This window comes from Streptomyces sp. NPDC056296, from assembly GCF_042268605.1.
Classification (GTDB): Bacteria; Actinomycetota; Actinomycetes; order Streptomycetales; family Streptomycetaceae; genus Streptomyces.
The window spans coordinates 14,479-69,716 of sequence record NZ_JBHJRX010000032.1; the positions used below are offsets into that span (position 1 = coordinate 14,479).

The 55,238-nt window shown below is 73.5% G+C and carries 51 protein-coding genes and 1 pseudogene (1 of these 52 running past the window's edge); 19 read left to right on the top strand and 33 right to left on the bottom strand.

What is annotated here, in order from left to right; genetic code table 11:
• Positions 1 to 126 precede the first annotated feature (126 nt).
• The 9 genes from ACFCZF_RS23350 to ACFCZF_RS23390 form a co-directional block, all read right to left on the bottom strand.
• Positions 127 to 1,368: a wax ester/triacylglycerol synthase domain-containing protein gene (locus ACFCZF_RS23350; protein ID WP_376673298.1), complete on the bottom strand. Its 1,242-nt coding sequence runs from the start codon at positions 1,366 to 1,368 to the stop codon at positions 127 to 129.
• A 112-nt stretch (positions 1,369 to 1,480) separates the two neighbouring features.
• Positions 1,481 to 2,803: an NAD(P)/FAD-dependent oxidoreductase gene (locus ACFCZF_RS23355; protein WP_376673299.1), complete on the bottom strand. Its 1,323-nt coding sequence runs from the start codon at positions 2,801 to 2,803 to the stop codon at positions 1,481 to 1,483.
• A complete protein-coding gene (locus tag ACFCZF_RS23360; protein WP_376673300.1) occupies positions 2,800 to 3,399 on the bottom strand; it encodes a flavin reductase family protein in 600 nt (199 codons plus the stop codon). Before ACFCZF_RS23360 ends, ACFCZF_RS23355 begins: the two co-directional genes overlap by 4 nt.
• Entirely contained in the window at positions 3,371 to 3,838 is a 468-nt protein-coding gene (locus ACFCZF_RS23365; RefSeq protein WP_376673301.1) for an aromatase/cyclase, read from the bottom strand. Before ACFCZF_RS23365 ends, ACFCZF_RS23360 begins: the two co-directional genes overlap by 29 nt.
• 81 nt (positions 3,839 to 3,919) lie before the next feature.
• Entirely contained in the window at positions 3,920 to 5,098 is a 1,179-nt protein-coding gene (locus tag ACFCZF_RS23370; RefSeq protein WP_376673363.1) for an aspartate aminotransferase family protein, read from the bottom strand.
• 422 nt (positions 5,099 to 5,520) lie between these two features.
• Complete coding sequence (locus ACFCZF_RS23375) at positions 5,521 to 6,642, bottom strand: SDR family oxidoreductase (RefSeq protein ID WP_376673302.1); 1,122 nt, start codon at positions 6,640 to 6,642, stop codon at positions 5,521 to 5,523.
• A 54-nt stretch (positions 6,643 to 6,696) separates the two neighbouring features.
• On the bottom strand, positions 6,697 to 7,830 hold the full coding sequence (locus tag ACFCZF_RS23380) for an acyl-CoA dehydrogenase (RefSeq protein WP_376673303.1): 1,134 nt from the start codon (positions 7,828 to 7,830) through the stop codon (positions 6,697 to 6,699).
• Between the two features lie 72 nt (positions 7,831 to 7,902).
• Positions 7,903 to 8,865, bottom strand: a complete 963-nt coding sequence (locus ACFCZF_RS23385) for a bifunctional lysylphosphatidylglycerol flippase/synthetase MprF (protein ID WP_375905578.1) — start codon at positions 8,863 to 8,865, stop codon at positions 7,903 to 7,905.
• Positions 8,849 to 9,355: a hypothetical protein gene (locus ACFCZF_RS23390; protein ID WP_376673304.1), complete on the bottom strand. Its 507-nt coding sequence runs from the start codon at positions 9,353 to 9,355 to the stop codon at positions 8,849 to 8,851. The genes ACFCZF_RS23385 and ACFCZF_RS23390 overlap by 17 nt, the downstream gene beginning before the upstream one ends.
• A gap of 150 nt (positions 9,356 to 9,505) precedes the next feature.
• On the opposite strand from ACFCZF_RS23390, the gene ACFCZF_RS23395 reads away from it, so the two are divergent.
• From ACFCZF_RS23395 to ACFCZF_RS23415, 5 genes are all read left to right on the top strand, one after another.
• Positions 9,506 to 10,987 carry a PLP-dependent aminotransferase family protein gene (locus tag ACFCZF_RS23395; protein WP_376673305.1) on the top strand — a complete coding sequence of 494 codons (1,482 nt, stop codon included), beginning with the start codon at positions 9,506 to 9,508 and terminating at the stop codon, positions 10,985 to 10,987.
• A gap of 245 nt (positions 10,988 to 11,232) precedes the next feature.
• Positions 11,233 to 12,819, top strand: coding sequence for an alkaline phosphatase D family protein (locus tag ACFCZF_RS23400; protein ID WP_376673306.1), 1,587 nt, complete (start codon positions 11,233 to 11,235; stop codon positions 12,817 to 12,819).
• A 165-nt stretch (positions 12,820 to 12,984) separates the two neighbouring features.
• The gene (locus ACFCZF_RS23405) at positions 12,985 to 14,388 is read left to right on the top strand and encodes an SWIM zinc finger family protein (RefSeq protein WP_376673307.1); all 1,404 of its coding nucleotides are present in this window, start codon (positions 12,985 to 12,987) and stop codon (positions 14,386 to 14,388) included.
• Positions 14,385 to 17,186: a DUF6493 family protein gene (locus ACFCZF_RS23410; RefSeq protein WP_376673308.1), complete on the top strand. Its 2,802-nt coding sequence runs from the start codon at positions 14,385 to 14,387 to the stop codon at positions 17,184 to 17,186. Before ACFCZF_RS23405 ends, ACFCZF_RS23410 begins: the two co-directional genes overlap by 4 nt.
• Positions 17,187 to 17,301: 115 nt before the next feature.
• On the top strand, positions 17,302 to 18,672 hold the full coding sequence (locus ACFCZF_RS23415; protein WP_376673309.1) for a GNAT family N-acetyltransferase: 1,371 nt from the start codon (positions 17,302 to 17,304) through the stop codon (positions 18,670 to 18,672).
• Positions 18,673 to 18,694: 22 nt separating this feature from the next.
• On the opposite strand, the gene ACFCZF_RS23420 is transcribed toward ACFCZF_RS23415, so the two are convergent.
• A complete protein-coding gene (locus ACFCZF_RS23420; protein WP_376673310.1) occupies positions 18,695 to 19,918 on the bottom strand; it encodes a trans-sulfuration enzyme family protein in 1,224 nt (407 codons plus the stop codon).
• A gap of 60 nt (positions 19,919 to 19,978) precedes the next feature.
• Between ACFCZF_RS23420 and ACFCZF_RS23425 the strand changes: the two genes are divergently transcribed.
• Both ACFCZF_RS23425 and ACFCZF_RS23430 read left to right on the top strand, forming a co-directional pair.
• The gene (locus ACFCZF_RS23425; protein ID WP_376673311.1) at positions 19,979 to 20,470 is read left to right on the top strand and encodes an Lrp/AsnC family transcriptional regulator; all 492 of its coding nucleotides are present in this window, start codon (positions 19,979 to 19,981) and stop codon (positions 20,468 to 20,470) included.
• Between the two features lie 78 nt (positions 20,471 to 20,548).
• Positions 20,549 to 22,237, top strand: coding sequence for a DUF885 domain-containing protein (locus tag ACFCZF_RS23430; RefSeq protein WP_376673312.1), 1,689 nt, complete (start codon positions 20,549 to 20,551; stop codon positions 22,235 to 22,237).
• 10 nt (positions 22,238 to 22,247) lie between these two features.
• Here the strand turns inward: ACFCZF_RS23430 and ACFCZF_RS23435 are convergent, their stop codons facing one another.
• The 3 genes from ACFCZF_RS23435 to ACFCZF_RS23445 all read right to left on the bottom strand — a co-directional run bounded on the left by ACFCZF_RS23435 (position 22,248) and on the right by ACFCZF_RS23445 (position 24,499).
• The gene (locus ACFCZF_RS23435; protein ID WP_376673313.1) at positions 22,248 to 23,093 is read right to left on the bottom strand and encodes an SDR family oxidoreductase; all 846 of its coding nucleotides are present in this window, start codon (positions 23,091 to 23,093) and stop codon (positions 22,248 to 22,250) included.
• Positions 23,094 to 23,482: 389 nt separating this feature from the next.
• Positions 23,483 to 24,001 carry an immunity 21 family protein gene (locus ACFCZF_RS23440; RefSeq protein ID WP_376673314.1) on the bottom strand — a complete coding sequence of 173 codons (519 nt, stop codon included), beginning with the start codon at positions 23,999 to 24,001 and terminating at the stop codon, positions 23,483 to 23,485.
• Between the two features lie 21 nt (positions 24,002 to 24,022).
• Entirely contained in the window at positions 24,023 to 24,499 is a 477-nt protein-coding gene (locus tag ACFCZF_RS23445) for a rhodanese-like domain-containing protein (RefSeq protein ID WP_376673315.1), read from the bottom strand.
• A 136-nt stretch (positions 24,500 to 24,635) separates the two neighbouring features.
• Here ACFCZF_RS23445 and ACFCZF_RS23450 point away from each other — a divergent pair, with 136 nt between their 5' ends.
• Positions 24,636 to 25,082 carry an Lrp/AsnC family transcriptional regulator gene (locus ACFCZF_RS23450; RefSeq protein ID WP_375905542.1) on the top strand — a complete coding sequence of 149 codons (447 nt, stop codon included), beginning with the start codon at positions 24,636 to 24,638 and terminating at the stop codon, positions 25,080 to 25,082.
• Between the two features lie 14 nt (positions 25,083 to 25,096).
• Here the strand turns inward: ACFCZF_RS23450 and ACFCZF_RS23455 are convergent, their stop codons facing one another.
• The 5 genes from ACFCZF_RS23455 to ACFCZF_RS23475 form a co-directional block, all read right to left on the bottom strand.
• Positions 25,097 to 28,090, bottom strand: coding sequence for an AAA family ATPase (locus ACFCZF_RS23455; RefSeq protein ID WP_376673316.1), 2,994 nt, complete (start codon positions 28,088 to 28,090; stop codon positions 25,097 to 25,099).
• Positions 28,087 to 29,250, bottom strand: coding sequence for an exonuclease SbcCD subunit D (locus ACFCZF_RS23460; protein ID WP_376673317.1), 1,164 nt, complete (start codon positions 29,248 to 29,250; stop codon positions 28,087 to 28,089). Before ACFCZF_RS23460 ends, ACFCZF_RS23455 begins: the two co-directional genes overlap by 4 nt.
• Before the next feature lie 103 nt (positions 29,251 to 29,353).
• The gene (locus tag ACFCZF_RS23465; RefSeq protein WP_376673318.1) at positions 29,354 to 29,980 is read right to left on the bottom strand and encodes a YigZ family protein; all 627 of its coding nucleotides are present in this window, start codon (positions 29,978 to 29,980) and stop codon (positions 29,354 to 29,356) included.
• A gap of 17 nt (positions 29,981 to 29,997) precedes the next feature.
• Positions 29,998 to 30,540, bottom strand: coding sequence for a histidine phosphatase family protein (locus tag ACFCZF_RS23470; protein ID WP_376673319.1), 543 nt, complete (start codon positions 30,538 to 30,540; stop codon positions 29,998 to 30,000).
• A complete protein-coding gene (locus ACFCZF_RS23475) occupies positions 30,537 to 31,253 on the bottom strand; it encodes a hypothetical protein (RefSeq protein WP_376673320.1) in 717 nt (238 codons plus the stop codon). The genes ACFCZF_RS23470 and ACFCZF_RS23475 overlap by 4 nt, the downstream gene beginning before the upstream one ends.
• Positions 31,254 to 31,404: 151 nt before the next feature.
• Here ACFCZF_RS23475 and ACFCZF_RS23480 point away from each other — a divergent pair, with 151 nt between their 5' ends.
• Positions 31,405 to 31,812 (top strand): CoA-binding protein, encoded by a 408-nt coding sequence (locus ACFCZF_RS23480; RefSeq protein ID WP_376673321.1) that lies wholly within the window; start codon positions 31,405 to 31,407, stop codon positions 31,810 to 31,812.
• 13 nt (positions 31,813 to 31,825) lie between these two features.
• On the opposite strand, the gene ACFCZF_RS23485 is transcribed toward ACFCZF_RS23480, so the two are convergent.
• The 3 genes from ACFCZF_RS23485 to ACFCZF_RS23495 all read right to left on the bottom strand — a co-directional run bounded on the left by ACFCZF_RS23485 (position 31,826) and on the right by ACFCZF_RS23495 (position 36,256).
• Positions 31,826 to 33,085: a VWA-like domain-containing protein gene (locus ACFCZF_RS23485; RefSeq protein WP_376673364.1), complete on the bottom strand. Its 1,260-nt coding sequence runs from the start codon at positions 33,083 to 33,085 to the stop codon at positions 31,826 to 31,828.
• A 335-nt stretch (positions 33,086 to 33,420) separates the two neighbouring features.
• A complete protein-coding gene (locus ACFCZF_RS23490; protein WP_376673322.1) occupies positions 33,421 to 34,710 on the bottom strand; it encodes an AAA family ATPase in 1,290 nt (429 codons plus the stop codon).
• Positions 34,711 to 34,783: 73 nt separating this feature from the next.
• Positions 34,784 to 36,256 carry a hypothetical protein gene (locus tag ACFCZF_RS23495; RefSeq protein WP_376673323.1) on the bottom strand — a complete coding sequence of 491 codons (1,473 nt, stop codon included), beginning with the start codon at positions 36,254 to 36,256 and terminating at the stop codon, positions 34,784 to 34,786.
• Positions 36,257 to 36,417: 161 nt separating this feature from the next.
• Between ACFCZF_RS23495 and ACFCZF_RS23500 the strand changes: the two genes are divergently transcribed.
• Positions 36,418 to 37,641: a 4-hydroxybenzoate 3-monooxygenase gene (locus tag ACFCZF_RS23500; RefSeq protein ID WP_376673324.1), complete on the top strand. Its 1,224-nt coding sequence runs from the start codon at positions 36,418 to 36,420 to the stop codon at positions 37,639 to 37,641.
• Positions 37,642 to 37,652: 11 nt separating this feature from the next.
• On the opposite strand, the pseudogene ACFCZF_RS23505 reads toward ACFCZF_RS23500, so the two are convergent.
• From ACFCZF_RS23505 to ACFCZF_RS23515, 3 genes and pseudogenes are all read right to left on the bottom strand, one after another.
• Positions 37,653 to 37,760, bottom strand: a pseudogene (locus ACFCZF_RS23505) (transcriptional regulator); the annotation flags it as partial.
• Between the two features lie 43 nt (positions 37,761 to 37,803).
• Positions 37,804 to 38,361: a YbaK/EbsC family protein gene (locus tag ACFCZF_RS23510; protein WP_376673325.1), complete on the bottom strand. Its 558-nt coding sequence runs from the start codon at positions 38,359 to 38,361 to the stop codon at positions 37,804 to 37,806.
• Between the two features lie 285 nt (positions 38,362 to 38,646).
• Positions 38,647 to 39,450 carry an acyltransferase gene (locus tag ACFCZF_RS23515; protein WP_375905511.1) on the bottom strand — a complete coding sequence of 268 codons (804 nt, stop codon included), beginning with the start codon at positions 39,448 to 39,450 and terminating at the stop codon, positions 38,647 to 38,649.
• A 107-nt stretch (positions 39,451 to 39,557) separates the two neighbouring features.
• Between ACFCZF_RS23515 and ACFCZF_RS23520 the strand changes: the two genes are divergently transcribed.
• The gene (locus tag ACFCZF_RS23520; RefSeq protein ID WP_376673365.1) at positions 39,558 to 40,094 is read left to right on the top strand and encodes a gamma carbonic anhydrase family protein; all 537 of its coding nucleotides are present in this window, start codon (positions 39,558 to 39,560) and stop codon (positions 40,092 to 40,094) included.
• A gap of 63 nt (positions 40,095 to 40,157) precedes the next feature.
• On the opposite strand, the gene ACFCZF_RS23525 is transcribed toward ACFCZF_RS23520, so the two are convergent.
• Positions 40,158 to 40,781 (bottom strand): DedA family protein, encoded by a 624-nt coding sequence (locus tag ACFCZF_RS23525; RefSeq protein ID WP_375905509.1) that lies wholly within the window; start codon positions 40,779 to 40,781, stop codon positions 40,158 to 40,160.
• A 108-nt stretch (positions 40,782 to 40,889) separates the two neighbouring features.
• Positions 40,890 to 41,327, bottom strand: coding sequence for a DUF4442 domain-containing protein (locus ACFCZF_RS23530; protein ID WP_310875920.1), 438 nt, complete (start codon positions 41,325 to 41,327; stop codon positions 40,890 to 40,892).
• 84 nt (positions 41,328 to 41,411) lie between these two features.
• Here ACFCZF_RS23530 and ACFCZF_RS23535 point away from each other — a divergent pair, with 84 nt between their 5' ends.
• Both ACFCZF_RS23535 and ACFCZF_RS23540 read left to right on the top strand, forming a co-directional pair.
• Entirely contained in the window at positions 41,412 to 42,350 is a 939-nt protein-coding gene (locus tag ACFCZF_RS23535; protein WP_376673366.1) for a hypothetical protein, read from the top strand.
• Between the two features lie 84 nt (positions 42,351 to 42,434).
• Positions 42,435 to 43,436, top strand: coding sequence for a hypothetical protein (locus ACFCZF_RS23540; RefSeq protein ID WP_376673326.1), 1,002 nt, complete (start codon positions 42,435 to 42,437; stop codon positions 43,434 to 43,436).
• Positions 43,437 to 43,469: 33 nt separating this feature from the next.
• Here the strand turns inward: ACFCZF_RS23540 and ACFCZF_RS23545 are convergent, their stop codons facing one another.
• The 3 genes from ACFCZF_RS23545 to ACFCZF_RS23555 all read right to left on the bottom strand — a co-directional run bounded on the left by ACFCZF_RS23545 (position 43,470) and on the right by ACFCZF_RS23555 (position 46,619).
• Complete coding sequence (locus tag ACFCZF_RS23545; RefSeq protein WP_376673327.1) at positions 43,470 to 44,315, bottom strand: spermidine synthase; 846 nt, start codon at positions 44,313 to 44,315, stop codon at positions 43,470 to 43,472.
• Positions 44,316 to 44,435: 120 nt separating this feature from the next.
• Positions 44,436 to 45,614 carry an elongation factor Tu gene (gene tuf, locus ACFCZF_RS23550; protein ID WP_376673328.1) on the bottom strand — a complete coding sequence of 393 codons (1,179 nt, stop codon included), beginning with the start codon at positions 45,612 to 45,614 and terminating at the stop codon, positions 44,436 to 44,438.
• 282 nt (positions 45,615 to 45,896) lie between these two features.
• Entirely contained in the window at positions 45,897 to 46,619 is a 723-nt protein-coding gene (locus ACFCZF_RS23555) for a DNA alkylation repair protein (protein WP_376673329.1), read from the bottom strand.
• A 49-nt stretch (positions 46,620 to 46,668) separates the two neighbouring features.
• On the opposite strand from ACFCZF_RS23555, the gene ACFCZF_RS23560 reads away from it, so the two are divergent.
• Positions 46,669 to 47,457, top strand: coding sequence for a TVP38/TMEM64 family protein (locus ACFCZF_RS23560; RefSeq protein WP_376673330.1), 789 nt, complete (start codon positions 46,669 to 46,671; stop codon positions 47,455 to 47,457).
• A 7-nt stretch (positions 47,458 to 47,464) separates the two neighbouring features.
• On the opposite strand, the gene ACFCZF_RS23565 is transcribed toward ACFCZF_RS23560, so the two are convergent.
• Entirely contained in the window at positions 47,465 to 48,634 is a 1,170-nt protein-coding gene (locus ACFCZF_RS23565) for a thiolase family protein (RefSeq protein WP_376673331.1), read from the bottom strand.
• Positions 48,635 to 48,735: 101 nt separating this feature from the next.
• Here ACFCZF_RS23565 and ACFCZF_RS23570 point away from each other — a divergent pair, with 101 nt between their 5' ends.
• The 3 genes from ACFCZF_RS23570 (at position 48,736) to ACFCZF_RS23580 (ending at position 50,468) form a co-directional block, all read left to right on the top strand.
• A complete protein-coding gene (locus ACFCZF_RS23570) occupies positions 48,736 to 49,212 on the top strand; it encodes a winged helix-turn-helix transcriptional regulator (protein WP_375905487.1) in 477 nt (158 codons plus the stop codon).
• A gap of 137 nt (positions 49,213 to 49,349) precedes the next feature.
• Positions 49,350 to 50,225, top strand: coding sequence for an undecaprenyl-diphosphate phosphatase (locus ACFCZF_RS23575; protein ID WP_375905484.1), 876 nt, complete (start codon positions 49,350 to 49,352; stop codon positions 50,223 to 50,225).
• A 63-nt stretch (positions 50,226 to 50,288) separates the two neighbouring features.
• On the top strand, positions 50,289 to 50,468 hold the full coding sequence (locus tag ACFCZF_RS23580) for a hypothetical protein (protein WP_375905481.1): 180 nt from the start codon (positions 50,289 to 50,291) through the stop codon (positions 50,466 to 50,468).
• Positions 50,469 to 50,481: 13 nt separating this feature from the next.
• Here ACFCZF_RS23580 and ACFCZF_RS23585 read toward each other — a convergent pair whose 3' ends face one another.
• Entirely contained in the window at positions 50,482 to 51,222 is a 741-nt protein-coding gene (locus ACFCZF_RS23585; RefSeq protein WP_376673332.1) for an SDR family oxidoreductase, read from the bottom strand.
• Between the two features lie 179 nt (positions 51,223 to 51,401).
• Here ACFCZF_RS23585 and lnt point away from each other — a divergent pair, with 179 nt between their 5' ends.
• Entirely contained in the window at positions 51,402 to 52,976 is a 1,575-nt protein-coding gene (lnt, locus tag ACFCZF_RS23590) for an apolipoprotein N-acyltransferase (RefSeq protein ID WP_376673333.1), read from the top strand.
• On the opposite strand, the gene ACFCZF_RS23595 is transcribed toward lnt, so the two are convergent.
• The gene (locus tag ACFCZF_RS23595) at positions 52,900 to 53,805 is read right to left on the bottom strand and encodes a Gfo/Idh/MocA family protein (RefSeq protein WP_376673334.1); all 906 of its coding nucleotides are present in this window, start codon (positions 53,803 to 53,805) and stop codon (positions 52,900 to 52,902) included. The two genes, lnt and ACFCZF_RS23595, sit on opposite strands and share 77 nt — an antisense overlap.
• 13 nt (positions 53,806 to 53,818) lie before the next feature.
• Complete coding sequence (locus ACFCZF_RS23600; protein ID WP_376673335.1) at positions 53,819 to 55,000, bottom strand: FAD-dependent monooxygenase; 1,182 nt, start codon at positions 54,998 to 55,000, stop codon at positions 53,819 to 53,821.
• Positions 55,001 to 55,105: 105 nt separating this feature from the next.
• On the opposite strand from ACFCZF_RS23600, the gene ACFCZF_RS23605 reads away from it, so the two are divergent.
• Positions 55,106 to 55,238 carry the 5' portion of a TetR/AcrR family transcriptional regulator gene (locus ACFCZF_RS23605; RefSeq protein ID WP_375905467.1) on the top strand. 479 nt of this gene lie beyond the right edge of the window, so the window shows 133 of its 612 coding nt (coding positions 1-133); it begins with the start codon at positions 55,106 to 55,108; its stop codon lies beyond the right edge, outside the window.

The window sequence follows — 55,238 nt, forward strand, 5'->3', positions numbered from 1 at the left end:
GGGGGGTGGGAAGGGCGGCAAAAAGGGTTTTCTTTGCAATGGGGAAAGGGTGAAGGGACCCCCCTAAACAAGACACAAGCCGCGCGCCCTGGGGTTTGTGTCTGCCCCCCGCGCGTGGTGCCGTGGCTACGGCCGCTCCAGCTCCAGCAGCGCCGCGAGCCACAGGTCGGGGAGTTCGTCCGCGGTCGCCAGGGCCTCGTCGTGAACGACGGTCAGGCACGCGGTGTCGTGCTGGCTCGTCAGCGTCGTCACACACCGGATGCCTGACGCGACGCCGGCGAAGGCGGCCGCGCGACGGGCCGCGACCCCCTGGTGGACCAGGGCCGTGCCGAAGTTCACGCTGCTCACCGGGCCGGCCACGAACGCCCCGCGGACCAGGCGGGTGCCGACGGTGGCGCCGAGCGTCCGCGGGGCGGCGGACAGCAGCAGGCGCATGGCGTCGCGCCGCCGGCTCTCCCGCAGCCGGCCCGTGCGGGCGACGACCCGGTCCAGGGCCCGCTGGGGTGACTCCTCGTCGCAGGGCAGCAGGAGCCGGGCGGTGACCATGCGGTTGCCCGGGGCGTACTCCTCCCCCGGGGCCCGGACCGACATCGGGATCGATACGGGCAGCGGCGGATGGGCCGAGCCGGTGTCCTTCAGGTACCAGGTGCGGACGGCGTGGGACAGGGCCGCGAGATAGACGTCCGTGACCGTACCGCCGTGGGCGCGGGCGACGGCGCGCAGCCGGGCCAGCGGGATGTCGGCGTGGCAGACGTCGACGCGGCCCGTGGATTCTCCGTCGAACGCGGGTTTAGGGGTGGGCGCGCGGAAAGCGGCCACCACTTCGCCCAGGGCGTCCGCGAGGCCGTGTGCGGTGGGCCGGGCGGGATGCTGTGGGGCCGGTCCGCCCTCGGGGTGGTCAGCGAGGAGAGCGCGGGCGGTGTAGGCGGCACCCATGCCGTCCTGGAAGGTGTGGTCGGTTCGGTAGACCAGGGTGTGGCGGTCCGCCGGGCCGTGGACCAGCCACACGTCCCAGGGCGGCCGGTCGTCCGTGCTCATCGGCCGGGACAGCATCAGGCGGCTGGTCGCCGACCCGTCGGTGTCCTCGGGCAGCCACGCCTCGTGCACATGCCGGTCCACCGCGATCCGGTCCACTCGCCGGAATTTCCTGCGGTCCCGGGCGATGCGGTAGCGCAACGTCGGGACGCGGTGGACGCGTTCGGCGACCCGCGCGCGTACGGAGTCCAGGGTGGGGGCCCGGCCATCGAACCCGAACGTGAACGCGAGGGGCACAGGGCTGCCGCCCGTCGCCAGGTGGAAGGCGACATCTACGGTTCCCATGGACAGGGCCGACGGCAGGCGGCCGTTCGTACCGAGGTGGGGTCGCATCGTGGAACCTCCTGGTCGGGTTCTGAGGTCTGTGGGGCCGCGAGGCTGGGGTCTGCGGAGCTGGAGTCCGCGGTCTGCGGAGCTGGAGTACGGATGCGGGCAGCGCCCGCCGTCAGCATGTATGCCGCGCGATTCGCCCCATTGCGTCCACGTACGCCCGCAGCAGGGGCCGCACGGGTCCGCGTGCGGGCAGGCGCGGGGCCCGGGAGCGGTGCCACGGGAGCGGTTCGCCGGGTTCCGGCTCACCCAGCAGGGCCGCGGCCACGTGCGCGCCGTGCGCCACGGACAGGGCGAGTCCGTGCCCGCAGCAGCCGCCGATGTACCAGACGTCGTCGAAGCCCGGCACCGGCCCCACCACCGGCAGGTCGTCGCCCGTCATGCCGATGCGGCCGGACCAGCGGTGGGTGACCCGTACCCGGGCGAGGTCCGGATGCAGGGACCGCAGCCACCTCTCCAGCCGGGCCCAGGCACGCTCCCTGACGGCCTGAAGACGGGGAGCGCCGATACCCGCCGGGACCGTGGCGGTACCGCCACCCGCCACCAGGCCCCGGTCCGGGAGCAGCCGGAAGTACGGCGCCATCGGGACGGCGTCGACGACGGAGTGTCCGGCGCGCCCGCCCAGGGCCTCGTAGGCCGGGGCGCTCAGCGGTTCGGTGGCGACGGCGTACACCTCGAGCGGCAGGACGGTGCCGACCGGCAGGTCCAGTGCCTGCGCGGCGGAGTTGACGGCCAGCACCGCCTGACCTGCGTAGAGCCTGCCGTGCGGGAGGACCAGCTCGGGGCCGACCAGGTCGCCTGGGCGCAGGGCCAGCAGCGGGCTGCGGCCGTAGAACCGCACGCCCTTGTCGGCGCAGGCACGGGCGAGGGCGCAGGTCAGGGCGGCCGGGTCGAGGGTCGCGGCGGAGCGGTGCAGGAGTGCCGCCCGGTAGGGCACGCCGACCCGGTCGCGGATGCCGGCCGGGGTGAGGACGGGGACGTCCAGACCGAGTTCGCGGCAGGCGCGGGCCTGGCGGGCGAGTGCCACCAGGCCCGCGGACGACCGCGTGGCCACCAACTGCTCGCCGAGCCGCAGCCCGCAGGGCACGTCGAGCCGGGCGCACAGGTCGAGGACGTCCCGCACCGCCCGCTCGCTGGCTCGGTGCATCCTGCGCGCCGTCTGCGGGCCGAAGCGGCGCACCGCGCGGTCGACCGCGGGGCCGGCCCGGGGCCCCAGCAGACCGGTGCCCCGGCCGCTGGCGCCGGCGGCCGGGTGCTCGGCGTCCACCACCGCGATGTCGAGCCCGGGGGCGCGTTCCGCCAGGTGGTAGGCGCAGGACAACCCGGCCAGGCCGGCCCCGACGACGGCCACGTCGGCGGTGACCACGCCGTGCAGCTGGGGCTGCGTCGGCAGTTCCGCGGGGTCCCAGTACGGCGTCCCGGCCGATGGCCTGGTCATCCGGCGGCGTCCGGCACCGGCTCGGTCAGCGCACCGAACCGGCGGTCGTGCCACAGCAGCGGGCGTCCGCCGCCCACGTGCACGGCGGCGACCCGGCCGACGACGAGGTGGTGGTCGCCGTAGCGGCGTACGTCCTCGGTCAGGCACACCGACCAGGCGAGCGCGCCGGCCAGCACGGGGACGCCCAGCACCTGCCGGGTGTCCGTCCCGGCGAACCGCTCGGCCGCGGTCGTCGCCGGGGACGCGAACCGGCCCGCCAGGTCCTGCTGTTCCTCGCGCAGCAGGTGCACGGCGAAGGACCGGCGGGCCCGGACGGCGGCGAGGGTGCGGGAGCCGTCGCGCAGACAGGCCACGAGCAGCGGCGGGCGGGCGGAGAGGGAGGTGACGGCGGAGACCGTCATGCCGAGCGGGCCGTCCTCACCGCGGGCGGTCACCACGGCCACCCCGGCGGCCAGCTTGGCGTACAGGCCCAGGCAGCGGGCGGCGCCCGGCCCTGGTTCCTCGTGCAGCGGCTCCTCGTGCGGCGGATCGGCGGCCGGGGGCGGGGCGCCCGTTACGGCCGCCCGGTCAGCCACCAGCCGCAGCCGCGCGCTCATCGATCACCTCCGCGCCCGCAAGGCCCCGCAGCACGCGGGCGATGTTGGTCCGCAGGGTCGACTCGGCCACCGGGTCGAGGATCTCGGCCATGGAAGGGATGCCGAGGTCGAAGGCCGCGGTGAAGACGACGAGCGTGCCGCCGTCCCTCGCTTCGCAGCGCCAGCTCCCCTCGAAGGTCTGGAAGTCGCCGCTGAGCTGTTCGAAGGCGATGGAGTACGTCTCGGGCGAGTAGGTGTCGCGTTCCCGCCACCGCATCAGGCCGCCCCGGAACTCGACGGTCCAGTCCGAGACCGTGGAGCCGTCGGGCAGCGGAGGCTCGACATGCACCTCGCGGAAGGTGTCGCTGTACTCGGGATAGCGGCGGAAGTCGCTGATGCGGGCGTAGACGTCGGCGGGTGCCAGTTCGTCGGCGAGGGCGTGCAGGACCACGTGGCGCATGGGTCGTTCGGTTCCTTTCCGGAGGGTTTCCGGACGCTGGTGTCCGGAGCTGGTGGCTGGCGCCGGCGCCAGGAGCCGGTGTCAGCCGGTCATACGGTCGGCCGTGCTGCGCAGGGCCGCGCCGAGGGTGGTGAGGAACAGGTCGAGCGCGGAGTCCTCGACCACGGCCGGCGGGGTCAGCCGCAGCACACGGGTGGAGTTGAGGGAGTTGTTGACGAGCACACCGCGGGAGATCAGTTCCAGCAGGAGTTCGCCGACCGCCTGTTCTTCGGCGAACTCGATACCGATCAGCAGACCCCGGCCGCGCACTTCGCGGACCAGTCCGCCCTCGTACGGCGCGCACACGTCCCGTACGGCGGTGAGGATGCGCGGGCCGAGCGCGGCGGCCCGGGCCACGGTGTCCTCCTCCTCCATCGCCCGTACGGCGGCGAGGGCGGCGGCGCAGGCGATCGGCGAGGCGCCGAAGGTGGAGGTGTGCAGGTAGGGGTCGCGGCTGAAGGGGGCGTAGGCCTCCGCGGTGGCGACCATCGCGGCGACCGGTACGACACCGCCGCTGAGTCCCTTGCCGACGAGCAGCACGTCCGGACGCACGTCCTCGGCGTCGACGCCCCACCAGGTGCCCAGCCGCCCCATGCCGGTCTGGATCTCGTCGACGACCAGCAGGGCGCCGTACGCCTGGCACAGCGCCCGCACCTGGCTGAGGTAGCCGTGGCGGGGGATGCGTACGCCGCCCTCGCCCTGGACGGGTTCGACGATGACGCAGGCCCGGTCGCGGTGGGCGGCCAGCGCCTGTTCGAGGTCGGCCGGGTCGTCGTAGGCCACCTGGGTGACGTCCGGGAGCAGGGGCTGGAAGGGCGTCTGGTACGTGGCGTTGGCGGTGACGCTCAACGCGCCGAGGGTCTTGCCGTGGAAGCCGCTGCGGGTGGTGATCACCGAGGTGAGTCCGTGGGCGCGGGCCAGTTTCAGGGCCGCTTCGGTGGCCTCGGCGCCGGAGTTGACGAAGTGGACGTAGTCGAGGCCGGGCGGGGTGTGGGCGGCCAGGGCCTGGGCGGCCCGGGCGGCGACGGGTTCGAGGAAGACGCGGCTGGCCAGCGGGTGGGTGTCGATCTGCCGGTGCACCGCTTCGACGACGGCCGGGTGGCGGTGGCCCAGGATGAAGACGCCGTAGCCGCCGAAGTCGAGGAAACGGCGGCCGTCGTCGGCGTGGATCCAAGGGCCCTCGGAGCGGATCTCGGCCATGCCGCCCATGACGCGGCCCATCACGGCGCGGCCGGAGCCGATGTGCTTGAGGTAGAGGTCCACGACGTCGGGCCGGTCGGTCGGCGCGGCGGCCCCGGCGCGCGGGGTGGAGGACTCGGAGGCCGGGACGGAGGACCCGGAGGACGGCGTGGGGGTCTCGGAGCGCGGTCCGGCAGCCCCGGAGGCGGACCCGGCAGCCCCGGAACCGGAGGCCGGGGCGGTGGTCCCGGGGGACGCCGTGGCAGCCCCGGAGGTGGACCCGGCAGCCCCAGAGGTCGGCCCGGCAGCCCCGGAGGACGACGCGGCTGCGGTGGTCCCGGGGGACGCCGTGGCAGCCCCAGAGGCGGACCCGGCAGCCGCAGAGGACGGCCCGGCAGCCCCGGAGGACGACGCGGAGGCCCCGGAGGACGGCCCGGTGGTACCGGTGGACGGGGGCGACACGGTCATGACGCCACCTCCATCGGAACGGCCGCGGCGGTCCGGTTCCGGGTGAGCAGGCCGGCCCTGTCCCCCGCCCAGCTCTCCGCGTTGCGTACGAGCGCGGCCCTGATGTCGGTCCGGGTCAGGCGGGTGCCGCAGTCGGGTTCGCCGAGGGATGTGTCGAACGGCAGCTCCCGCTGGAACACCAGCAGCAGTTCCGCGTAGTACTCCAGCCGCCGCCGGAGGGACGCGGGCAGCGAGGTGCCCTCCAGCATCGGCAGGAGCAGCCGGTGCACGGCCTCGACGGGGATGAGCCGGGGCCGCTGGGGCCGGGGGAGGCCGTGGCGTACGGCGACGTCCGCGCAGACGTCGGCGAACTCCCGCAGGTCGATGGCCTCCTTGCCCGCCGTCAGCCAGTACTCGCCGTCGGCCACGCCGCCCCGGACCAGGTCGCCGATGGCCCGCGAGACGTAGTCCTGGGGCACCATGTCGATCCGGGCCTCGGGGGCTCCGGGCAGCACCGGGGCCTGCCCCAGGACCATCGAGCCGATCGTCTTGGTCAGCCCCTGCTGAACGGCGATCCGCCCGCTGACGGAGTCGCCCATGACGACCGAGGGCCGGACGATGGCGCCGGGCACGCCCGCCTCGCGTGTCATCTGTTCGGCCCTGGCCTTGGAGTCGAGGTAGGCGGCGGCACCCGGGAAGCGCCGGCGGTCCTCCTCGGTGGGCGTGTTGGCCACGAACGCGGTACTCACCAGGTACAGCGGGGCGTCGGCCCGGGCCGCCAGGTCGAGCATGGTGTCGGCACCGCGCAGGTTGGTGCGCGTGATGTCCTGTGGCGCAGTACGCCAGTTGGTCTCGGCGGCGCAGTGCAGCACCACGTCCACCTCAAGGGCCAGTTCGTGCCAGGCCAGTGGGCTCAGGCCGAGCCGGGGAGCGACCAGGTCGCCCTGGAGCTCGCGCACCCGCGGATCGCGCAACGGTGTGTTGCGGCGCAGGCACAGCAGGTCGAAGTCGGGTGACAGCTCGTCGATCAGGGCACGTCCGAGCACTCCGGAACCGCCGGTGAGCAGCAGGGAGGGGCGGTCGCGCCGTCCCGTACGGCCGACGGGCAGGAGGGCGAGACGCTGGTTGTCTGACGGCATGGGGGGTGTGTTCTCCCAACGGGTCTCGGCCCACCGATGGACGGTGGGGCGCGGTCAGGCGATGGCGAGTGGCCGGTCGGCCAGGTACGCGGAGAACGGGCCGGTCATCCGGGAGCGCGACGGCGGGTGCAGGGAGAGTCCGTTGGCGCAGGCGGCCAGGTGGCCCACCTCGTCGGACGTCATGAAGTTGAGGCCGCCGAGGAGTTCGACCGCGCGCGGGACGACCCGGGCGATGGCGTCCTGGACGCCGTAGCGCACGTACAACGCCTGTGCGAGCGCCGACTCGTCGAGGTCACCGGCGTCGATACGCCGGGCGACGCCCTCGGCGGTGGCCATGGCGGCCTCGGTCTCGACGAAGAGGCGTACGCGCTCGTGCTCGGGGATGCGGTCGTTCAGCAGCACCCGCTCCACCAGCGCGCTCGCGGCGCCGAGGTAGCTGCCCGTCATCAGCGTCTGGAACCAGATCAGACCGGCCGTCTGAAGTTCGTCGAGCTGTTCACCGGAGGGCGTCCCGGTGCGCAGCAGGAGTTCCGGCGGTACGAGGACGTCGGTGAGCGTGACCTGTTCGCTCTCGGCCCCGGCGAGGAAGGCGCTGGACCAGAAGCCGCTGACGCTCATCCCCTCGCTCTCCGCGGGCACGAGGGCTACGGCGAGTTCGTCGCCCTGCCCGTCCTCGCGCGGGATCATCACGCTGGCGGTGAGCACGTCCATGGAGTGGGCCAGGCTGCACGGCCGTTTGACGCCGTTGATCCGGACGCCGTCCGCGGTCACCGTGGCGGTCATCGACGGGTCGAGGATGCCTGCGCCGCTGCGGCCCTCGGCGAAGCCGGAGGCGATGACGCGGTTGGACGAGGCCGCCCCCTCGATCAGCATCCACTCCAGGCCATCGCCGAGGCCACCGATCCCGACAAGGGTGGCCATGGAGAAGTGGTGCATGGTGGTGGCCACGGCCAGGGACGGCGAGCGGCTGCCGATGGCCCGCTGCACGCGCAGGGCGTCGAGCGCGGTGGCGCCCCGGCCCTGGTGGGCCTCGGGGACGAGCAGTCCTGGACCGCCGCTGTCCCGGAAGTGCCGGATGCCCGGGCTGCCCGGCCGCTCCAGTTCCATCAGCGGGGCCTCGCGCAGGGCGGGGTCCAGTTCGGGCAGCAGCTTCGCGAGGGTGGCGCGTTCACGCTCTAGGAATCTCATGGGCGTGCGGTCCTCCAGGGTGGGACGAATGCGGAATCGGCGCGGCACTCGCGCGGCCGTGGACGCGGTGGCTCAGAGGGCGTTGGTGGCGCGCAGCAGCTGCCAGACCGCGCCGGGGCGGGGCCTGCCGCGGAAGGCGATGTACTCCGGCAGGACCACGTGCGGGGCCCACTTCTGCTTGTACTCGAGCTGGGAGGCCGCCGGGTAGATCACGTCGCCGCGCTCGGCCAGGAGACGGGCGAACCGGGTGAACATACGGCTGGCACCGGGTAGTTCGTGCTCCGGGTCGAGCGCGGTGAACGGGGTGAACCCGAAGTGCAGCCAGCCCGCCCCCTCGGCGGTCAGCCGTTCCATGACGGTGGCGTTGAGCGCCTCCATCACGCCGGGCGGAGCGTCGGGGCGGCGCCGGCTGAGGTCGTGCAGCCAGCCGGAGCGGCTGCCGTAGACCGGTGAGTAGTTGATGTAGCCGGCCGTCTCGCCGTCGATCCGGCCGACGAACAGACGGCGGTGCCTTTGCAGGCTCCCGTTGCGCTGGCCGATGAGGAAGCGCAGCTCCTTGGCGTGCCGGCCCTTGTCCCGCAGCCAGCACTGGTCGATCCGGTCCAGTTCGGCGCAGTCGTCGCCGGCCATGACCTCGGCGACCTCCAGGCCCGCCCGCCGGGCGCGCGAGATCTTGTTCCGCAGCCGGACGAACCGTGAGCCGCGCAGCGTGAAACGGCTCAGGTCGACCGCGTACGACGCCCCGAGCTGGTTGACCGTGAAGCCGTGCGCCGCGTACAGCTCGGCGTCCGCCCGCTGCAGTTGCACGGCGACCAGACGGCGGCCGGCGTGGGCGGCGAACGCGTCCAGCAGGCGTGCGCGGTGTTCCGGCGCGGTGAACGGGCCGCCGAATTGCAGTACGTAGCGGCCCGAGGTGCGATAGGCGCAGGCGCCGTCGAACCCGCCGTCGTGGAAGTACGCGTTCCCGCTGTTGAGGGCGAGAAAGGAACTGGGGTTGTCGCTGTGCGCGGCAAGTGTGTCAAGCACGGACGGCATCGGTGTCCTCCACGGAAGTCCGCGCGGCGGTACTTTGACCGGTAACCGCCGCCGAGTGGTACCGCTGCTCGAACCTGCGGAACTCCGGGGTGGTTTCCGGCTCGAAGGCGACACCGAAGGGTTTGAGGGAGTTCCCGAAGAGGGCCCGGTCGCCCATGAGGTGGATCGGGAGGGCCAGCAGTGCCCATTCCGGCCGGACGAACAGCGCCCACGCCCCCGCCAGGACACCCGCTGTGACCAGGCTGTGCATCGTGTTGTAGGCCACGTAGCAGCCGCGCGGAACGTGTCCGTCCGGGCTGCGCCGGAAGGCGATCGCGCCGGGCAGGTATCCGATGACGTCGATCACCACGAACAACAGGACGAAGACGGCCCAGCGGATTTCCGTGAGGTGCTGGAACGCGAGCACGACAGATACGGTGAGAAAGCCAAGCCATTCGAGTCGGGAGAGAGCGAAGGTGGTCTTCGTCTCGAAACGGTTCTTGGAGTCCACGGGCGCTCCTGGATTGCGCTTACGATTCCGGGGCGGGACCTCGGTCTGCCCCCTCGCTGTGGTCTGTCACTCCGGTTTACGCACCAACGGGTCCAACCCCTCGTAAAATGCGGGGTGCTTGAAAGACACGATGCTGGGGGGACTTCTTTCATGACGCCGTCGACCGGTCAGGGCGGCCCTCTGGGCTCCGCCGACCGAGACGCCCATCGCAACACCCGTCGCAGCGCCGACAGCAGCGCCGCCTGGGAGTTGCTGCTGCCCGCCGCCTCGGCGCCGGCACGCGCGCGCGGGCGCGCGCTTCAGGCGGCGCTGCGCGACGCGGTCCGCTCGGGCCGGCTCACGCCGGGCACCCGCCTCCCGTCCAGCCGGGACCTGGCGGCCGACCTCGGGGTGTCGCGGGGGCTGGTGACGGAGGCGTACGAGCAGCTGACGGCCGAGGGCTATCTGCGCAGCGGGCAGGGTGCGGGGACCTGGGTGGGGGACGCCGTGCGGGCCGCCCGTCCGCGCGCGCGTGATCTCGCCCCGCGCTCCCCCGCCGACCGTGTCGACTTCGTGCCGGGGACGCCGGATCTCTCGCTCTTCCCGCGCTCGGCGTGGGCCGCCGCTCAGCGGGGCGTGTTGGCGGAGCTGCCGCACGAGAGCCTCGGCTACCCCGACCCTCGCGGGCTGCCCCGGCTGCGGACCGCGCTGGCCGAGCTGCTCGCGCGGCGCCGGGGCGTGGTGGCCGACCCGGAGCGGATCATGGTGGTCTCCGGGGTGGCGCAGGCGACGGCGCTGCTCGCGAGCGTGCTCCACGCGCGCGGGGTGCGCGCCACCGGCGTCGAGGATCCCGGCAGCCCCCAGCACGACGCCCTGTACGCGTCGGCGGGCGTGGACACCGTGCCGCTGCCGCTGGACGACGAGGGACTCGCCGTCGGCCCGCTGCACGCCTCGGGCGTACGGACCGTCGTGACGACTCCGGCCCACCAGTTCCCCACCGGGATCGCCTACTCCGCGCGGCGGCGCGGCAAACTGCTGGACTGGGCACGGACCGTGGACGGCCTCGTCCTGGAGGACGACTACGACGGCGACTTCCGGTACGACCGTGCCCCCGTGGGCGCACTCCAGGGACTCGATCCGGAACGCGTCGCCTACACGGGTTCGGTCAGCAAGTCCCTCGCGCCGGGGCTGCGGCTGGGCTGGCTGCTGGTGCCGGAGTGGCTGGCGGACGACGTCGTCGAGCGCAAACGCACCACGGACCTCGGGCATCCGGCCCTCGACCAGGCACTCTTCGCCCGCTTCGTGGAACGCGGCGACTACGACCGCCAACTGCGCGTCTGTCAGCGCGCCTACCGTGAGCGGCGCGACGCCATGGTCGACGCCCTTGAGGAGCACTTTCCCGGCTCCCAGGTGTCCGGCATCGCCGCCGGACTCCACGCCATCGCCACACTCCCCGGGCGGTACGGCCCCGAGGAGCGTTTCCTCGCGCGCGTGAGGGAGGCCGGGGTCGCCGTGCGTTCGCTGGCGGAGTACGGGCACGGGGTGGGTGGCGACGAGGCGGCGGCGAAGGAGGTGCGGCTGGTGCTGGGCTACGCGCACCTGACACCGGCCCGCATTCGTGCGGGGGTGGAGATGATGGGCGGGGCTGTGTGATGCGGGGCGGGGGTGTGTGATGCGAGGCAGCCTGTGTGATGCGGGGCAGGCTGTGTGATGCGGGGCAGGCTGTGACGGGGGCAGGCTGTGTGACGCGGGGCGGGTGAGGTGCTTGCACGCGCGCGGGCGGCCGGTTGTTCACCCGGAATTTCCGCGGTCGCCGCGCCGCACCAGTAGGTCTGGCTCTGCACACTGGCCGGAACACTGGCCGGATCCCGTCCCTGGACGTCCCTGGAGGCGCATCCATGTCACACCGTCCGTTGCCCGGTCGCCGCAGCGTGCTGCGCGGCTCCCTCGCCGCGTCGGCGGCCCTGACCCTGCCCACCGCCCTCGGTGCGGCGCCTGCGTTCGCCCGTTCCGGGCGACCGGGAGCGGGCTGGGGCGTGCAGACGGGAGACGTGACCTCCCACTCCGGTCTCGTGTGGGTTCGGTCCGACCGGCCGGCCCGGATGATCGTCGAGACATCTGCCACCGAGTCGTTCCGCAATGCCCGCAGATGGCGCGGCCCGCTGCTCGGAGCGGACACGGACTTCACCGGCACGACCAGGCTGCGCGGACTGCCGCCGGGCGAGCAGATCCACTACCGCGTGCTCCTCGCCGACCCGGACGACCCGCGCCGCACCGGTGAGCCGGTCCCCGGCACCTTCCGCACGGCGCCGGTCCGCAGGCGCGAGGGGACGCGCTTCGTGTGGTCCGGCGACCTGGCGGGCCAGGGCTGGGGCATCAACCCCGACCTCGGCGGCTACCGCATCTACGACGCCATGGGCGCCCTGGACCCGGACTTCTTCCTGTGCAGCGGCGACACCATCTACGCCGACGGCCCCATCGCGGAGACGGCCGCCCTCCCCGACGGCGGCACCTGGCGGAACATCACCACCGAGGAGAAGTCCAAGGTCGCCGAGACCCTCGCCGAGTTCCGCGGCAACTTCCGCTACAACCTGCTCGACGAGAACCTGCGGCGCTTCAACGCCCAGGTCCCGTCGGTCGTCCAGTGGGACGACCACGAGGTGCGCAACAACTGGTACCCGGGCCAGGTGATCGCGGACACGGACAGCCGCTACACCGAGAAGAGCGTGGACGTGCTGGCCGCCCGCGCCCGGCGCGCGTTCGGCGAGTACTTCCCGATCTCCACCCTGCGCCCCGGCGCGCGGGAGGGGCGCGTGCACCGGGTACTGCGCCAGGGCCCGCTCCTCGACGTGTTCGTGCTGGACATGCGGACGTACCGCGACGCCAACTCACCCGGTGACCAGACCGTTGACCCGCAGGGCATCCTGGGCCGCGAGCAGTTGGAGTGGCTCAAGCGGGAACTGTCGCGGTCGCGTGCGGTGTGGAAGGTGATCGCGGCCGACATGCCGATCGGCCTGGTCGTGCCCGACGCCACCGAGGGGAAGGCGAACATCGAGGGAGTGGCGCAGGGCGACCCCGGCGCGCCTCTGGGGCGTGAACTGCAGATCGCCGAGCTGCTGCGCCACATCAAGCACCGGCGGATCACCGGCACGGTGTGGCTGACGGCCGACGTGCACCACACCTCGGCACAGCACTATCAGCCCTCGCGTGCCGCGTTCACCGACTTCGAGCCGTTCTGGGAGTTCGTGTCCGGGCCGCTCAACGCGGGCGCGTTCCCGGCCAGCGCCCTCGACGGGACCTTCGGCCCGGAGAGGGTGTTCGTGAAGGCGCCGACCGCTTCGAACGTCTCGCCCGCGGGCGGCTACCAGTTCTTCGGCGAGGTCGACATCGACGGCGACAGCGCCGAGATGACGGTGCGTCTGCGTGAGCAGGACGGCACGGTGCTGCACACGAAGGTGCTCCAGCCAGGCCGGGTCGGCCAGTAGTTCCCGTAGCCTGTCGGGTGTGCCGCGTGCCGGCGTCATCCCCCGGTGCGCGGCTCGCGGCCCCGTCCGCGTTCCCGCGCGTCGCGCATCCGCCAACTCCTCGCTCTGCGACACCGTTTGCGCAGGTCAAGCCGATTGTCAGTGGTCGGCTCTACGGTTTTTCGCATGACGCGATCTTTGCAGGCCGTGGCCTATCGACGACCCTCCGTGCTGGAATCCGTGGCGGGCGGACAGCGCCTGGGGCTGGAGACCTCCGAGGGGTCGACACCTCACGGTGCCGTGGACCATCCACGGTTCTTCGCAGGCTTCCTGACCTCCCCTCAGCAGGCGTCGGTGGGCTTGCTCGCGGTGGCCGACGTGGCCGCCGCCCGGTACTACCAGCCGCAGCTGCGCGCCTCGCTCGACCCGGTGGTGACGGGCAACGGAGACCGGCTGCGTTTCGAGTCCTTCTCCGGCTGCGGAGGGGTGTACGCGCGCCTGGACGTGCTGGAGACGGGACTCGACGGCGGCGAGGTCGGGCACGGCACGACGAACGTCGACGTCAACAACCCGCTGCGCGAGGCCCTGTCCCGGATCGGCGCGGAGGACCCGCTCCATCTGCGGGTCGGCCCCGAGGAACTGGCCGTGACCACGCTGGACGGCCCCGTCGTGGAGAAGAAGGTGCCGCTGCCGGACCGGTGGCTGCGCGGCTTCGCCGAGGCGCAGGTCATAGCGGCCGGCTTCGATCTGCGGGCCGAACTGGACGCCGGTGATGCGGTCCGCTTCCTGCGTTCGCTGCCCCGCGGCGGCAGGAGCGGGGCGGCCGGCCCCCGGTGGGTGGTGCCGTCCGGGCGTACGCTGCGGCCGACGACCCGTGCGGTGCCCGGCGCGGTGTGCCTGCCCGGTCCTGAGCGGCTGGTCGCGCTCCAGCGGGTGCTGCGGCACGCCACTGCGCTGCGCGTCTACGGACCCGCGGTCGCCTCCGGAGCCGCGGCCACGGCGTCCGCCTGGGAGGTGTTGCTGCCGGGCATGCGCCTCACCCTCACCCTCTCCCCCCACGCCGCCCGTGGGTTCTCCGGCGAGGGCGGCGTCCTCGACGCCCTCGCCACCGACGAGGCCGCCGCGGACGCCGAACTCATCTCGGTGCTTCTCGCCTGGGAGCCGCGCATCGACATCGCCGACCTGGCCGCCGACTCGGGGCTGACCGCGGAGCGGGTGCGCTCCGCACTGGTCCGCCTCGGCACCTCGGGGCGCGTCGGGTACGACACGGCGGAGGCGGCGTACTTCCACCGGGAGCTGCCCTACGACGCGGAACGCGTGGAGCGCCACAACCCCCGCCTGAGGTCGGCCCGGTCACTGGTGGCCGCGGGCGCGGTCGCCCTTGACGGTGCGATCGGGACGGTCACGGCCGAGGACGGGCATGTGCACCGGGTGCGCGACGAGGCGGGGGTCCTCACGTGCAGCTGCCTGTGGTGGGCCAAGTACCGGGGCGGACGCGGGCCGTGCAAGCACGCGCTGGCGGTCCGAATGGCACGGCGGGGCGCCGCGGCGACGCAGGTGACGGTTCGGTTCGACGGGGGTGCGCGATGACGGCGACGGCTACGACGGCTACGACGGCTACGACGGCTACGACGGCTACGACGGCTACGACGGCTACGACGGCTACGACGGCTACGACGGCTACGACGAGTGTGCTGGTGGGGGCGGTGCGAGCCGGGCGGACGGCCGACGTCGTGTCGCTGCTCGACGGCATGACCGACGCCGAGCGGCGCTCGTGCTTCCCGGAGCTGAAGGCCCTCCGCAAGGAGCTCAGGACCGCTCGCTGGTCCGCGGAGTCCCGCCGTACCCATCCGGCACTGCACGCGGCCGGGGCTGCGTGCCAGACCGGCGCGGCGGCCGTGGCGAACTGGCTCGCGGCCCTCGACATGCGCTGGTCGCAGGCGTCGCCGGCCGTACTGCTGCACGTCCTGGGCGACCGCGACCCCGGCTGGCTGGCCGACGTGGTCCACCGTCTCGCCCAGCGCCCGACCGGCTCCAACGTGTCGTACGAGCTGATGGCCGGCCTCGTTCGGCTCTCCGGTTGCCCGGTGCCGACGACGGAGGCATACGTCGAGGGCTGGCTGTTCCACATCGGCGGCACCTGGCAGCGCGGCGGCACGGTACGCGACCGCCTGCGACAGGACCCGCATCTGGCCGAGCTGGTCGCCGCCCTCTTCCGCACCGACGGCATCGGCACACAGCTGGGCCGGCTGGCCGGCGACGGACCGGACAGCTGGACCAGGGCGCTGGCACAGCTGACGGCCGAGGGTGCCCTCGACCGGAAGGCGATGATCGACGGGTGCGTGGCGCGGCTGCTGCGCGGCGGCACGCCCGCCGAGATCCGGGTGTTCCTGCGCGTGCTCCAGGATCTCGGGCTCACCCCCGAAGAGGAACGGCACCGGGTGTCCGACTGGACGGCGCTCGCCTCGGACGCGGTGTCCGCGGTGGCCTCCTACGCCCAGTCGGTGCTGGGCGCCCTGGCCCTGGACGGGAAGCTGCCACCTCGTCGGCTGGCGGAGCTGACCGACGCGGTGCTGTTCCGCCCGGAGAAGAAGCTTGTGCGCGCCCAACTCGTGCTGCTGGGCAAGGTGCTCGCGCGGGACGCCTCCGCAGCCGGGGAACTGCTCCCGGCCGTGGCGCAGGCGTTCGGGCACGAGGACTCCGACGTGCAGGAGCGTGCCCTGAAGCTGGTCGAGCGGCACGTCGGCAAGGTCACCGCCACCGACGTAGCGAGCGATCTGGCGTACGCGGCAGAGCAGTTGACACCCGTGTTGCGGAGGCGTGCCGTCCGGACCCTGGGCGCGGCACCGCCGGCGCCGGATCCCGTGGCCTACGAGGAGGCGCTCCCTCCCCCGCCGGAACCGGTGCGCCTGGCCCCCTCCCCCGGGTCGGCGATCGAACTCGCCGAGGAGATCGGCGCGTTGCTGGCCTCCGGCGGTGATGTGTCCACCTTCGAGCGCGCTCTGGACGGACTGGTCAGGCACAACCACCACAACCCGGACGCCCTGCTGCGGGCACTCGAACCGGTGATCGCCCGCCGCTGGTGGGCCGGCCGTGAGCGGCTCTACGGGCGCCGCTCGGACGACTACTTCGACGGCCACCACGAACTGCTGGACAGCGGGAGCGCCTTCGACCTCCTCCTCGCGACACTGCGGGGGGACGTGCGCACCACCACGCTCCGCCGGGCCGTCCGGCACGAGGGCACGGACCACGGCTGTGTGCACAGCTCCCTGGCCCGCCCCTTCGAGGCCCGTCTGTGGGAGGTGGCCCACCGGCTGCGCACCGATCCGCAGCCGTTCCTGCTCGCCACACCCACCTGGGGCACCGGCCTGCTGGAGCCCGACGAACTGGTGGACCGTCTGGAAGCCTACCGGCGCCTGGGTGCCCGGGTCGCGGTGGTCGACTTCGGGCAGGCGCTGCTGCGGGTACGGCGCGGTGACCGTACGGCGGCCCTGGCGGCCGCGAAGCGAGCGTCGGCGCTGGGCACCGAGGAGGGTAAGCGGCTCGCACGGTGGCTGACCGCCGAGGGGACCGGTCTGCCCACCTCTCGGCGGACGGCGGACGCCCGCACCCTGGTCGAGTTCGGTGAGGTGCCGGAACTGCGGGACGACCTCCCGGCCGGGCTCCGGCCGTTGGGGCAGTCGGTGAGTGTGTACCGGGAGCGCTGGTACTGCCGTCACTGGAACGGCGAGATACGGCAGCACTGGCTCGCCCTGCTGCCGGAGCGGCCGGAGCTGGTGGCCGCGCGCCTGCTGCGGGAGGTGTCCGCGGTGGCCGTGGACGACGACCGGGGCGCCGCCGCCGTACTGCCGCGCCTCGCCGAGGCGGATGGCGAGGCGGGAGAGTCAGTGCACCTGTGCGTGGCGTACGGGCTCGGCGCCCGGCACGCGGAGGACCGGCTGGCCGCCGTGGACGCCCTGCTGGTGCTGGCGGCGCGCGACCGGCTCGACACCGACCGGCTGGGCGCGGACCTGGGCCAGTTGGTGCGGCGCGGCGCGGTGAAGCCGGTGCGGCTCGCCGACGCGGTGCGGACCGCGGCGGCGACGGGGGCGAACGCCACTATCTGGGGCGTGCTCCGTCAGGTGTTGCCCGTCCTGCTCGCCGACCTCGCCACCGACTCGACCGGCTCGACCGGCTCGACCGGCCCATCGGCCCGCGGGCTCGGCGAACTGCTCGCCGTGGCCGCCGAGTGCGCTGAGCGGATGGGCGCCCGGGGCGAACTGCCGCATCTGTCGGGGGCGGCGGACCGACGCGGTTCGTCCCGGCTGGTGACGCAGGCCAGGCGGCTGCGCAGCGCGCTGGCGGAGACGATGGCAGGCGAGGTGGCAGGGAAGGTGGCCGCCGCCTGACACGGCACTGGTAAAAAGCGCAACAAATGTCCCAGAAGCCTTCTTTACCCATCGGTCACAGAGCGTTCGTGATCACGCAACACCGTTCCTTCACAGTGGGTGCATGAGTCGAGACATGTCTGACGTGACGGACGCCGTGACGCGCCTCTTCCAGCACGGGCCCGTGGTACCCGCCATGCTGCTGGCCTCGGTGGCCACCCTGATCGCCACGGCGGGCTTCCACACCTGGTGGACACGCCGCCACGGGCACGCCCCGCCGACGGACGATACCGGCGCCCGGCCGCCGTCCACGGGGCGGCAGGCCGGGCCGGGCGACGGGGCAGCGCCGGGGGCGGGAGCAGAGGCCGGCTCTGGATCCGGGTCGGCAGCCGGTTCCGAGGCCGATGCGGGCGACAGCGCGCTGTGGCGGATGCGGACGACCGTGCGGGACGCGCCGGGGTCGCTGGCCGTGCTGTGCTCGGCCCTCGCCGACCGGCGGGTCGACATCGTGAGCCTGCAGACGCACCCGCTGGCCGAGGGCACGGTGGACGAGTTCCTGCTCCGTGCCCCGGGTGAGTTGACGGGCTCCGAGCTGGCCGACGTGGTGTCGGCGGCGGGCGGTGCACACACCTGGACCGAGCGGGCGGACGCCCACGATCTGGTGGACGCCCCGACCCGGGTGCTGGGGCTGGCCGCTCGTACGGCGCTGGACGCGGCGGAACTCCCGCTGGCGCTCAGGCAGTTGCTGGGCCGGTGCACCATCCGGTCGCTGCCCGCGGCTGTCGGCGGGCACGCGGCGGACGACGTGCCGCCGGAAGGCGCGCTGGAGGACACCGTGCTGCGGCTGCGCGCGCCGGAGGGCGGGATGATCAGCGTGGAGCGGCCGTATCTGCCGTTCACCCCGGCGGAGTTCGCCCGGGCCCGGGCGCTGGTCGAGCTGGACGCCCGGCTCGGCCCGCGCATTCCGCGCAGCCGGGACGTGCTGACGCTGCCCGAGGGGCACGACATCACGGTCCGCCGGGCCGACACGCGTGACGTTCCGGCGGCGAAGACGATGCACGAGCGGTGCTCGGCGCGGACGCTCGGGATGCGGTACCACGGCCCGGTCGGCGACGCCGACCGGTATCTCCACCATCTCCTCAGCCCGCGCCACGGCCGCACCCTCGCCGTGCAGACCGCCTCGGGGCGGATCGTCGGGCTGGGACACCTGCTGTGGGACGGGGACGAGACGGAGGTCGCGCTGCTGGTCGAGGACGGGTGGCAGCGCCGTGGCGTCGGCGGCGAACTCCTCGGCCGGCTCGTGGCGATGGCGGCGGAGACGAGCTGCGAGAGCGTGTACGCCGTGACGCAGGCGTCCAACACCGGCATGGTCGCCGCGATGCGCGGCCTGGGCCTCCCCCTCGACTACCAGATCGAGGAGGGGACCCTCGTCATCACGGCCCGCCTGGACCCGGCGGCCCGGGCGGCGGCGCGGCTGCCGCACGGGGAGCGGATCGGCAAGGAGTGAGCCGGCGGGCGGTGCCGCGCGGTCACTCGGCCCGCGACAGCGCCTCCCGCAGCGGGATCGCCTCGGCCGCCCGCTCCCCCAGCGCCTGGTCCAGGTCGGCCCACAGGTCGTCGACGTCCTCCAGGCCGACGGACAGCCGCAGCAGCCGGTCGCTCACCCCGGCCTCCCGGCGGTCGTCGGCGTCGACGATGCGGTGGCTGATGGACGCCGGGTGCTGGATGAGCGTGTCGACGCTGCCGAGGCTCACCGCCGGGGTGATCAGCCGGACGCGGCCGATGACCTCGTGCGGATCGCCGTGGACCTCGAAGGAGACCATCGCGCCGCCGACGCGCGGATAGTGGACGCGGGCCACGCGCGGGTCGGCGGCGAGGCGCTGGACGAGCGCGGCGGCGTTCGCGGAGGCGGCCCGCACCCGCACGGGCAGGGTCGACAGACCGCGCAGCAGGAGGTAGCCGGCCAGCGGGTGCAGTACACCGCCCGTGGCGAAGCGGACCTGCCGCAGCCGTCCCGCGAACTCCTCGTCGCAGGCCACCACACCGGCCAGCACGTCCCCGTGCCCGCCGAGGTACTTGGTGGCGCTGTGCAGCACCAGGCGCGCGCCCCATTCGGCGGGGCGCTGCAGCACGGGCGTGGCGAAGGTGTTGTCCACGAGCAACGGCACCGATCCGCAGGCGTGGGCGACGGCCCGCAGATCCACCTCGGCCAGCGTGGGGTTGGCCGGTGACTCCACGAGCACCAGTCCGGTGTCGGGGCGCAACGCGTCCGCGATGCCCGCCGGGTCGGTCCAGGTGACCTCGGATCCGAGCAGTCCGGCGGTGAGCAGGTGGTCGCTGCAGCCGTACAGGGGCCGTACGGCCACGACGTGCCGCAGCCCCATCGAGCCGCGGACCAGCAGGACGGCGCTCAGCGCGGCCATGCCGCTGGCGAAGGCGACCGCGGCCTCGGTGCCCTCCAGCCGGGCCAGCGCCGTTTCGAAGCGGGCGACGGTGGGGTTGCCGAGACGGCCGTAGACCGGCGGGCCCTCCGGGTCGGCGCCGGTGGTGGCGAACGCGTCGATGCGGGCGGCCTCGCCGCGGCTGTCGTACGACGGGTAGGTCGTGGACAGGTCGATGGGCGGGGCGTGCAGCCCCCGGCCGGCGAGATCGTCGCGGCCGGCGTGCACGGCCTCGGTGGCCAGTGCCCTGCCCGTGGGAGCGGTGGTGCGTACGTCGTCGGATGGTGACGTGTGCATGCGCGCAGAGTCCATGGACCGAAGAGTGAACACCGACCGGGCCACGGGGACCACTGACCGTGCTACGTTCGACAGATGGCCGAATCTGTCGTACTGGATCCGGTGGATCTTCATCTGCTGCGGCTGCTGCAGAACGACGCCCGGACCACCTACCGCGATCTCGCCGCCCAGGTCGGAGTCGCCCCGTCGACCTGTCTGGACCGGGTGACCCGGCTACGGCGTGCCGGGGTGATCCTCGGCCATCGGCTCGAACTGGACCCGGCCAGGCTGGGGCGCGGGCTCCAGGCGCTGCTGTCGGTTCAGGTGCGCCCGCACCGGCGGGAACTGGTCGGCCCGTTCGTGGAGCGGATCCGGGCGCTTCCGGAGTCGCGCACCGTCTTCCACCTCACCGGCCCGGACGACTACCTGGTCCATGTCGCGGTCGCGGACATGACGGATCTGCAGCGGCTGGTGCTGGACGGTTTCACCTCGCGGCCGGAGGTGGCCCGTGTCGAGACGCGGCTGATCTTCCAGCAGTGGGAGTGCGGCCCCCTGCTGCCGCCCGCCGCACCCACGGACACGCCCTGAGCGAAATCCGGCCGCCCGCGGTACCGGGCCGGGCAAAGCGGGCTGACGCGGCACCGGTATCCGTATGAGGATGTCCGCATGTCAGAGACCAAGAGCCCGCTGCCCCGCGAGGTCGCCGACGCCTACGTCGACGAGCTCATCGCCCTCGACCCGGTCACCGGTACGTTCCTCGGCGTGCAGGAGAGTTCCAGCCGCCTGCCCGACTTCTCGCCCGCGGGCCAGGAGGCCCTCGCGGAACTGGCGCGGGCCACGCTCGCCCGGCTGGACGAGGCGGAGCGCCGGCCCGGCGGGGACAGCGACGTGGAGCGGCGCTGCGCCCGGCTGCTGCGCGAGCGCCTCACCGCCGAACTCGCCGTGCACGAGGCCGAGGAGGGCCTGCGCTCGGTCGGCAACATGGGTACCGCCGCGCATTCGGTGCGCGAGGTCTTCACGGTGACGCCGACGCAGACGGACGAGGACTGGGCGCGGATCGCCGAGCGGCTGCGCGCGGTGCCCGTGGCGCTCGGGGGTTACCGCGAGTCCCTGGCCCTCGGTCTGGAGCGCAAGCTGTACGCGTCCCCGCGCCCGACCGCCACCTTCGTCGAACAGCTCGGCGAGTGGGCGGACACGGGTGAGGGACGCGGCTGGTTCGAGGACTTCGCCTCGGCCGGCCCCGACGCGCTGCGCGCCGAGCTGGACGAGGCGGCCCGGGCCGCGACCGCGGCCGTGGTGGAGCTGCGGGACTGGATGCGCGACGTGTACGCGCCGGCGATCGAGGGCGCCCCGGACACGGTCGGCCGCGAGCGCTACGCCCGCTGGTCGCGCTACTACAACGGCACGGACCTGGACCTGGACGAGGCGTACGCGTACGGCTGGGCCGAGTACCACCGCCTGCTCGCCGAGATGAAGCAGGAGGCGGAGAAGATCCTGCCGGGCGCCGGGACGCCGTGGGTGGCGCTGGCGCACCTGGACGAGCACGGCAAGCACATCGAGGGCGTCGACGAGGTCCGCGACTGGTTGCAGGGCCTGATGGACCAGGCGATCGAGACGCTGGACGGCACCCACTTCGAACTCGCCGAGCGGGTGCGGAAGGTGGAGTCGCGGATCGCCCCGCCCGGCAGCGCGGCGGCCCCGTACTACACGCCGCCGTCGGAGGACTTCTCGCGCCCCGGCCGGACCTGGCTGCCGACGATGGGCCTGACCCGGTTCCCGGTCTACGACCTGGTCTCCACCTGGTACCACGAGGGCGTTCCCGGTCACCACCTCCAGCTCGCCCAGTGGGCGCACGTGGCCGAGGACCTCTCCCGCTACCAGGCCTCGGTCGGCATGGTCAGCGCCAACGCCGAGGGCTGGGCCCTGTACGCGGAGCGGCTGATGGACGAGCTGGGCTTCCTCACGGACGCGGAGCAGCGGCTCGGCTACCTGGACGCGCAGATGATGCGGGCCGCCCGGGTCATCGTGGACATCGGCATGCACCTGGAGCTGGAGATCCCGGCCGACTCCCCGTTCCGCCCGGGCGAGCGCTGGACGCCGGAGCTGGCGCAGGAGTTCTTCGGCGCGCACAGCAGCCGTCCGGCTGACTTCGTGGAGAGCGAGCTGACCCGGTACCTGACGATCCCGGGCCAGGCGATCGGCTACAAGCTCGGTGAGCGGGCGTGGCTGCTGGGCCGGGAGAACGCCCGCAAGCGGCACGGTGACGCGTTCGACCCGAAGGCCTGGCACATGGCGGCCCTCTCCCAGGGCTCCCTGGGCCTGGACGACCTGGTGGACGAGCTGTCCCAGCTCTGAGCCGGGCCGCTCACCGCCTGAACCCGCCCTCCGAGTCGACGACCTGACCGGTGACCCACTCCGCCTCGTCCGTGGCGAGCCACGCGACGAGGCGGGCCGGGTCGTCGGGCATGCCCCACCGCCCGGCGGGGAAGAGCGCGGCGATGGCGTCGTAGTCCTCGCCGGTCATGTAGTCGGTGTCCACGGGCCCGGGGTTGACCGCGTTGACGGTGACCGCGTGTTCGGCGAGGGTCGTCGACAGTGAGCGCGTGATGGAGGCGAGCGCGCCCTTCTGCAGGGCGTAGGCGATCTCGCCGGGCATGCCGCCGGCGATGTCCTGGCCGGAAGTCATCATCACGACGCGTCCGCCGGGTGTGCGGGGCGGCAGTGCGGCGCGCAGCCGGGCGTGGGCCTGGACGAGCAGCAGTACGGAGCGGGTGTCGACCTGCCAGTGCGCGTCGAGCATGGCGGCGTCGATCGTATCGAGGGTGCCGTCGGAGCCGCTGAGGGCGTGGTTGGCGACGAGGATGTCCAGTCGCCCGCCCAGCGCTTCGGCGGCGGTGGCGACCAGTTCGCCGGGTGCGGCGGGGTCGGTGAGGTCGCCGGGGCCGGCCGTCACGGTGGCGTCCGGGTCGCCGAGCGCCGCGCGCACGGAGGCGACCACGTCCTCGGGCCGGTCGGCGCCCCAGGGCATGGTGGCGTCGTGCGGGACGTGGTGGTGCAGGTGGACGCTCGCCCCGTACGCGGCGAGCCGCCGGGCCACCGCGTGGCCGATGCCGCCGCGCCGGCTGGCTCCGGTGACGAGCGCGGTCCGGCCGCGCAGGGGCAGGGGGTCACGGCGGAGGTCTTCGGGGGCGGGCTGCGGAAGTCGTGGCATGGGCACCCATCATGGCTGGCCCGCCGCGACGACGCAGCCCGATAAACGCGGTGGCTGACGGTCCACCGACCGCGGTGACTGACGGCACGCCGACCGCGGTGGCTGACTGCCCGATGACCGCGGTGGCTGACGGCCCGCCGACCGGCGGTGGTTAACGCCACGCCGACCCCGTGGCCAACGGCCCGCCCACCGCCGTGGCTGACGGCCCGATAACCGCCGTAGCCAACGGCCCGCCGACCCCGTGCCCAACGGCCCGCTAGCCGCGGTGGCCAACAGCCCGCCGACCGCCGTGGCCGACGGCCCGATAACCGCCGTAGCCGACGGCCCGCCGACCGCGGCGGTTAACAGCACCCTGACCGCGGTGGTCAACGGTCCGCCGACCGCCGTGGTCAACGGTCCGCGAGTCGACGCAGTTGTACGACGTTCAGCCAGGTCTCCGGCCCGGGGCGCACCTCGGCCGCACGCACCGCGTACCGGCCGGGATCCAGGGCGACCCGCACGTGGTCGGCACGGTCGCAGGCGGTGCCGGGCCAGGCCGCGTCGAAGAGGAGCACGGGGCCGGGCACCTGCCAGGACACCTCGGGCTCCCACTCGGCCGCGTCGAGGGCGGCGGGGACGCCGGCCAGCACCTCGTCCTCGGAGTCCGCGGCGCACCAGCGGACGAAGGTGCCGTGGTCGGGCAGATAGGCGGTGGAGGCGGGTTCGTCGCCGAGCACCAGGGCCGCGCAGTCGCCGACCGGGAGGAGTCCGACGTGGCCGTCGACCTCGCAGGCCCGGTCGTAGTCGGAGTCCGTCTCCTCGCCGTCGGCACCGGTCCAGAACGGCAGGACCGTCTCCGGGACCGCGATGAGCGGACCGCCGCCCGACTCCACCCACTCCACCGCGCCCGGCTCCGCGTATCGCACCATGCCGCAGAACCTACACGCCGCTCAGCAGCCGCAGTCGCCCGCGTCCGCCGGGGCGGTCAGGGGGTCGGCGGCGCGGCGCTCGGTGCCCTGCCGGGTCTCGTGCGCGAAGCCCTCGCGCACCCAGTACTCGTAGCCGCCGAGCATCTCCTTGACCCGGTAGCCGAGTTCGGCGAGGGCGAGGGCGGCGCGGGTCGCACCGTTGCAGCCGGGGCCCCAGCAGTACGTCACCACCGGCACCGCCGGGTCGAGGAGTCGGCCGGCCTGCTCGGACATGAGCGCGGTGGGCAGGTGGACGGCGCCGGGGACGTGGCCCTGGTCCCAGGACTCGGTGGAACGGCAGTCCACGAGGACGAACCCCGGGTCGCCGTCGGCGGCGAGCGCGGCGGCTACGTCGGAGACGTCGGCGTGGAAGGCGAGGCTCGCCCGGAAGTACGCGGCGGCCTCGGCGGGCGGCGCGGGGGCGGTGCTCAGGACGGGGTTGACGGCGGCGGTGTTCATGGGCGCGGCCTCTCCTCAATTGGATCTCCTGGTGGATCTCCTGGCCAGCAATCTAAGGTCCGCGAGCACCTCCCCAGAAGGCAGAACTCCTGGCCTGTCCCTTGCTGGGCCGGGGATTCCCTGCTACTCATGCCGGATGACCGAGTATTCCCCGGACGCCACCGACTGGCTCATCCTCGACGCCCTCCAGCGCAACGGGCGGGCCAGTTTCGCCGAGTTGGCCCGTGCGGTCTCGATGTCCGCGAGCGCGGTGACCGAGCGGGTGCGGCGGCTGGAGGAGGCAGGGGTCGTCCAAGGGTACGCGGCGGTCGTCGACCCCGAACGGCTGGGGCTGCCGATCCTGGCCTTCGTGCGGCTGCGCTATCCGGTCGCCAACTACAAGCCGTTCCACGATCTGGTCGCCGTCACTCCCGAGATCCTGGAGGCGCACCACGTCACGGGGGACGACTGCTTCGTCATCAAGGTCGCGGCCCGGTCGATGCGGCACCTGGAGGAGGTGTCGGGCCGGATCAGCGCGCTGGGCTCGGTCACCACGAGCGTCGTCTACTCCTCACCGCTCCCCCGCCGGCCGCTGGGCCGCTGAGGCCCCCCGGCCGCTCAGCCGGTACCCCGCTGCCGCAGCACCGACCCGGACCGCCCCTTCACGACCTCCAGTTGGGCGTGTATCCGCCGCCGCAGGTCGGCGACATGGCTGACGATGCCGACGCTGCGGTCCCGCTCGCGCAGTGAGTCGAGGACGTCCAGGACCTCGTCGAGGGTCTGGTCGTCCAGGCTGCCGAAGCCCTCGTCGATGAAGAGGGTGTCCAGGCGGACGCCGCCTGCCTCGTCCGTGACGACGTCGGCGAGGCCGAGCGCGAGGGCGAGCGAGGCGAAGAACGTCTCACCGCCGGACAGCGTGGCCGTGTCGCGCTCGCGGCCGGTCCAGGCGTCGACCACGTGCAGGCCGAGGCCGCTGCGACCGCGCCCGGTGCGGTCGTCGGAGTGGACGAGGGTGTAGCGGCCGGAGGACATGCGCTGGAGCCGCGCGGTCGCCGCGGCGGCGACCTGTTCGAGGCGGGCCGCCAGCACGTACGACTCCAGGCGCATCCGGCGTTCGTTGTCCGCGGAGGTGCCGGCCGCGAGGGAGGCGAGGCGGGCGACTCGGCCGTGTTCCTCACGCAGCGGCGCGAGCCGGCGCACGGAGGTGGTGGCGTGGGCGGACAGCCGGTCCAGTTCGGCGCAGCGGCGGGCGGCGGCGTCGCGGGCCGAGGAGGCGTCGCGCAGGCGCCGGCCCGCGGCAGCGGCGGTGTGTTCCGCCGCGGCGAGGTCGGCGGGCGGCTGCTGGGCCGCGGCGGCGGTGTCGGCCTCGGTGAGGACCGCGCGGACGGCCGCCTCCTCCAGGTCCCATGCGTCGAGCCGGCGTTGCAGCTCACGGTGGGCGGCGTCGTCGAGCAGCGCGGCGGCCGCGTCCCGGGGGGTGTGGAAGCCGGCGCGGAAGGCGGCGTCGGCGAGGCGGGCGTCGGCGTCCTTGAGCCGCTGGGCCGTGTCCTCGGCGACCCGGGCGGTGTCGGCGGCCTCCGTCAGCCGCGTGGCCCGGCGTTCCAGCTGCGTGGCCCGCGCGGCCACGCTGTCGGCGTTGCCGCGGGCTCGCGTCAACTCCTCTTCCAGTGCGGCCCGTTCGTTCTCCAGCCGTTCCCGGTTGCCGACCCGGGAGGCGGCCCGGACGGCGGCCTGCTGCTGGGCGGCGATCCGCTGCTCCCGCTCGTGCTCCGCCCGGCGCAGCCCCTCCTGCGCGGCGTGCAGTCCGGACGCGCTCGCCCGCGCTCGCGCGTACCGCCGTTCCAGCTCCTCGGCCTCTTCGGCCAGCCGGGCGGTGGGCGCGTCCCCGGCCTCCGCGGTGGCGGCGGCGAGTGCCTCCCGTACGGTGCCCAGGCGCCGTTCGGCGTCGGCGCGCCGCTCGTCGGCGTCCTGGTAGGCGGCGAGGGCGCGCTCCTCCGCCTCGCGGTCGACGTGCCCCGCGATCCTGCGTGCCGGGGCGGGGTGTTCGGTGGCGCCGCACACGGCGCACGGTGCGCCTTCGGTGAGGCCTTCGGCGAGTTCGGCGGCGATGCCGTTCAGCCGCTGTTCCTTGAGGTCGAGCCAGTGGGCGCGGGCCTCGACGGCGTGTTCGGCCGAAGCGAGGGCGTGCCGCTGGGTCTCTTCCGTGTCGGCGGCGTACTGGTCGCGTTGCCGGGCCGCGTTCAGCCGCCGCTGTGCCGGGTCGCGCTGTACGGCGAGCTGTTCGGCGCGGGTCGCCGCTTCCTGCGCGGAGTCGACGCCGGCCTGCAGTCCGGTGCGCGTGGCCTCCCAGTCGGCGAGCCAGGTCTCCGCCTCGTGCAGGACGTCCTCGTCGGCGCGCTCCTGCCGGTCCAGTCGAATCCGCTCTGCGACCAGTTCGGCGAGGCGCTGTTCGGCCCGGCGGGCCGAGTCCAGCCCGCCCAGTTCCTCGGCGGCCCGGCGGGCGGCGGCGGCGAGTCCCGCGGCACCGGCGTCCGCGAGGTCCTGGGGCAGCAGAGCGCGCGCGCTTGCCTCCGAGGCCGCCGCCCGCCGGTGTTCGGCGTCGGCGGCGTCCCGCAACTCCAGTGCGGGGCCCACCGCTTCGGCCTTGCGGGCGCGCTCCATGCGTTCCTGCGCGGCGCGGTGGGCGTCGGCCCGCTCGGCCAGCCGTGCGGACCGCTCCCCCGCCTCGGCGAACCGGCGCTGCAGCCGGTCCAGTTCGCGTGCGTCGGCCAGGTCGCGTTCGGCGGCGGCCTGGGCGGACTCGGTGGCCGTGAGCCGGCAGTCGGCGACGGCCAGCAACTCGCGGGCCGTGCTGCGGGCGACGGCGGCGGCTGTGAGGACGGCGTCGGCGAGGCCCGGCTCGCCCGGCGCCAGCTCCGGCAGTTCCATCGTGTCGCCGGCGGCCTGCTGCATCCGGTGAGCGTCGGCCAGCAGCGTGGCGTCCCCCTCGCGCACCTGCGCCTCGGTGGTACGGCGCCGCTCGGCGAGGCGTTTCTCGACCTCGGCGAAGCGCCGGGTGTCGAAGAGCCGGCCGAGGAGCTTGCCGCGTGCCTCCGCGTCGGCGCGCAGGAAGCGCGCGAAGTCGCCCTGGGGCAACAGCACGACCTGGCAGAACTGCTCGCGGCTCATGCCGAGCAGCTGGGTGATCTCCTCGCCGATCTCCTGGTGGGAGCGGCTCAGGTCCTTCCAGGTCCCGGCGCCCGCGTCGTACTCGCGCAGCCAGGACTGGGCCTTGTCGACGGTGGTGCCCTTGCCGCGCAGCTTCGGGCGCTCCCAGGGCGGCTGCCGGGTGACCTCCAGCCGGCGTCCGGCGACGGTGAGTTCGAGGCGCACTTCCGTGCGTGTACGGACGTCGGCGTGGTCGCTGCGCAGGCTCATGCCCTGGCCGCTCTGACGGGCGCCGGGCACCGAACCGTACAGCGCGTAGCAGACGGCGTCGAGGACGGAGGTCTTGCCGGCGCCGGTGGGTCCGTGCAGCAGGAAGAGGCCGGCCGCCGACAGGTCGTCGAAGTCGACCCCCTGCGATCCGCCGAAGGGCCCGAAGGCGGTGACGTCCAGCCGGTGCAGCCTCACCGGGCCACCTCCCGCAGGGTCTCGTCCGCGCGCACCGCGTCGAAGGCGTCCCGCAGCACGGTCTGCTCGTGGTCGTCGGGTCCGGCGCCGCGCACGTGCGTCACGAAGTCCTCCGCGATCTGCTGGTCGCTGCGGCCGGCGAGGCGCCGGGCGTAGGACACGGCCGGGTCGTCCGGGGCCCGCTCGGGGTCGAAGAGGAGGCTCAGCGTGTGCGGGAAGCGGTCGGTGAGCCGGGCCATGGGGTCGGCCGGACGGACCCGGTCGGTGAGGGTCGCCTCGACCCACGCCTCCTCGTGCGGGGTCAGCCCGGGGTCGGCGAGCAGTTCCTCCAGGGTGCCGCGCAGCCGGGCCAGGTCGCGTGGCACCGGGCAGTCGACCCGCTCGGCGGTGACCGAGCCGTCGGCGTCCAGGTCGACGAGCCACATGCTCTTGCGGTGCCGGTGCTCCGAGAAGGAGTACGGCAGCGGGGAGCCGGAGTAGCGGACGCGCTCGGTGAGGGTCTGGCAGCCGTGCAGGTGCCCGAGCGCCACGTAGTCGACGCCGTCGAAGACACCGGAGGGCACGGCGGCCACGCCACCGACGGTGATGTCCCGTTCGCTGTCGCTCTGCTCGCCGCCGGTGACGAAGGCGTGCGCGAGGACGACGGAACGCGTTCCCCGCGCGCGCGTGGCGAGGTCGGCGCGGACCCGGTCCATGGCGGCGGCGAGCACGGCCTCGTGGCCCGCCTTCTCGACCCCGAACTCGGTCCTCACCAGTGCCGGTTCGAGATACGGCAACCCGTAGAAGGCCACTTCACCGTGCGCGTCCTCCAGCACGACCGGGGTCCCGCATCCCGCCGGGTCGGTGCGCAGGTGGATGCCGGCCCGGTCGATGAGTCCGGCGCCCACACCCAGGCGGCGGGCCGAGTCATGGTTCCCGGAGATCATCACCGTCGGCACACCGAGGTCCGCGAGGCGGTGCAGGGCGTCGTCGAACAGCTCGACGGCGGCGAGCGGCGGCACCGCCCGGTCGTACACGTCCCCCGACACGACCACGGCGTCGACGCCGTGCGCGCGCACGGTCTCGACGAGGTGGCCGATGAACCCGGCCTGGGCGCCGAGCATGTTCACCCGGTGGAACGCCCGGCCGAGATGCCAGTCGGAAGTGTGCAGCAGTCGCATGATCCCCGAGACTAACGGCAGGGTCCGACAGCCCGGGTGGTTACTCCCGTTTCGCCCGTCGACCCCGCCCCCTAAGCGTCGTTACGCCCTTTTTGCCGCCCTGTCACGCGTCCCCGTACGCCTCGCCGCCCAGTTCCAACCCGGCCGACCCGGCGGTGGCGTCCGCGAGCCAGGAACGGAACGTGTCCACGTCGGCCTCCGGCAGCCCGATCTCGATGGTGACGGCCTCGGCGTACCGCACGTCGCGCACCGCGCGTCCCGCCGTGCGCAGGTCGTTCTGGAGCTTGCCGGCCCGCTGGTGGTCGACGGTGACCGTGGCCAGGCGGAACCGGCGGCGGGTGAGCGTGCCGAGGTCGTCCAGGGCCTCGCCGACCGCGCCGCCGTAGGCGCGGATGAGTCCGCCCGCGCCGAGCTTGACGCCGCCGTAGTAGCGGGTGACGACGGCGACGACGTAGCGCATGTCGCGGCGCAGCAGCATCTGGAGCATCGGGACGCCGGCGGTGCCGCCGGGCTCGCCGTCGTCGCTGGCCTTCTGTACGGCGGCGTCGGCTCCGATGACGTACGCCCAGCAGTTGTGGCTGGCGTCCGCGTGCTCCTTGCGTACGGCCGCGACGAACGCCTGGGCCTCCTGCTCGGTGGCGGCCGGGGCGAGGGCGCACAGGAAGCGGGAGCGGTTGATCTCGGTTTCGTGCACACCCGCGCGGGCGACCGTGCGGTACTCGTCCTGCATCCGGCCAGCCTATGCGCTCACCGCGGCACGCCCCTCGGCACGGTCATCGCGGTCAGCAGGGCCGCGCCGGGTGCGAGGGCCCGCCAGGTGGTGCCGTGCCAGTCCAGTACGGCGATCGCCGACGTGGGGTACTTCGCGCGGACCCGGTCCAGCGTGTCGTCGAGGGCGTCCCCGGCCAGCGCGAGGACGAGCTCCTCCAGGCCGGGATTGTGGCCCACCAGGAGCAGCGTCTCGATGTCGGCGGGCACCTCGCGCACCGCCTCAAGGAGGTCCGGTACGCCGGCCGCGTACAGGCGCGCGTCGTAGTGCACGGGCGGCGGCGTGCCCCACTGGGCGGAGGCAAGTTCCCAGGTCTGCCGGGCGCGTAGGGCGGTGGAGGACAGGGCGAGGTCGGGCAGCCGGTCGGACTGGGCCAGGGCCCGTCCGGCGGCGGGGGCGTCGCGGCGACCGCGCCCGGCGAGCGGACGGTCGTGGTCGGCGACTCCTTCGGGGCGCGCCGACTTGGCGTGCCGCAGGACGACCAGGCGGCGCAGCGGGCCCGACCCCGGGCGCGCGATCACGCCGGGGCCCCGATGTCCCGGGCGAGGTGCAGGCCGAGGAACCGGTCGGCGTAGGCGTAGGTCTCGAACCGGGCTCCGTCCGGAAGGTCCGCGTCCGTCTCCACCCGGCGCAGGACCCGCAGCACCGCGGGGGCGTCCAGGTCGCCCTCCCAGGCGGCGCGCAGCTGGTCGCGTACCTCACCCGGGACGGGACGCGACGGCTGCCGCGCCCAGGCGGCGACCGCGCGGCGCCAGCGCGCGAGCGTGTCCCGGGCGTCGTCCAGCACGGCCTCGTCGAGCTCCACGCGCGCGTGGTGGTGCCACTCCAGCAGGGCGAGACGCAGGGCGTCGGGGTGGACGGTGGCCGCCTGTCCGGCCGCGTCCACGGGGGCGACGGCGACCGTCGTCCCGTCCGGCGCGACCGTGCCCTCGCGCACGACGTGCACGGCCTGGCCCGCGCCAGGACCGGTGCCGGCCGCGCCGTCCTCGAAGGGCCGGATGCCGAGGGCCGCGGCGTCCGCACGCAGCCCCGCCCACTCGTTCGCACCGGCCAGCAGTGCCCACGTGGGCGTGCCGTCGAGTTCCAGGGCGCGGACCAGGAGGTCGGCGACGAGCAGCACGCGCAGTCCGGTCGTGTCACGGACCGGCGCGTGCGCCTCGACACGGGTCGGCCCCCGTCGGGCGGGGGCGGCGGGGGCGGGCTCTGAGGTCCGGGCGTCGATGATGCGCAGCACGGGGCGAGCGTAGGCGGGACGGGGCGCCTGCGCACAGGGGGCGCGCTCGCCGCCTTCCCCCGCCGCGCGGGGAATCTCCGCGCGGCGCCGTCCGTTGTCCCGACCGGAGGACGCGACACGCGAGTCGTCCAGGAGTACAAGGAGGCCGCCGGTGTACGGCGACGAGGCAACCGTCCGCAAGATCCTCACCGAGCTCGGCGACACCTGGGCCGTGGTGGGTCTCTCGTCCAACCGGGAGCGCGCGGCGTACGGCGTCGCCGAAGTCCTGCGGCGCTTCGGCAAGCGCGTCGTGCCGGTGCATCCCAAGGCGGAGACGGTGCACGGCGAGCGGGGGTACGCCTCCCTCGCGGACATCCCCTTCGACGTGGACGTCGTCGACGTCTTCGTCAACAGCGAACTGGCCGGACCGGTCGCCGACGAGGCGGTCGCGAAGGGCGCCGGGGCCGTCTGGTTCCAGCTCGGCGTGATCGACGAGGCCGCGTACGAGCGGACCCGGGCCGCGGGCCTGGAGATGGTGATGGACCGCTGCCCGGCGATCGAGATCCCGCGACTGGGCTGACCCCCGCGCCGCCTCACCGGCCACCTGTCGGGTCCGACCCGATCTTCACCACGCGCGCCCAGTCGGGCGGTGAGTCCGACACGTACTCGGGCTCGTCCTCGTCCTCGTCCCAAGAACCGTGCCCGCCGTGTCGGGGGAACAGGCCCACCACCGTGCGGCACGGCGGCCGTGTGTCCGGCCAGGGCGTCTGCCCGTCGGTCAGGACCACGACGGCGTCCGGTGCGGGCCGCGCGCGCAGCGCCTTGGCGAAGCCCGTGCGCAGGTCCGTGCCGCCCCCGCCCACCAGCGGGATCCCCTCGGCACGGCACAGGGAGTGCGCCACCCGGGCCGCCGCGTCGCACGGCACCACCGTGACCAGGTCGCGGCGGCCGCCGACGGCGCGGACGATCGCGGCGACCTCGAGAAGCGCACTGCCCAGTTCGGCGTCGCTGACCGATCCGGAGGTGTCGATGACCACGGCGACCCGGGGCGGTCTGCGCCGCAGGCTCGGCAGCACGACGCCGGGCATCGAGGCCGAGCGCCGCGATGGCCGGCCGTACGTGTAGTCCTCGCCCGCGCCACCTGCGGAGGCCGCCGAGCGGACCGCGGCACCCAGCAACTCCCGCCATGGCTGCGGCGGATGGAACGCCCGTTCCGCCCAGCGCTGCCATCCCTTCGGTGCCCGCCCCGGGCGGGCCTTGATGCCCTGCGCCACCCGGAACCGCACCGCGTCCCTCTCCTGCTCGCTGAGCCCGTCCGCGCCGTCCGGCCCGAGGTCCCACTCCCGTTCCAGGCCGTCGGCGCCACTTCCGCAGTCCAGCCAGGCCAGGCTCTCGGTGAGCCGCCCGAGCCGGAACTGGCGCAGGTAGTCCTCCATGAGCTGCCCCTCGGGCAGCTTCAGCAGCGCCGGCTCGACCGCGCCCTCGGGCCGGACCAGTCCGTCGCCGAACACGTCGTCGTTGATCTCGCAGTCCGCGGCGATGTTCATCCGCAGCCGCTCCGCGGGTCCGGTCAGTCCGCGCTCCCGCGCGACCCGGTCACTGCGCCCGTGGTGGTCCCGCAGCAGGTGCGACACCTCGTGCACCCAGACCCCGGCCAGTTCCTCCACGGGCGTCCGGTCCACGAAGACCGGTGAGGCGTAGCACCGCCAGTACCGGTCGACGGCCATCGTCGGCACCCGCCGCGACGGGACGACGTGCAGGGCGAACAGCGCCGTCGCCAGGTAGGGCCGGGCCCTGACGGCCTGCAGCCGGGCGGCGAAGAGCTTGTCCAGGTCGAGCCGCACCGGAGTCACCGGAGCTGGAACCTGGGCCTGGGCCTGGGCCTGGGCCCGAGCCCGCGCCTGGCCCTGGTCCTGGTCCTGGTCCTGGTCCTGGTCCGGGTCCTGGTCCTGGTCCGGGTCCGGGTCCGGGTCCTGGTCCTGGTCCTGGTCCGGGTCCTGGTCCTGGTCCGGGTCCTGGTCCGGGTCCTGGTCCTGGTCCGGGTCCTGGTCCGGGTCCTGGTCCGGGTCCTGGTCCTGGTCCGGGTCCTGGTCCTGGTCCGGGTCCTGGTCCTGGTCCTGCGCGTTCGCCGGAACCTGGGCCTTCGCCGGAGCCTGCGCGTTCGTCGCCGTACTCGACGCGGTGGCTTTCATCGTGCCGCCTTCGCGGCGCCCGCGGTCCGCGCCGTCGCTCGATCCGCTGCCCGGTCCGCGCGCCGGGACAGGGCCATGGCTCCGGCGAGGCGATCGATGGACGCCGGGACGTCCCAGTCCTGCTGCCGCAGGGTGGCGAGCGTGGTGGCGGGGACGACCACGACGTCCGGGGCGCCGGTCTCCATGGCCCGGGCCAGCAGCGCCCACGCCGCGTCCCAGCGGGACTTGTCGGGGTGCTTGCGTACCGCGGCCACCACGCCGTCGAGCACGGCCTGGCGCAGGTCCCCCCGCTCGGGCAGGACGGCGCCCGACGGGTCGGCGAGCAGCGTCTCGGGGTCCGGGAGGTCCATCCGGTCCAGTCCGGCCATCAGTTCCAGCCCGGGGCCGTCGCCCACGGTGCCGCGCACCAACAGGGACAACACCTCCCTGGAGGAGCCGGCCGCGGTCGCGAAGGCGATCAGGCACAGGGTCATCTCCCAGCTCCGTGGCGACGGCCAGGCACCGCCCCGGTGCGTCTCACCGCTCGGCAGCCGGTGCACCAGACCGGGGCGGGCGGTGAGGAACTCGCACACCGCGCGGCGGGCGTGGCGCACGGCGTCCGCGAGGCCGTCCGGATCGAGCCGCGGCAGGGTCGCCCGGGGCCAGATTCCGCCGAGGCCCCGGAGGACGACGTCGTGGTCGTGGGTCCACGAGAGGTGGACGAACCGGTTGGCCAGCGGCGGGCTCAGCTCCCAGCCGTCGGCCGCCGAGGACCGCGGGTTGGCGGCGGCCACGATCCTGACCCCGGGCGGCAGTCGCAAGGCGCCGATCCGCCGTTCGAGGACGAGACGGAGCAGGGCGGCCTGAACGGCGGGCGGAGCGGTGGACAGCTCGTCCAGGAACAGCAGACCCCGGCCGGCCCGTACCAGGCGCACCGCCCAGTCCGGCGGGGCCATCGGGACGCCCTGTTCCGCGGGATCGTCGCCGACGACGGGCAGCCCGGAGAAGTCGGACGGCTCGTGCACGCTGGCGATCACGGTGGTGAGCGGCAGGTCCAGGGCGGCGGCGAGCTGGGTCAGGGCCGCGGTCTTGCCGATCCCGGGCTCACCCCACAGCAGCACGGGAAGGTCGGCGGCCACCGCCAGGGTGAGAGCCTCCAGTTGGGTGTCGGGCCGGGGCTCGGTGCTCGCGTCGCGCAGCAGGGTCAGCAGTTCACCGGCGACGTCGAGCTGGGAGAGGGCAGAGGAGAGGGCGGAGGAGGGAGCGGAGGGGGGAGCGGAGGAGGTCGAGGGTGCATAAGTCTTCATATGTCATCACCTGAGAGTTCGTCGTGGGCGGAAGTCGGTGCGGGGAGGGATGCCTCCCCGGGGCAGGCGCGCGTCAGGCGCGAGTCGCGTAGCGCGGGTGGGAGCGGCCGACGCGGGGACAGTGACGGTCCGCACCGACCCGTCCCGGGCCGGGTTCGTCGAGGCCCGCGCGGAACATCCCGTAGGTGATCCGCCGCAGTGCGGCGGCCTCGAGTTCGTCCCGCAGGGCGCCGTCGCGCAGGCGTGCGGCAGGGCCCAGCAGCGCTTCGACGACGGCGAGGGCGCCGGCGGTGTCGCCGTGGTTGAGGCGTTCGCGAATGTCGGGGAGGCACTCCGGACGTCGGTGCGCCTCGTCGATGACCTGGAGGCAGGGCAGCGGTGTGCCGGTCAGCGCGGCCAGCATCTCCTCGCGGCGGATCTCCGCCGGGTCGTGGTCGAGCGCCGCCAGGGCCCCGTCGACGAGGCCGATCCGGTGCCGTGCTCCCCGGCACTCCACGAGACGGGTCCCTCCCGCCGGGCCAGGAGTCCGGGGCGAGGCGGTCGGCACGTGGTCCGGCACCAGCGCGGAGGCGACCAGCGGATGCAGCCTGTCGGCCTCGATCGCACCGGCGCGCACCAGTTCCAGGTCGGGCGGCACCCAGGTCGCCGCGTCGGGCAGCACCGGCAGCGCGGACGCGGCTCCGCCGGTGCGCGCCTCGCCGATCCGCAGCGCGTGCGGAGCGGCGCCGATCCGGTCCGCGACCAGTTCCAGGGCCAGCCGTCGCCCGGCCCCGAGCCGCACGGTGACGGTGTGGGTGCCGGCCGTCGGCAGGCCCTCGGCCCGGAGCAGGACGACCGCCTCGGCCGCCCACCGGTCGACGGCACAGCGACGCCCAGGAGGCATCGTCCCGGGCAGGCCGGGATGCCCCGGCAGGTCTGGATACTCACACAGGCCGGGATGTTCGGGCAGGCCGGGATGTTGCGGCGGGTCATCGGTGAACGGCAGGTCGGCCCCAGACCGGACCCGCAGTTCATCGGTTCGGCGGGCGTCCCACAGGTGTCGGTGCAGGTCGAGGCGGAACCGCCGGTTGGGCCGGGGGTGCGGGTGCCATGGGACACCGGTCTCCGGGCCGGAGCCGCCGGAGCCGTACCACAGGGCCAGGCTGATCCGCTGGCCGCCTTCCGCCCGGGCGGGCGGGGTCCGGACCACGAGATGCACCGGAGGCGATCCCTCGCGTCCCGCGATGCCGTACCGCGCCAGGGTGAGCGTGAGGCCCGGGCGCAGCAGCCCGTCCGGAGCGATTCTCGGCATGTGCCAGCGCAGCAGGTCGGGAGCGAGGTGGCGCAGATCGGCCCGGACGCGGGCCGCGAGGTCGTGGCCCTGCGTGCGCGCCACGGAACGCAGGTTGAGGTCGACGTCGATGCCCGCGGCGGCGCACGCCCCGGCCCAGTCCCCGGCACGGCGGCGAGCGGTCGCGGTATCGATCATGGACGGCGGCACGGCGAACTCGCGCACGCGCCGCCAGAAGGAGAGACGGGAGTCCCCGTTCGCGGTGTGAGTGAGCATCAGCACTCACCTTGCGCGGACGGGTCCCCCAATCTGAAGAAGGGAGGAGTAGTCATCGCGGGGAGCATAGCCACGCCGACACCGGACTGCCAGGTGTTTTCCGCGCGGAGGGCCGCACGGAGCATTCCCGTGGGCCGCGTGCCGCCGACATAATGTTTCGAGTGAACGCAGCCTCCCCCCGCGCCAACTCCGTTGCCCCACAACGCTATTCGGTCGTCGTCGTGGGCGCCGGGCCCGCCGGGCTCACCGTCGGCAACCTCCTGCGCGCGGCGGGCGTCGACTGTCTGGTCCTGGAGACCGGAACCCGGGAGTTCATCGAGCGGCGGCCTCGCGCCGGGGTCATCGAGGAGTGGGCCGTACGCGGGCTGGAACGGCGCGGACTGGCGCGGAACCTGTTGGAGCGGGCGCAGGCGCACACCGAGTGCGAGTTCCGGTTCGGCGGGGAGCGGTACCGGTTCGAGTACACCGGGCTGACCGGCCGTCACCACTTCATCTATCCGCAGCAGTTCCTGGTGACGGATCTGGTCCGGGAGTACGCGGACGTGCGGGGCGGGGAGATCCGGTTCGGCGTGCGGGACGTCCGCCTGCACGGGCTGGAGTCCGGCCGGCCGTCGGTGTCGTACGTGTGCCCCGATTCCGGTGAACGACGTGTGGTGGAAGCCGGCTTCGTCGCCGGTTGCGACGGTGCGCGCGGGGTGTCGCGGGCGGCGCTGCAGCCCGATCGCGTCCGTGTCGCACGCCACGACTACGGCGTCGGCTGGCTGGCGCTGCTGGCCGAGGCGCCGCCGTCCTCGGACTGTGTCGTCTTCGGCATGCACCCGCGCGGTTTCGCCGGCCACATGGCACGCAGCCCCGAGGTGACCCGCTACTACCTTCAGTGCCCGCCGGGCGACGACCCGGAGAACTGGCCGCACGATCGGGTCTGGGCGGAGTTGCGGGAACGGCTCGACGCGGTCGGCGCGCCGCCGCTCAAGGAGGGACGGCTGATCGAGAGACGCGTCCTGGACATGCACGGCTACGTCGTCGAGCCGATGGCCCACGGGCGCCTCTTCCTGGCCGGGGACGCGGCCCACCTCACCGCCCCCATCGCCGCCAAGGGCCTGAATCTCGCCCTGCACGACGCCTTTCTGCTCGGCGACGGGCTGGTCGCCCACCTCACGAAGGGCGACGACACCGGCCTGTCCGGCTACTCGGCCACGTGTCTTGCCCGGGTGTGGGACTACCAGGAGTTCTCCGAGTGGCTCGCGGAGATGTACCACGGGACGGCGTCGGGCGACCCGTACCGCGCGGGCGCCGCACTGGCCCGGCTGCGGCGCCTGTTCGACTCACCCGTCGCGGCGGCGGCGTTCGCCGAGCAGTATCTCGGCGCCCGTACCAGCGGCTGAGGCTCCATCTCATCGTGGAGCGGCCGATCCCCGAGCCGGTGGTCGGCCACGTTCAGCGCCTCGTCGGCCAGGCGGCGCAGGTGCCCGTCACGCAGCGCGTACACGACCCGCCGTCCCTCCGCGAGTGCTCGACGCCGGCCCATCACACCACCGCGTGAACGGTCAGGCGACGCCCAGCCCCTCCAGCACCTCGGCTCCCGGCAGTTCCGCGAAGGCCTTGCCCGGCACCAGCAGCTTGCCGCGCCGGCGTCCGCTGCCGACGAGGACGTACGGCAGGTCGACCACGGCCGAGTCCACCAGCACGGGCCAGTCGCCGGGCAGGCCGACCGGGGTGATGCCCCCGTACTCCATGCCGGTCTCGCTGGTCGCCGTGTCCATCGAGGCGAAGGAGGCCTTGCGCGCGCCGAGGTGGCGGCGTACGACGCCGTTGACGTCGACCCGGGTGGTGGAGAGCACCACACAGGCCGCCAACGTCGTGCCGCCGCCCCGCTTGCCGGTGACCACCACGCAGTTGGCGGACTGTTCGAGCAACTCGCGGCCGTAGTGCTCGACGAAGGTGGCGGTGTCGGCCCACTCCGGGTCGGTGTCGACGTAGACGATCTGGTCGGCGGGGACGCTGCCGCGCCAGTGGCGTACGGCGTCGGCGACCGGCCGGGTCAGTTCGTCGAGGGCGTCCGGGGCGGGCGTGGCGCTGTCGAAGTTCCCGATGGGTGCGTGCATGGCCGCACGCTAACAACAGCGGTCGGCACGGCGAACGGTCGTCTCAGCGGACGGGCGGCACCCGGAACGCGACCGCCGTGGCCAGCCCTCGGCGGCCGGCACCCGCACCCCGTGGCCAGCCCTCGGCGGCCGGCACCGGGACCCCGTGGCCAGCCCTCGGCGGCCGACACCGGGACCCCGTGACCAGCCCTCGGCAGCCGGCACCGGGACCCCGTGACCAGCCCTCGGCGGCCGACACCCGCACCCCGTGGCCAGCCCTCGGCGGCCGGCACCGGGACCCCGTGGTCAGCCCTCGGCGGCCGGCTCCGCGAGCCTGCCCGGCCCTGCCACCCGGTCGTCCAGTTCGGCGAGCCGGGCCACGGCCTCGTCGTCCAGCTTCGACAGCGCCCGCAGCTGTCCCGGCGTGACCCCGTCGGGAATCGGCACCGGAGCCGGTGTCCGCAGCGGCGGCTGCCAGCCCTCGCCGGGCGTCCAGCGCCGTACGACACGGGCCGGCGCGCCCGCCACCACGGCGTGGTCGGGGACCGTGCCCCGGACCACGGCACCGGCGGCGACCACCACGTTCCGCCCGATCCGCGCGCCGGGCAGGATCACCGCGCCGGTGCCGATCCAACAGCCGGAGCCGATCTCCACCGGGTCCATCCGGGGCCACTGCTTGCCGATGGGCTGGTGCGGGTCGTCGTAGGAGTGGTTGGTGGAGGTGACGTAGACGTACGGGCCGAAGTAGCAGTCGCTGCCGATGGTGACCGTGGTGTCCGCGATGACGTGGCTGCCGCGGCCGAGGACCACTCCGTCGCCGATACGCAGGATGGGCTCGGGACCGAGGTCGAGGTCGGGCATGAGTCCGGCGGTCAGGGTGACCTGCTCGCCGATGATGCAGTGGGCGCCGACGTGGATCCAGGGCTCGCCGAAGACCGTGCCGAGCGGGAAGGCGAGCCGGGTGCCCGTGCCCAGCGCCCCGAAGCGGAAGCGTCCGGGGTGTGCGGCGGTGACGGAGCCGGTGCGCTGCACCCAGGCCCAGCCGGCGTGGACGGCCCGCTGCGCGAGGCGGCTCCGCCAGGACGAGAACGTGTTCTTGCGCTTGGGCACCCGCCCACGGTAATGGGCACGCGGTGCGGCCATGACTTCGGAGGCCTGTGATCTTCACCCCACCGGGTGGCGTACGGTGCCGTACATCACCCGAGCAGGAGGCGATGATGACGCAGCAGGCGCTGATCACGGGCATCGGCGGTAAGGACCCGAAGGTGGACGCGGAGGCCTTCGTGGCGCCGACGTCCTCGGTCATCGGGGACGTGACGCTCCACGCGGGGGCGAGCGTCTGGTACGGCGCGGTGCTGCGCGGCGACGTCGAGCGGATCTCCGTCGGCGCGAACAGCAACGTCCAGGACAACTGCACGCTCCACGCCGACCCCGGCTTCCCCGTCACCGTCGGCGAGCGCGTCTCCATCGGGCACAACGCCGTGGTGCACGGCGCGACCGTGGAGGACGACTGCCTGATCGGCATGGGCGCCACGGTCCTCAACGGCGCGGTGATCGGTGCCGGGTCGCTGGTCGCCGCGCAGGCGTTGGTGCCCCAGGGGATGGCGGTGCCGCCGGGCTCGCTGGTGGCGGGGGTGCCGGCGAAGGTGAAGCGGGAGCTGACGGAGGAGGAGCGTCAGGGGGTCACGCTGAACGGGACGATGTACGCGGCGCTGGCCTCGCAGCATCGGGAAGCGGTGGGGGGCGGTCTGTAGAGGGCCGTCTGCGGGTTGTTCGTGGCTGGTCGCGCAGTTCCCCGCGCCCCTACGGGGGCGCTCCTACTCTGCGGCGGGAAGGGGCTGGGCCTTCTTCGCCTTGCGCTTGAGCACCAGCATCGACGCGACGCCGATGCCCACGGCCACCACCAGGCCCAGCCAGGAGAAGCGCTTCAGCCAGGACTCGGCGACGACGCCGACGTAGTAGATGACGGCGGTGGTGCCGCCCGCCCAGACGATGCCGCCGAGGACGTTGGCGATCAGGAACTTCCAGTACGGCATCCGCAGCACGCCGGCCAGCGGGCCCGCGAAGATGCGCAGCAGGGCGACGAAGCGGCCGAAGAACACGGCCCACATGCCCCACTTCTGGAAGGACCGTTCGGCGGTGGCGATGTGCCCTTCGCTGAAGTGCCTGGGGAATCTACCGCCCAGCCAGGCCAGGAGCGGCCGGCCTCCCTTGCGGCCGATGGCGTACCCGATGGAGTCGCCGATCACCGCGCCCGCGCCGGCACAGGCGCCCAGGACCAGCGGGTCGACGCCGCCGTGCTGGGAGGACAGCAGGGCCGCCGAGACCAGGATGATCTCGCCCGGCAACGGGATGCCCAGGCTCTCCAGACCGATGACCAGTCCGACGACGGCGTAGACGGCCGCCGCGGGCACCGTGTCGAGCCACTCCTGGACGTGCAAGGCCAGACCCTCCGATTCGCGCCCCCGCCGGGTTCCGGGTGGGTCTCGCGCCGCTTCCCGGGTCGCCTCGAACGAGGCGACCCGGGAAGCCTACCGGTTCGCCGGGCGTCAGCTGTTGGGACGCAGGGTCCATATGACGGTCATCTCACTGGTCACGGCACCGTCCTCGCGCTGGATGGCGACGCTCACCGGGAACTCGGGGCGGCTGCCCTCGTCCAGCTCCGCGACGACCTCGGCGACGGGGCGGCCGAGTGTCGCGGTGGCCGTGACCGGGCCGAGCGCGATCTTCTTGAAGGCGATCTCCGCGGTGACCGGCAGCGGCACCGCCCGGGAGAGCTGGTCGCCGAAGGCGGCCAGCACGATCGCGCCGCTGGCCGACTCGCCCAGCGTGAACATGGCTCCGGCGTGCGGCCCGCCGACGTGGTTGCGGTACTCGCTCTGGTCCGGAAGAGCCAGTACGGCCTTCTCCGGAGTGGTCTCCAGGTACTCGAGGTTCAGGGTCCGGACCATCGGCACCGTGGCGGCGAGCAACTCGCCGATCGACATCTGATCATCGCTCATGCCAGAAGGTTACCCATGAGTAGCATCCTGGGCCAGGCATCCGGGGTGATCGCCGTATGCTTTCCGCCCATGCGGCCAGGAGAGCAGCCCCCCGCCGGCGGACCGGACCCGCGGCAGCCCAACCCGTACCAGCAGCCTGGCTACCAGCAGCAACAGCCGTACGCCGGACAGCGGCCCGCCTCCTGGAACGCGCCCACGGTCACGGCCGCCCCGCCGCCCGGTGGGGGGCCGGGCGGCCGTACGAAGCTGGTGGCGATCATCGCCGCCACGGTCGTCGTGGTGGCCGCCGCCGTGACCGGGGCCGTCCTTCTGGGCGGCGGTGAGGACGACCGGGCCGAGCCCGGCCCCACTGCCTCCTCGGCGCAGGCGTCCGCCGCCGACAACCCGCGCGACGGGGACGACGACCCGAAGCCGACCGTCGCGGGCTGGCGTGTCGTGGCCAACCCCGGCCAGGGCATCGCCTTCGACGTTCCGGCTTCCTGGGCGCTCCAGGCCCGCGACTGGGTCACCTACGTCGTCGAGGACGACGACCCCGAGGAGAAGCCGCTGGTCGCCATGAAGGCCCCGGCCGTCCTCAAGGAGAAGTGGTGCGGGGCAGACGGCGACCGGGACGGCTCGGTCGACCACACACCGCTGGCGAGCGCCGGCACACGCGGCAACAACGGTGCGCGCGGCACCGAGGAGATCGCCCGGAACGACTCGGCGGCCTGGGTCTACGGGGCCTTCGCCCAGCCCGCCCGGGACAAGGTCGCGACGGGACCGGTCACCTCCTTCACCACCGCCTCCGGCATCAAGGGCAGCGTCGCCACCTCCCGGTCGTCTGGGGTCGAGAAGAAGGGCAAGTGCGACGTGGACGGCAAGGCGACGACGTTCGCCTTCGAAGCCGCCGACGGCGACCTCGTGTCCTGGTCGTTCTTCGGCGCCGCGGGCGTCGGCGACGAGGTACCGGACGCCACCGTCCGGAAGATCCTCGCCACCGTCAGGGAGTTCACGCCGGCGGACTCCTGAGGGACGCAGGTTCACGACTTCGGTACGTCCCTGACAAGGGCCGGTGACCGAACCGTGTCCTGGGCGGCATTAGGGTGACCTCTCATGTGGCCAGGACAGCAGCCGCCCGGGGGCGAGCAGAACCCGCAGAACAATCCGTATCAGCAGCCGGGGTACCAGCAGCCGAATCCGTATCAGCAGCCCGGCGCTTACGGGCAGCAGCAGTGGGGCGCTCCGCAGCCCCCCGGGGCTCCGCAGCCGTCTCCGGGTGGTGGCGGTGGCGGCAACCGGACGAAGGTGGTCGCGATCGTCGCGGCGCTCGCCGTGGTGGTGGCCGCCGGTGTCACCGGGTTCCTCGTGCTGGGCGGTGACAAGGACGACCAGGCGGACGACGGCAAGGACAAGAAGCCGTCCGCGAGCGCGTCCGCCGACAAGTCCGAGACCCCGTCCACCGACCCGAGCGCGTCCGGCGACGAGGACAACCCGCGGGGCGGCGACGGGCTGAAGGCGACCATCGACGGCTGGAAGGTCGTCGCCAACCCGCGCTTCGGCACCATGTTCGACGTGCCCGCCGACTGGGAGATCGACAGCACCGACACCAGCGTCGGCTTCGAGTGGGAGGAGAAGGGCAAGACCGACCGCACCACGGTCACCGCCCCGGCCTACCTGAAGTCCGAGTGGTGCACGACCGACGAGAACAAGGACGGCCGCAAGGAGAGCACCGCCCTCGCCACCACCGGTACCCGTGGTGAGAGCGGCGCCAAGGACACCGACATGGCGGCCGAGACGCGGGTGCCGTGGTGGATCTTCGGCGGCTACACCCAGCCGGACAAGAAGAGCGTGAAGTACGGCAAGCCGAAGGCGTACACCACGACGTCCGGGATCAAGGGCAGCGTCATCTCGGCGTACTCGCAGGGCACGCCCCAGAAGGGGAAGTGCGACACCGAAGGCAAGGCGACCACCTTCGCGTTCAAGAACGGCGCGGGCGACTTCGTCACCTGGAACCTGTACGGCGCCAAGGGCGTCGACGACGAGGTCCCGGAGGCGACGATCCAGAAGATCCTGAGCACCGTGCGCCTCACCGAGGAACCGCCGACCGAGTCGTAGGCACACCGCGCCGGGCGGCGCCGCGCGCGCCGCTCAGCCGATGCCGAAGGCCCCGGCGGGAGGCTCGGGCGACGGTACGGCGTCCTCGTCGCGCACCGGGCGCGCGTCGCCGATGAGGTCCCGCAGGGCGGGCCCGTGCTCGACCCTGGCCGGGAAGGCGTCGGCGGCGGTGCGCCGGGCCAGCGCGGCCGTGTCGAGCGGTCGGTGCGCGGCGACGAGGACGGCGTTGCCGAAGCGGCGCCCGCGCAGCACACCCGGTTCGGCGATCAGCGCCAGCTCCTCGAAGAGCGTGGCGAACCCGGCCAGTTGCGGGCGCAGGAAGGGGAACGGCGCGGAGTCGGCCAGGTTGGCCACGTACACGCCGTCGGCGCGCAGGACCCGCGCCGCCGCACGGGCGTAGTCGACGGAGGTCAGGTGCGCGGGCACCCGGGATCCTCCGAAGACGTCGGCGACCAGGACGTCGACCGAGTCCGCGGGCGCGGCCTCCAGCCAGGCGCGGGCATCGGCACCGTGCGCGGTGATGCCTGCGCCGTCCGGCAGCGGCAGGTGCTCGGCGACCAGGTCCAGCAGCCCCCGGTCGGCCTCCACGACGTCCTGCCGCGAGCCGGGCCGCGTCGCGGCCAGGTACCGGGGCAGGGTGAACGCACCGCCGCCGAGGTGCAGCACGTCCAGCGCACGCCCCGGCTCGGCGACCGTGTCCAGGACGTGGCCGAGCCGGCGCGTGTACTCGAACTCCAGGTGCGCCGGCTCGTCCAGGTCGACGTACGACTGCGGCGCCCCGTCGACGGTGAGCAGCCAGGCCCGCTTCCGGTCGACGTCGGGCATGAGCTTGGCGGTGCCGTGGTCGGTGACGCGGCTGAGCGGTATGGCTTCCTTCACCTGTTCATTGTGCCTGTGCGAAGCACCCCCGCAGGGGCGCGGGACTGCATCGATGTGCGGCTCCGCCGCGTGCGCGACCAGCCACGACGCCCGCAGTCCCCCACCCACGGCCAGGGGCACTCACCCCACCGTGGTCACGGTCCCCGCCCCCACGGTCCTCCCACCCTCACGGATGGCGAACCCGAGCCCCGTCTCCAGCGGCACGTCCCGGCCCAGCTCGACCGTCATCGTGACCGTGTCCCCGGGCCGCGCCACCGCCACCTCGCCGAGGTCGACGTCTCCGACGACGTCAGCCGTACGGATGTAGAACTGCGGCCGATACCCCGTGGCGACCGGTGTCGAACGCCCGCCCTCGCGCGCCGACAGCACGTACACCCGCGCCGAGAAACGCCGCGCGGGCACGACACTGCCGGGTGCGGCGACCACATGGCCCCGGCGCACCGTGTCGCGGGCGACGCCGCGCAGCAGCAGCGCCACGTTGTCCCCGGCCTGGGCCTCCTCCATCGGCTTGCCGAAGGTCTCCAGGCCGGTGACGACCGTCTCGACGGACGCCCCGAGCACCTCGACCCGGTCGCCGACGTGGACGGTGCCGCGCTCGACGGCGCCGGTGACGACCGTGCCGCGGCCGGTGATGGTGAGCACGTTCTCCACCGACAGCAGGAACGGCGCGTCCAGATACCGCTCGGGCATGGGCACGTAGGTGTCCACCGCGTCGAGCAGCGCCTCGATCGACGCCGTCCAGCGTGGGTCGCCCTCCAGCGCCTTCAGCCCCGAGACCCGTAGGACGGGCACCGCGTCGCCGCCGTAGCCGTGTGCGGTGAGCAGGTCCCGCACCTCCAACTCGACCAGGTCGGTCAGTTCCTCGTCCCCGGCGTCGGCCTTGTTGAGCGCGACCACGATGTGGTCGACGCCCACCTGCCGGGCGAGCAGGACGTGTTCGGCGGTCTGCGGCATGATCCCGTCCAGCGCGGAGACGACGAGGATCGCCCCGTCGAGCTGGGCGGCGCCGGTGACCATGTTCTTGACGTAGTCGGCGTGACCCGGCATGTCGACGTGCGCGTAGTGCCGGGTGTCGGTCTCGTACTCGACGTGCGCGATGTTGATGGTGATGCCGCGCGCCGCCTCCTCCGGGGCGCGGTCGATGCGGTCGAACGAGACGTACTGGGTGGTGCTGCCGGCGCCGCGCTCGGCGAGCACCTTGGTGATGGCGGCGGTCAGGGTGGTCTTGCCGTGGTCGACATGGCCCATCGTGCCGATGTTCAGATGCGGTTTGGTGCGGACATACGCCGTCTTGGACATGGCGGTACCTCGAAGCCTCGTGGCGATGGTGGGGACCCCCGGGGGCTGGCCGACCCTCCCCCTGCGGGGTCCGCCGGACGATCCGGGGAGGGTCAGCTTCGGGCGCCGTCGACTGCGGCCGTCGCGGCCTTGAAGAAGGGGACGGCAGCCTTCGGGGCATCCGCGACCGCGGATGCTGCGAGGTGGAAGGCGTACCGGAACATGACGCCGATCCTCGCCGACGCTTTGTCCCACGTCGAATGGTTTTTTATGGCACGGGAGTTCGAGTACCGGTTCCGTCTTCTACGGCCCGACGTTGCGGAGCGCCTCGCGCACGGACAGCGGCGCGAGGCGTCGCCGGTGCTCGGTCACGAAGGCGCGTACGGCGTCGGGGTCGGTCTTGGCGTACTCGCGCAGGCACCAGCCGATGGCCTTGCGGACGAAGAAGTCGCCGTGGCCGGACTGGCGCAGGCAGTAGCCGAAGAGGCGGTCGGTGTCGGTGCGTTCCCTGTAGCGCAGTTGGTGGAGCAGGGCGGCGCGGACCAGCCAGAGGTCCTCGTCCGCGCTCCAGGCGTCCATGTCGGCCGTGAGGCCGCGGTCGGCCGCGACCAGCCCTCCGACGACGTGCGCGGCGAGCAGGTCGACGGTGTCCCACCACGGCACCGTCGTGAGCAGCTGCCGGACCACGGGCAGGAAACCGGAAGAGCAATGCGTCACATACCGGCGCAGGTAATCGACGGCGAAGTAGTGGTACTCGCGCTCGGGCAGCCGCCAACAGCGCAACGCGACCGCGGTGCAGTCCGACTCGCCCGGGCGGGGCAGACCTTCCAGGACGGTGCGGGACAGGCCACGGCGAACAGGGGAGGTCAGACCCAGGAAGGGCGCCACGTCCTTCATGTACGCCCGCAGGGCCACGGCCCGCTCGGGATCGGCCGCGGCGGCGTACACGACGGTGAGCCGCTCCGCCACGGTGTCGGCGAGAGGGCTGCGCGGCACGTCCGGGATTTCCTTGGCTGTGACGCTCATGAGACGCACCATACGGCGATCACACACATTTGTCGGTTAGTGTCACCGGATGTTCGATGCCACCACCCGCTCTGGGGGCACCGCCACGGTCTCTCCCCGGACCGCAGCAACGGAGCTCGCCGTCGCCACCGCCGCCGGGCCGGTCGCGCCGGCCGCACCGACCGGCTTCGCCGCCCGCGTGACGAGAGTCCTGCTCTCTCCGTGGTCCCGCTTCTCCCTGCTCGTCGCCCTGCTCGCGTCGGCCGCGACCGCCGTTCTGCTGTTCCAGCCGCAGCAGTTGCTGACCGACGGCTGGCCGCCGCAGCTCGGGGGTGCCGCGGCGGCGGTCGCGTACGCGGTGGCGTACGGACTGTGCACCGTCGCCTTCGTGCCGCGTCCGCTGCTGAACCTGGCCGCGGGTGCCCTGTTCGGTTCCCAGCTGGGCCTCGCCTCGGCGCTGGCGGGGACGGTGCTCGGCGCCGGAATCGCCTTCTGCCTCGGCCGGATGCTGGGCCAGGAGGCGCTGCGCCCGCTGCTGCGGGGCAAGTGGCTGAAGGCCGCGGACGGGCAGCTCAGCCGGCACGGTTTCCGCTCGATGCTGGCGGCGCGGCTGTTCCCCGGGGTGCCGTTCGCCGCCGCCAACTACTGCGCGGCCGTCTCCCGTATGGGCCTGCTGCCCTTCCTGCTGGCGACCGCACTGGGGTCGATCCCCAACACCGCCGCCTACGTCGTCGCCGGCGCCCGTGCCTCGACGCCGACCTCCCCCGCCTTCCTGATCGCGCTGGCCTGCATCGCCCTGCCCGGGCTGGCCGGCGCGGTGGTGGCCTGGCGCAAGCGGAACCAACTGCGCGGACGCTGACGGGGCGTTACACCGCTTCCAGGACCATCGCGTTGGCGAGCCCGCCCGCCTCGCACATCGTCTGCAGGCCGTAACGGGCGCCGCGCTCGTGCATGGCGTGGACGAGCGTCGTGGTGAGCCGGGTGCCGCTCGCGCCGAGGGGATGGCCGAGGGCGATCGCCCCGCCGTGCACGTTCACCCGGTCGAGGTCGGCGCCGGTCTCCTGCTGCCAGGCCAGCACCACGCTCGCGAAGGCCTCGTTGACCTCGAACAGGTCGATGTCGCCGAGGGACAGCGACGCCCTGCGCAGCACCTTCTCGGTGGCCGGGACCACGCCCGTCAGCATCAGCAGCGGGTCGGAACCGGTGACGGCGAAGCTGTGCAGGCGGGCGAGCGGGCGCAGGCCGAGGCGGGCGGCGGTCTCGCTCGACGTGATCAGCACGGCCGAGGCGCCGTCGTTGACCGGGCTGGCGTTGCCCGCGGTGACGTTCCACTCGATCTGCGGGAAGCGCTCGGCGAAGGCCGGGTCGTGGTAGGCGGGCTTGAGGCCGGCGAGGACCTCGACGCTGCTGGTGGGGCGTACGCACTCGTCGCGCGAGACGCCGTCGAGGGGCGCGATCTCGGCGTCGAAGCGACCGTTGCCCCAGGCCGCGGCGGCCTTCTGATGGGAGGCGACGGCGAAGGCGTCCATCCGCTCCCGCGTGAGCGACCACTTGGCGGCGACCAACTCGGCGCTGACGCCCTGCGGGACGAGTCCCTCCGGGTAGCGGGCGGCGACGCCGGGGCCGAAGGGATCCTTGCCGGGCGGCACGTTTGACCACATCGGCACCCGGCTCATCGACTCGACCCCGCAGGCGACGACGAGGTCGTACGCCCCTGCCATGACGCCCTGCGCGGCGAAGTGGACGGCCTGCTGGGAGGAGCCGCACTGGCGGTCCACGGTGGTCGCGGGGACGGACTCGGGGAAGCCGGCCGACAGGAGGGCGTAGCGGGTGGTGTTCATGGCCTGCTCGCCGACCTGGTCGACGGTGCCGCCGATGACGTCGTCGATCAGCACCGGGTCGACACCCGACCGCTCGACGAGGGTGCGCAGCGTGTGCGCGAGGAGTTCCACGGGATGGACGTGCGCGAGGGCGCCGTTCGGCCTGCCCTTGCCCATGGGGGTGCGTACGGCTTCGACGACGACTGCGTCACGCATGGTGCGGACCTCCGATGGCCGGCGACTACCAGTGAGTAGGAAATCTGGACTCACCATAGCTCGACGAGTTGGAAAAACAAACCCTCAATTAGACTGACGCCATGGCCGCCGCCCCCAAGAACCCGCGCCCCTGCTCGATCGCCGACGCCCTGGCGCTCGTAGGCGAGAAGTACTCCCTGCTCGTCCTGCGCGAGGTGTGCCTCGGCAACGGCCGCTTCGACCAGCTGGTACGCAACATCGGCGCCCCGCGCGACATCCTCGCCACCCGGCTGCGGCGGCTCGTCGACGCGGGGATCCTGACCAGGCAGCCGTACAGCGAACGCCCGCAGCGCTTCGAGTACCGGCCCACCAGGGCGGGACTTGAGCTGGAGCCGGTCCTGATGACCCTCATGGAATGGGGCGACCGGCACCTTCGCGCGGACGACGACCGCCCCATGGTGATCGAGCACGCCTGCGGCAGCGAACTCGTCCCGCAGGTGACCTGCCGGGCCTGCGGCGACACCGTCCGGCACGAGGACTTGACCGCCCATCCGCAGGCCCCCGGCTGGACGGTGACGGGCCCGACGGCGGCCCAGTAGCCCTTCCACCCCTGTGGGCTGATCTTCACTTTGGGGCGCTACGCTGCCCCTCGGCACGCCTGATCCTGATCACCGCACACGGTGCTTCGGCGTGCCCGTCGCCCGTTTCTCGATCGGCACTTGGACCCCGTAACCTCATGTCTTGGTTTGAATCACTCATCCTCGGACTCGTCCAGGGGCTGACCGAGTTCCTCCCCGTGTCCTCCAGCGCGCACCTGCGTCTGACCGCGGCGTTCTCCGGCTGGCACGACCCGGGCGCGGCCTTCACGGCGATCACCCAGATCGGCACCGAGGCAGCCGTGCTCATCTACTTCCGCAAGGACATCGGGCGGATCATCTCGGCGTGGACGCGGTCGCTGACCGACAAGTCGATGCGGCACAACCCCGACGCACGCATGGGCTGGCTCGTGATCGTCGGCTCGATCCCGATCGGCGTGCTCGGTCTGACGCTGAAGGACCAGATCGAGGGCCCGTTCCGCGACCTGCGGATCACGGCGACCATGCTCATCGTCGTCGGGGTGATCATCGGCATCGCGGACCGGATGGCCGCGCGGGACGAGAAGGGCGGCCGGCACCGCGCGCCCAAGCAGCGCAAGGAACTGGAGAACCTGAGCGTCCGCGACGGCCTGATCTACGGTCTCTGCCAGGCGGCGGCCCTCGTCCCCGGCGTCTCCCGCTCCGGAGCGACCATCAGCGGCGGCCTCTTCATGGGCTACCGCCGCGAGGCGGCGGCCCGTTACTCGTTCCTGCTCGCGATCCCGGCGGTGCTCGCCTCCGGCCTGTTCGAGCTCACGGACGCGATGGAGAGCGACCACGTCTCCTGGGGACCGACGCTGTTCGCGACCGTCATCGCCTTCGCCACCGGGTACGTGGTCATCGCCTGGTTCATGAAGTTCATCTCGACCAAGAGCTTCATGCCGTTCGTCTGGTACCGCATCGCGCTCGGCATCGTCATCATCGCCCTGGTCGCGACGGGCGCCCTCAGCCCGCACGCCGCGGAGTCGGCCGGCTGACCGCAACCACTTCTGTAGCCGTCCGGTAGCGCACTGTCAGTGCTTGCCCCTAGGCTTGTCCGCATGTCCCCCAATTCCGTGACTCCTGGTTCCGTGCGGTCCGCCGCGGAGCTGAACGACCAGATCCGTGCGCTGTGGCGGCGTGCGGGCGGGACCCTGTCGGCGCAGGAGCGTGTGGAGTACGAGTTGCTGGTGGTCGAGTGGGCGACCGCGATCCGCGGCGAGGTCATCAAGGCGGCCTGACCGGCCGGGGCGGTCAGCGCCCGCCGGCCACCCTGAGCACCGTCCCCGTCGTGTACGACGCGTCGGGCGACATCAGCCAGGCGATCGCCGCGGCGATCTCCTCCGCCCGGCCCGCGCGCCCCAGCGGAACGGCGGACCCCATCCGCCGGGCACGCTCCGGGTCGCCCATCGCGGCGTGCATCTCGGTGTCGACGACCCCGGGGGCGACCGCGTTGACGCGGACCCCGTCCGGGCCGAGCTCCTTGGCGAGGCCCAGGGTCAGGGCGTCGACGCCCGCCTTGCTCGCCGCGTAGTGCACGTACTCCCCGGGGCTGCCGATGGTCGCGGCGCCCGACGACACGTTCACGATCGCGCCGCTCCCCCGCGCGGTCATCAACTGCGCGGCGCGCCGGGCACACAGCAGCACGCCGAGCAGATTGACGTCGAGAACCCGGCGCAGGGTCGCGGTGTCCCTGTCGGCGAGCCGCCCCAGCGGTCCGGTCACCGCCGCGTTGTTCACCAGCCCCGTCACCGGCCCGAGCCGCTCCTCCGCGACCTCGAAGAGCCGCTCGACGTCGGCCTCGACCGACGTGTCCGCCCGGACCGCGAGACCGCGGCCGCCGGCCTCACGCACCCCCGCGGCGACCGCCTCCGCCGCCCCCGAGTCCCGGACATGGCCCACGACGACGTCGTGCCCGTCCGCCGCGAGCCGCAGGCAGGCCGCCGCGCCGATCCCCCGGCTGCCGCCGGTGACCACCGTGATGGGACGCTCCATGAGTACCTCCGCAGAAGATCGTCGCAGGACCGAGAGGCGCGCGTTCCGCCTATTTGATCGATCATCGATCATCTTAGGCGAGGCCACGCTTCCCCGGACCCGGACATCTGATGTGATCAACTGCAATCCGCCCTCGTCGAGCGCGCACACTGAAGAGACCACGGGGTAGGGAGGCGCCTATGAAGACGCTCGACCGCCTGCTCGCCTCCCCGTGGCGGCGCTCGGCCGCCGCCGCGGTGGCCGGCGCGCTGCCCGTGCTCGCCTTTCCGGGGCCGGCCCTGTGGTGGTGGGCCTGGGTCGCGCTGGTGCCCTGGCTGCTGCTGGCCCGCACCGCGCCGACCTGGAAGCGGGCGGCGTACGACGGGTGGTGCGGCGGGTTCGGATTCATGCTGGCCATGCATCACTGGCTGCTGCCCAACCTGCATGTGTTCACGTTCGTCATCGCCGCGCTGCTCGGCGTGCTGTGGGCGCCGTGGGGCTGGCTGGTGCGCCGGCTGCTGGGCGGGGCGCCGTCGGTCCGCAGGGTCGCCGCGTCGCTCGTGGTGCTGCCGTCGGGCTGGCTGGCGGTGGAGCTGGTCCGTTCCTGGGAGGGACTCGGCGGCCCCTGGGGCGTCCTCGGCGCGAGTCAGTGGCAGGTGGCGCCGGCGCTGCGGCTCGCCTCGGTGGGCGGGGTGTGGCTGCTGAGCTTGCTGGTGGTGGCCGTCAACGTCGCCTTCGCCGTGCTCGTCGCCGTCCGCCGGGCCCGGGTGCCCGCACTGGCCGGGCTGGTCGCCACCGCCGCCGCCACCTCCGCGGCCTGGCTCTGGTCACCGCGCCCCGATGCCGGCGAGCGGGCCGCGATCGCCGTGGTGCAGCCGGGGATCGTCGCCGGCCGGGACAGTGCCGACCGGCGCTTCGACCGCGAGGAGGAGCTGACCCGCCGGCTGGCCGACCGGGACCTCGACCTGATCGTCTGGGGCGAGAGCAGCGTCGGCTTCGACCTGGACGACCGGCCCGACCTGGCAGGTCGGCTCACGGCGCTGTCGCGGGAGACCGGCGCGGACATCCTGGTCAACGTGGACGCGCGGCGCTCCGACAAGCCCGGCATCTACAAGAGCTCGGTGCTCGTCGGCCCCGACGGCCCGACCGGCGAGCGGTACGACAAGATGCGGCTCGTCCCGTTCGGCGAGTACGTCCCGGCCCGCTCACTGCTCGGCTGGGCCACCTCCGTCGGCGAGGCGGCGGGCGAGGACCGCAGGCGGGGCTCCGAGCAGGTGGTGATGGACGTCGGGGACGGGCTGCGGATCGGCCCGATGGTGTGCTTCGAGAGCGCGTTCCCCGACATGAGCCGCCGGCTCGCCGCCGACGGCGCCGAGGTGCTGCTCGCCCAGTCGTCGACGTCGACCTTCCAGCACACCTGGGCGCCCGAGCAGCACGCCTCGCTCGCCGCGCTGCGCGCCGCCGAGACCGGCCGCCCGATGGTGCACGCGACCCTGACCGGCGTCTCCGCCGTCTACGACGCCAACGGCGCCCGGATCGGGTCGTGGCTCGGTACCGACGCGAGCGCGTCGCGGGTGTACGAGGTGCCGCTCACGCACGGCAGCACGCCCTACGTCCGCTACGGCGACTGGACACCGCACGCCGCGCTGCTGACCCTCGCGGCCTGGGCCGCCGCCGAGGGTGTACGGGCGGTGCGGCTCAGGCGGAGCGCTCCGCGACCGCCCGCACCACCCGCTCGCACAGCTCATGGGTCTCAAGCGCGTCCCGGGCACTGAGCACCTTGCCGGCGCGCACGGCGTCGAGGAAGGCGAGCACCGCCTGCTCGATGCCGCGCTGGCGGGCCACCGGGACCCAGTCGCCGCGCCGCCGCACACTCGGCTGGCCCTTGTGGTCGATCACCTCGGCGAGGTTGACCACCTGGCGCTTGGTGTCCTGGCCGGACACCTCCAGGATCTCCTCCGCCGAACCGCTGAGCCGGTTCATGACGCCGAGCGCGGTGAAACCGTCCCCGGCGAGCTGGAGCACGACGTGGTGGAGCAGACCGTCCTGGACGCGGGCGCGGACGGTCACGTCGTCGACCGGTCCCGGCGCCAGGAAGCGCAGTGTGTCGACGACGTGGATGAAGTCGTCGAGGATCATCGTGCGCGGTTCCTCGGGCAGGCCTATGCGGTTCTTCTGCATGAGGATCAGCTCGCGCGGGTGCTCGGCGCACTGCGCGTACCCGGGGGCGTGGCGCCGGTTGAAGCCGACGGCGAGGCCGGTGTTCCGCTCCTCGGCGAGGGCCACCAGGCGCTCGGAGTCGGCGAGTTCGTAGGCGAGCGGCTTGTCGACGTAGGTCGGGACGCCGGCTTCCAGCAGCCGGGTCACGATCTCGGGGTGGACGGCCGTCGGCGCGTGCACGAAGGCGGCGTCGAGGCCCTCGGCGAGGAGCAGGTCGAGGTCGGCGTGGCGCTGCCCGTCCGCGAGGCGCAGTCCGTCGGCGACGCGGGTGAGCGTCGCCGGGGTGCGGGTCTGCAGGTGCAGTTCGACCCCGGGCAGCGTGGCGAGTACCGGCAGGTAGGCCTTCTGCGCGATGTCGCCGAGTCCGATGACGCCGACCTTCACGGGGTGTGCTCCTCTAACGCTCGCCGACCTGGGTCTGGGGGGAAGCATACGGCTGCTGCGGGGGCCGCCAGTCGGCGATGCCGTCGAAGCCGCGTAGGAAGAGCGCCGGTCCGGCCTTGGACAGCGCGGCGATCGCGGTGTCGCGTACGGCGATCCCGGCGCGGTTGGTCATCAGGTTGAGCCGGGCGACCCTGACGGCCTGGCGGACGACGCCGGTCGTACGGGGCAGGCGCGCGGCGGTGTAGGCGGCGAGGTCGTCGTGGTGGTGGGCGAGCACGATCGCGTCCTCGATGGCCTGGTTGCCGCCCTGGCCGAGGGTCGGCGGCATGGCGTGCGCGGCGTCCCCGACGAGGGCGGCCCTGCCCCGGTGGTGGGCGGGCAGGGGCTCCGCGATGTAGTGGACGTCGTGGCGCAGTACGTCCTCGGGGCGGGCGGCGGCGAGGACGGCGGGGATCGGGTCGTGCCAGTCGCCGTACCGGTGCAGCAGCTCCGCCTTCTCGTCGGCCGCGTGTCCGCCCGCCGGGGTGACGGCGGCGGCGTAGGCGTAGACCCGGCCGTCCTTGAGCGGATGCGTGCCCCAGATGCGGCCCCGGCCCCAGGTCTCGTGGGAGGCGAACTCGGCGCCGGGCACCGGGATCACCACGCGCCAGGTCGTGAAGCCGGAGTAGACGGGGCCCGGGTGGTGCGGGTACAGCGTGCCGCGTACGGCGGAGTGGATGCCGTCGGCTCCGACGACCAGGTCCGCCTCCAACTCGCCGTCGGGGGTGCGCACCCGGGCCGGCTGGTCGCTGTCACCGGGGTCGGCGAGCATCGCGTCGGCGGCGGTGCGGACGGCGTCGGGCGGCAGTCGCGCGGCCAGCCGGTCGATGAGGGTGGCCCGGTGCAGCAGCACGAGCGGTCCCCCGAACCGGGCCGCCGCGGCCTCGGCGCTGGAGCGGGAGAGCCAGCGCCCGCCCGGTGTGCGCAGGCCTCCGTCGCCCTGCCAGGCGGCCAGGTCGCGGATCTCGTCGCCGAGACCGATGACGTCCAGGGCGCGCAGGGCGTTGGGCGACAGGGAGATGGCCGCGCCGATCGGCTGGAGCGAGGGGGCGCGTTCCAGGACGGTGACCCGCAGGCCGCGGCCGTGCAGGGCCGCCGCCGCGGTCAGACCGCCGATTCCGCCGCCGATCACGACGGCCTGCCGTGTCCGTGTCATGGCTGCTCCTCGCACTCGCCACCCACCCACTCGCTAACTACAGCTGTAGTGAACCTTCCGCCTCGACTGTACTACAGCCGTAGTGAGGCAGGTAGGTTGAGCTCCATGTCCGCACGCACCGCACCTCCCGTGCCCCCCGCCGACGGGGCTTCCCGCGCCGAGCTCGTCGCCGACGCCGCTCTGGCCCTGCTCGCCGAGCGCGGGATGCGCGGGCTCACGCACCGTGCGGTCGACGAGG

Bases quoted from the DNA above. Each gene is read 5' to 3' on its own strand.
- ACFCZF_RS23350 (WP_376673298.1), bottom strand. From the start codon at position 1,368: ATGCGACCCCACCTCGGTACGAACGGCCGCCTGCCGTCGGCCCTGTCC.
- ACFCZF_RS23355 (WP_376673299.1), bottom strand. From the start codon at position 2,803: ATGACCAGGCCATCGGCCGGGACGCCGTACTGGGACCCCGCGGAACTG.
- ACFCZF_RS23360 (WP_376673300.1), bottom strand. From the start codon at position 3,399: ATGAGCGCGCGGCTGCGGCTGGTGGCTGACCGGGCGGCCGTAACGGGC.
- ACFCZF_RS23365 (WP_376673301.1), bottom strand. From the start codon at position 3,838: ATGCGCCACGTGGTCCTGCACGCCCTCGCCGACGAACTGGCACCCGCC.
- ACFCZF_RS23370 (WP_376673363.1), bottom strand. From the start codon at position 5,098: ATGGGCCGCGTCATGGGCGGCATGGCCGAGATCCGCTCCGAGGGCCCT.
- ACFCZF_RS23375 (WP_376673302.1), bottom strand. From the start codon at position 6,642: ATGCCGTCAGACAACCAGCGTCTCGCCCTCCTGCCCGTCGGCCGTACG.
- ACFCZF_RS23380 (WP_376673303.1), bottom strand. From the start codon at position 7,830: ATGAGATTCCTAGAGCGTGAACGCGCCACCCTCGCGAAGCTGCTGCCC.
- ACFCZF_RS23385 (WP_375905578.1), bottom strand. From the start codon at position 8,865: ATGCCGTCCGTGCTTGACACACTTGCCGCGCACAGCGACAACCCCAGT.
- ACFCZF_RS23395 (WP_376673305.1), top strand. From the start codon at position 9,506: ATGACGCCGTCGACCGGTCAGGGCGGCCCTCTGGGCTCCGCCGACCGA.
- ACFCZF_RS23400 (WP_376673306.1), top strand. From the start codon at position 11,233: ATGTCACACCGTCCGTTGCCCGGTCGCCGCAGCGTGCTGCGCGGCTCC.
- ACFCZF_RS23405 (WP_376673307.1), top strand. From the start codon at position 12,985: ATGACGCGATCTTTGCAGGCCGTGGCCTATCGACGACCCTCCGTGCTG.
- ACFCZF_RS23410 (WP_376673308.1), top strand. From the start codon at position 14,385: ATGACGGCGACGGCTACGACGGCTACGACGGCTACGACGGCTACGACG.
- ACFCZF_RS23415 (WP_376673309.1), top strand. From the start codon at position 17,302: ATGTCTGACGTGACGGACGCCGTGACGCGCCTCTTCCAGCACGGGCCC.
- ACFCZF_RS23420 (WP_376673310.1), bottom strand. From the start codon at position 19,918: ATGGACTCTGCGCGCATGCACACGTCACCATCCGACGACGTACGCACC.
- ACFCZF_RS23425 (WP_376673311.1), top strand. From the start codon at position 19,979: ATGGCCGAATCTGTCGTACTGGATCCGGTGGATCTTCATCTGCTGCGG.
- ACFCZF_RS23430 (WP_376673312.1), top strand. From the start codon at position 20,549: ATGTCAGAGACCAAGAGCCCGCTGCCCCGCGAGGTCGCCGACGCCTAC.
- ACFCZF_RS23435 (WP_376673313.1), bottom strand. From the start codon at position 23,093: ATGCCACGACTTCCGCAGCCCGCCCCCGAAGACCTCCGCCGTGACCCC.
- ACFCZF_RS23440 (WP_376673314.1), bottom strand. From the start codon at position 24,001: ATGGTGCGATACGCGGAGCCGGGCGCGGTGGAGTGGGTGGAGTCGGGC.
- ACFCZF_RS23445 (WP_376673315.1), bottom strand. From the start codon at position 24,499: ATGAACACCGCCGCCGTCAACCCCGTCCTGAGCACCGCCCCCGCGCCG.
- ACFCZF_RS23450 (WP_375905542.1), top strand. From the start codon at position 24,636: ATGACCGAGTATTCCCCGGACGCCACCGACTGGCTCATCCTCGACGCC.
- ACFCZF_RS23460 (WP_376673317.1), bottom strand. From the start codon at position 29,250: ATGCGACTGCTGCACACTTCCGACTGGCATCTCGGCCGGGCGTTCCAC.
- ACFCZF_RS23465 (WP_376673318.1), bottom strand. From the start codon at position 29,980: ATGCAGGACGAGTACCGCACGGTCGCCCGCGCGGGTGTGCACGAAACC.
- ACFCZF_RS23490 (WP_376673322.1), bottom strand. From the start codon at position 34,710: ATGAAGACTTATGCACCCTCGACCTCCTCCGCTCCCCCCTCCGCTCCC.
- ACFCZF_RS23495 (WP_376673323.1), bottom strand. From the start codon at position 36,256: ATGCTCACTCACACCGCGAACGGGGACTCCCGTCTCTCCTTCTGGCGG.
- ACFCZF_RS23510 (WP_376673325.1), bottom strand. From the start codon at position 38,361: ATGCACGCACCCATCGGGAACTTCGACAGCGCCACGCCCGCCCCGGAC.
- ACFCZF_RS23520 (WP_376673365.1), top strand. From the start codon at position 39,558: ATGACGCAGCAGGCGCTGATCACGGGCATCGGCGGTAAGGACCCGAAG.
- ACFCZF_RS23530 (WP_310875920.1), bottom strand. From the start codon at position 41,327: ATGTCGATCGGCGAGTTGCTCGCCGCCACGGTGCCGATGGTCCGGACC.
- ACFCZF_RS23535 (WP_376673366.1), top strand. From the start codon at position 41,412: ATGCGGCCAGGAGAGCAGCCCCCCGCCGGCGGACCGGACCCGCGGCAG.
- ACFCZF_RS23540 (WP_376673326.1), top strand. From the start codon at position 42,435: ATGTGGCCAGGACAGCAGCCGCCCGGGGGCGAGCAGAACCCGCAGAAC.
- tuf (WP_376673328.1), bottom strand. From the start codon at position 45,614: ATGTCCAAGACGGCGTATGTCCGCACCAAACCGCATCTGAACATCGGC.
- ACFCZF_RS23555 (WP_376673329.1), bottom strand. From the start codon at position 46,619: ATGAGCGTCACAGCCAAGGAAATCCCGGACGTGCCGCGCAGCCCTCTC.
- ACFCZF_RS23560 (WP_376673330.1), top strand. From the start codon at position 46,669: ATGTTCGATGCCACCACCCGCTCTGGGGGCACCGCCACGGTCTCTCCC.
- ACFCZF_RS23565 (WP_376673331.1), bottom strand. From the start codon at position 48,634: ATGCGTGACGCAGTCGTCGTCGAAGCCGTACGCACCCCCATGGGCAAG.
- ACFCZF_RS23570 (WP_375905487.1), top strand. From the start codon at position 48,736: ATGGCCGCCGCCCCCAAGAACCCGCGCCCCTGCTCGATCGCCGACGCC.
- ACFCZF_RS23575 (WP_375905484.1), top strand. From the start codon at position 49,350: ATGTCTTGGTTTGAATCACTCATCCTCGGACTCGTCCAGGGGCTGACC.
- ACFCZF_RS23580 (WP_375905481.1), top strand. From the start codon at position 50,289: ATGTCCCCCAATTCCGTGACTCCTGGTTCCGTGCGGTCCGCCGCGGAG.
- ACFCZF_RS23585 (WP_376673332.1), bottom strand. From the start codon at position 51,222: ATGGAGCGTCCCATCACGGTGGTCACCGGCGGCAGCCGGGGGATCGGC.
- lnt (WP_376673333.1), top strand. From the start codon at position 51,402: ATGAAGACGCTCGACCGCCTGCTCGCCTCCCCGTGGCGGCGCTCGGCC.
- ACFCZF_RS23600 (WP_376673335.1), bottom strand. From the start codon at position 55,000: ATGACACGGACACGGCAGGCCGTCGTGATCGGCGGCGGAATCGGCGGT.